The organism is Streptomyces sp. NPDC086777 (genome assembly GCF_040702065.1).
In the GTDB taxonomy this organism is placed as follows: Bacteria; Actinomycetota; Actinomycetes; order Streptomycetales; family Streptomycetaceae; genus Streptomyces.
On record NZ_JBFBJI010000022.1, the window covers coordinates 1 to 56,257 of the forward strand.

Sequence of the window (56,257 nt, forward strand, 5' to 3'; positions counted from 1 at the left end):
CAGACTTTCTGCACACCTACAACCACCACCGCTGCCACACCGCACTCGGCGGCCACCCACCGATCAGCCGTGTGAACAACGCTTCGGGTCAATACACCTAGAGCGCTCTCGGTTTCCGGCTGACCGCGAAGGTCGGGGACCAGACCCTCCCCATCTACCTAGACATCGGCTCCTCGGCGGCACGGTGGAGTACCTCGCGACCTTCAATGTCACGGGAGACGACCCCGGGACCGGGTCCACGACGGCGGAGCGGCAGCAGTCCGTCAAGCAGGGGTCCCCGACCTCCTAAGCACGCAGTTCGCACCAGACCGTCTTGCGGTCCGGAGACCGGTCCACGCCCCAGCGATCGGACAGCGCGTCGATGACGGTCAGGCCGCGCCCCGACTCCTCCGTCGCCGTGGCGGGCAGGAGGGCGAGCACCGACCGTGGAGCGGTGTCGGTCACCTCGATACGGGTGCGGCTGTGCCCCGGCCCGCCGCTCACGCGTCCGGCCACCGGAGTCCCCTCGCCCACAAGCTCGACGCCGCTCCACAGTCGGTTCCTGCCACTCGTTCGGTGACTCTCCGTCACGTGCCGCAGGGGAGGTCGGCGCGGCGGAAACCGGGGAACGGCGAGACACGGCGGGTTCGTTGTGCCTGGCGGAGGCGGGTAGCGGCATTCGATTCTCCCCGGATTCTCCCCAGCGTTGACAGGCGCTCAAAAGGCCAGGTCAGGGGCGTGACCTCGTGAGGGCGAGGAGATCATCCACATCACTTCTCCCCACGGACTCCCCAGAGCCCGTTCGTGCCCCAATTTTGCCAGGTGCGAGAGTAAACAGCGAAGCTCCGCATGGGTGGGTGCTCTCATCCCTAAAGCCAGTCCCGTCGCTTGAAAATCACGTACAAACTGGCGCATACAACCCCCATCAAGCCGATCGCGAAGGGGTATCCGAACCCCCAATGCAGCTCGGGCATGTGTGAGAAGTTCATACCGTAGATAGTTCCAACCAGCGTCGGAGCAAACAGAATCGCCGCCCACGACGAGATCTTCTTGATCTCCTCGTTCTGTTCGAACCCCGCCTCCGCCAACGCCCTCATCTCCGCGTTCTGTTGCTGGGTGACCAGGGTCGCGTTGACCGTGAGGATCTCGGTGAGGGCCTGCCGGAAGCCGTCCACGCGTTCGCTGATGTGGGTGACGTGGTCGGCGACGTCGCGGAGGTAGCGCTGGAGTTCCTCGTCGGTCTCGTACTTGGTGAAGCCGGCCATCAGGCCGTGCAGCATGCCGACGAGAGGGCGGGTCGCGCGCTGGAACTCGACCATCTCGCGCGAGAGTTCGTAGATGCGGCGGGAGACCGACGGGTCGCCGCGGAAGACTTCCGTCTCGATCTCGTCGATGTCGTTCTGGACGCCCTCGACGACCGGCGCGTAGCCGTCGACCACCGCGTCGAGTATCGCGTAGAGGACCGCCTCCGGGCCGAGTTTGAGCAGGTCGGGGGAGTCCTCCATACGGCGGCGGACCGCCGAGAGGTCCGGAGCCCCGCCGTGCCGGACCGTGATCACGAAGTCGGGGCCGACGAACACGTGCAGCTCGGCGAAGTCCACCTCCTCCGGCGCGTCCAGATAGCGGGCGGCGCGCAGGACCACGAAGAGCGTGTCGCCGTACCGCTCCAGCTTCGGCCGCTGGTGGGCCTCCATCGCGTCCTCGACCGCGAGCTGGTGCAGGTCGAACTCGCTGGCCAGGGAGAGCAGTTCGTCCGAGGTGGGCCGGGCCAGGCCGATCCACGCCATGCCCGAGGGCGTGTCGCGCAGTTCGCGGTACGTCTCCGCGAGGGTCGCCGGTGTCGACACCCGCACCCCGTCGCTGTAGAGCGCCGCCTCCACGACGCTCGGCGGCTCGGCCGACTCCCCGCCCGACGCGGCCCCGGCCGCCGGCAGCTCGGCCGTGTCGTCCCGCTCCTGGGGCAGGGCGCGGCGCCAGACCGATCTTCTGGTGCCCCGGCCGTTCCGGCCGTTCGTGGCGTTCTTCGACACGGGGCTGGGGCGTCGCTCGGACATCGCGGCCGCCTCTCGGTGGAGCCTGCATCGGCGTGGACGGTGTGATCCGCGTGGTCGGAGTGATCACACGTGATCGGTGAGTCTCGTCGCAGGATATACGGGGCATACGGGCCCGGCGGAGGGAATCGAGGACGGGATTCGGTGAGAGATGCGGCGAGGACAGCGGACAGGATCTGTCCTCGTTCGACGTTAGCGTGCCGGTATGAAGAACCAGCCGTCCGGCCCGGTCCTCGGCACCCGCGCCCTCAACCGCGCCACCCTCGACCGCCAGCTCCTGCTGCGCCGCTCACCCCGGTCGGCGCGGGAGGCCGTGGCGCACCTCGTCGGCCTCCAGGCGCAGAACGTCAAGCCGCCGTACTACGCCCTCGCCGCCCGCCTCGACGGCTTCGCCCCCGAGCAGCTCTCCCGGCTGATGGCCGACCGGGAAGTGGTCCGGATCGTCACCCTGCGGTCGACCATCCACACCCACACCGCCGCCGACGCGCTGACCCTGCGCCCGCTGGTCCAGCCCGCCCGGAGCCGGGAGCTGACCGCGTTCCGCAAGGGGCTCGCCGGTGTCGACCTGGACCGGCTCGCCGCGCTCGCCCGGGACCTGGTCGAGGCCGAGCCGCGCACCATGGCCGGGCTGCGCGAGGCGCTGCGCGCCGAGTGGCCGGACGCCGACCCGCAGTCCCTCGCCGTCGCCGCCCGCTGCACCCTGCCCCTCGTCCAGGTCACCCCGCGCGGGCTGTGGGGCCGGTCCGGGCAGGTCGCCCTCACCACCGCCGAGCACTGGCTCGGCCGCCCCGCCGAGCAGGCGCCGGCCGCCGAGGCCACGGACGCCGCGGTTCTGCGGTACCTCGCCGCCTTCGGCCCGGCCTCCGTCAGGGACATGCAGACCTGGGCCGGACTGACCCGGCTCGGCACGGCCTTCGAACGACTGCGGCCCCGCCTGCTCACCTTCCGGGACGAGACCGGCACCGAGGTCTTCGACCTCCCCGACGCGCCCCGCCCCGACCCCGCGACCCCGGCCCCGCCCCGCTTCCTGCCCGAGTTCGACAACCTCCTCCTCTCCCACGCCGACCGCACCCGTGTCGTGCCCCCCGAGCACCGGGGCCGCGCCTGGCGGGGCAACCAGGCCCACCGCACCCTGCTCGTGGACGGCTTCCTGGCCGGTGTGTGGAAGCTGACGGAGGACGCCCTGGTCGTCGAGACGTTCGCACCGCCGGGCGGCACGGCGGCCGAGCGGGCCGCGATCCTGGAGGAGGGCGAGCGGATGCTGACCGCCCTGCACCCCGGCGAGCGCTACGACATCCGGTTCGGGACCGTCGTGGCCCCAGCAGGGCGATGAGTGTCGGCGAGACCGCCCGACCGCCCGGCGCTGCGCCGGAGATGCCGCGACATGCCGTCCGCCGACTGCGGCCCCGTCGGGGCTGGTCGCACAGTTCCTCCGCCCGGCCGAAGACCGGGGGCACCCCCGGCGCCGCTTCGGGGGCGCCGCCAACCGCGGCGGACCTCCCGCTCCGGGCCGGACTCCGGACAGGACCCCGAACGGACCACCCACGCGGAGGAGTTCAGCGATGCCGATCGTCACCGTCCAGCAGGGCCCCGCGACCCCGAACTCGAGCGGGACCTCGTCCGGCGCGTCACCGACGCGTTCGTCGACGCGTACAAGATCCCCGCCGAGACCGTGCAGGTCTGGATCCACGAGGTCCCTGCCGACAGCTGGGGCACCGCGGGGAAGCTCGCCGCGGACCGGTGGGCACCCGTATGGATAGGGGGCGCTGCGGGCTGCTCGTGGTAGCCCGCAACGCCCCCCGGTCACTCACCCGAGAGATCCTCGGGAGACCTTCTGGTTACGAGTTGACCTGTGCGGTCACCAGGTTCGAGAAGGTGGTCAGCCGGGTGTAGACACCCGGGTAACCCGCCTCCGCGCACCCCTCTCCCCAGGATGTGATCCCTGCCAGGACGCCCCCGATGAGCAGGGGACCGCCGCTGTCGCCCTGGCAGGTGTCTACGCCGCCGGACGTGTTTCCGGCGCAAACCATGTCGGTCTGGACGAAGTCCGAACCGTAGGAGCTCTTGCAGCTGGAGTCGGACACGATCGGGACGGTCGCGGTCCGCAGCTGGTTGGAGGAGCTGCCGTTCTCCGAGGTGGTGCCCCAGCCGAGGATGCGGGCCGTGGTGCCGGCCGCGTACACGCTCGTCTGGGAGGACGTCACGTACGACGCCGGGGTGTACGACATCGCCGTCGACAGCGTCAGGACGGCCACGTCGTCACCGTTGGTGGCGTCCGTGTAGTCCGGGTTGATCCAGATCTTGCTGACCTTGCTGACCGTGCCGTTGGTGCCGTTGAGGTACGTGCGGCCGCCGACCACGCGGACGCTGCTCGTGGACTCGCCCTCCATGCAGTGCGCGGCGGTCACCACCTTGGTCGCCGACACCAGGGTGCCGCCGCAGAACTGGCTGCCGGACGCGTCCGTGATCTGCATCATGAACGGGTACGCGGTGGTGGTCGTCGTGGTGCCGCCGACGATCGGCTGGGGGGCGGCTGACGCGGTGGGGGACGCGATCAGCGCGGTCGCCGCGGCGGCGGCGGTGGCCACCAGGACTGCGGCGGACCTTCTTGCGCGGTGGTGCCCGAACATGAGTCTCCTCAGTGGGGGTTGCCGGTGGGGGTCGCGCGGGTGTGGGGGGTGCAGCACGGGGGTCGCGGGACCGACCCCCGTATGCCCGGGCGAGCGGCACATCCATAAGCTAGGACCCGGAACCCCACCCTCCCAATGAGGGAACCCCCTAGGGGGATGGGGGAGGGAAAACCCTCGGTCCGCCTCAGTTAACCGGGAGGGCTCTCACTTCGCGCGTCGCCCCGCGGCCAAACGGACTATGTCCACGCGCGATCGGATGCCCAGCTTGCGGTAGACCCGGGTGAGCGTGGCCTCCACCGTCTTGACGCTGATGAACAGCCGGGCGGCGATCTCCCGGTTGGTGGCGCCCTCCATCACCAGCGCGGCGACCTGACGCTCCATCGCGGCCAGCCCGTCCAGGGCGTCGAGCGCGGCGGGCGCCTCGACCGGCGGCTCCGGCGCCGAGACGGCCTCGTCCACCTGCCGCAGCCACGGCAGCGCCCGGCACCGCCGGAACAGCCGGGTGGCCTCGTCGAACGCCGTCGGGGAGCGCCGCTCGCGCAGTGCGGCCAGCGCGAACGCGGCCCGCGCCTCCTCCAGGCCGTAGCCCAGTTTGGCGAACCGGTCCTGAGCCGAGGTCAGCAGGGTGACGGCGGTGTCGCGCTCCCCGTGCGCGGCCCGGACCAGCGCCTCGGCCCGGTCCAGCGCGGCGAGGACACTCTCCCGGCCGAGCCTGAGCGCGTGCTGACGGGTGACGTCGATGACGTCCTGCGCCTCGGCGGGTTCACCCACCCGGACGAGTGCCTCGGCGAGGTCGCCCTGCCAGCGGCCACGGGCCGGGTCGGTGATGCCGAGGCTCTGCTCCAGCTCCCGCACCCGGCGCAGCGAGCGGACCGTGCCGGCCGGGTCGCCGGCCACCAACTGGGCGTATCCGAGGGCGCCCAGGGCCCGGGACAGGTACATCGTGTCGCCGTCCTGCTCGGCGTGCTCCACCGCCTCCCTGGCCAGTGCCAGGCCCCGGTCCACGTCGCCGCCGGACGCCTCGGCCAGCGAGGTGAGCATCGCGGAGGCGGTCTCGCCGATCCCGGAGTCGTGGGCGAGGTGCAGGCCCTCCCGGGCCAGGTCGAGGGCGCGGCCGCAGTGCCCGGAGCGCAGCTCGGTCTCGGCGAGCCCGCGCAGGAAGTGCACCTCGCTCTCCACCTGTCCGCGCCTGCGGACCTCGCGCAGCAGGGCGGTGACGGTGGTGCGCGCCTCGGCCAGCTGGTCGCCCATCACCAGCCAGCGGAACCTGGCGCTGCCCGCCCCGTTGTGGTGGCAGGCCACGTTCGGGTCCTGGGGCTCCTTCAGGGCACGCTTGATGGTGGCGGGCGCCGCCGGGTGGCCCATCAGGGTCTCGACCTGGGCCTGCAGGGAGAGCGCGAGGAGTTCGGTGCGCCGGTCGCCGCCCTCGGCCGCGAGGCAGGCGGAGTGCGCCGCCGCCTGCCGGGCCTCGGTGAAGTCGCCGCCCACGATCAGCGCTCGCCAGGCCAGCTGGTAGTGGACCTTGCCGAGCAGCCGCGGGTCGTCGCCGGCGTCGGCGAGGGCGTGCGGGAAGGCCGCGTCCACCTCGGTCATGGTGTGGCCGGCGGAGTCGATCACCAGGATCCAGGCCCGCACCCGGTCCGCCGGGCGGGTGGCGTGGGTGAGCACCTCGCGGGCGATGTCCTGGGCGAGGTCGATCTCGCCCGCGCTGGTCGCGTCCTCGGCCGCCTGGAGCCGGCGTTCGACCGGGGTGGGCGTGTTGTCGCCGGGGGTGTGCCGGGCGGCGAGCAGGCCGATCTGCGCGGCCACCGAGGGGGCGCCCCGGTCCCGGGCCTCGGTCGCGGCCTCGGCGAGCCGGTCGGCGACCTCCGGGTCGGTGCCGGTGGTGGCCAGCGCCAGGTGCCGGGCCCGCTCGATCGGGTCGGAGGCGGCCGTGGACAGCGCCGCGTGCGCGGCCCGGCGCTCCTGGGCGGGTGCCTCCGCGTACAGCGCGGCGGAGATGAGGGGGTGCGCGAACCGTACGGCGGGACCCTCGGGCTCGGTGGCGAGCAGCCCGAGTTCGGCCGCCTGGGCGCATTCGGCCTCGGCGTTCTCCCGGCCGGCCGCGTGCAGCAGGGCCTGGGTGGGCCGGGCGCCGGCGCTGGCCACCAGCAGGGTGCGGCGGGCCTCGACGGAGAGCATGTCGAGGCGGCTGAGCACCAGGGCGCGCAGCGAGGTCGGCACCGGCAGCGGTTCGCCGGGGCGGGGCGGCGTCGGGTTCTCGGCGAGGGCGCGGCCGAGTTCGAGGGCGAACAGCGGGTTGCCGCCGCTGGTGCGGTGGATCTCCCGGACCGTGGACCGGCTCAGCCCGGCGTGGCCGCGGTGGTCGAGGAGTTCGGAGACCTGCCTGCGGTTGAGCGCGCCGAGACGGACGGCGACGGTGTCCGGGGGCGACGCGCGTAGGTGGCGGTCGTACTCCTGGCCCTCCGTGCGGACCGCGCTGAGCAGTTGGACCGGGGTGCCGCCGAGGCGGCGGGCGGCGAAGCCGAGGAGTTCGGCGCTGGCCGGATCCAGCCACTGGAGGTCGTCGGCGACGATCAGTACGGGCCCCTCGGCGGCCAGCACGCGCAGCGTGGACAGCACGGCGAGGCGCAGGGCGAGGCCGTCGCGCTGGAGGGTGGACTCGCCGCGGCCGGTGAGCGCCGACTCCAGGGCGGTGCGCTGGGCGCCGGGCAGGTGGGCGGCGACGTCGTCGAGGACCAGGCCGAAGAGGTCGGCGAGGGCGAGAAACGGAAGATGGGATTCGGACTCGGTGGCCGAGCAGCGCAACACGGTGCGGGCGGTGCCGGCGTATTCCGCGTCGAGCGCCCGCAGGACGGTCGATTTGCCTATTCCGGCGGGCCCGTGCAGGAGGACGCTGCCCCCCGAGGAGAGCTGCTCCCGGGCGGCCGCGAACAGCTCCGCCCGGCCGATGACCAGGTCGGGGCGGCATCGGGCAGGCTCCTGGAAGTCCCGTCGCACGGTCACCGCTCCCCTCGTGTGTCGTGTCCGGGCCAAATTCTAGGCAATGAACCCCGAAATCCGGCCGAACGGCGTGGTGAGGGAAATAACAGGGGCTTCGCATATGGCAATTCAGTGCGCGTCCGCATGAATGGAATGGGTCCCCTCCGGCTATGGCAACACCCCCGTCCGACGAGCCGCCGACACCGCCTCCCCCCGGGTGTGCGCGCCCAGCTTCCGCATCGCCGAGCGCAGGTAGCCCTTGACCGTCTCGGGCCGCAGCCCCAGCCGCTCGGCCACCGTCGCGTTGGTCGCCCCGGCCGCCACCCACGCCAGCACGTCCACCTCGCGGGGCGCCAGCACCGCCTCGGCCTCCGCAGCCGGTGCCGGTGAGGCCAGCAGCCCGCAGGCGGCCAGCAGTTCGGCGCGCAGCTCCGGGTCGGTGATCCGCGGCGCCAGGGCCCGCAGCGCGGCATGCGCCTCCCGCACCTGCTCCCAGACGGCCCCCGGATCCGGTACGGCGCCCGGTGCCGGCCGCGCCGCCGCCAGCAGCCCCCTGGCCTCGTCCTGCACGACCAGCGCCTGCTCCACGTCCCGGGCCGCCGCCACCGCCGCGCCCAGCGTGCGGTCGCCCAGCGGCTGGGCGGTGCGCAGCGCGCCGTACAGCACGCCCCGCACCCGGCGCCTCACCACCACCGGTACCGCGAGCACCGAGCGGAGGCCCTCGGCCGCCACCGGGATGTCGTACTCGTGGCTGATCTGCTGCGAGGCCGAGTAGTCGACGACCGCGCAGGGGCGGGCCAGGGCGACCGCCCTGCCGCCCAGGCCGTTGCCCGAGCTGACCGCGAGCGAGCGCAGTGAAGCCGTGTTGGTGCCGGTCAGCTCGCTGATCCGGACCTGGGTCCGGCCCGCCTCGACCAGCCCGCCGAAGGCGGTCGGAAGCCCGGTGGTGCGCCGGAGTCTGGACAGCGCACCACGTATCTCCACCGCCCCCGCGACCTCTGCTGCCACCTGTCCTGCCCCTTCGACCCCGGCCCGGTGCGGTCCACACCCCCGTTCGGGGGTAGTGAGACCTGCATCACGGATTACACGATGCCAGAGAGCTGCCCGGCAATGGTCCGGTACTGAAGGAGACGCGTATGACGAGTGCGACGGAGGACTTCCGCAGGGCACGGGACTTCCTGCTGGCACACCGTGCGGACTACGCCACCGCCTACGAGGGCTTCACCTGGCCGCGTCCGGACCACTTCAACTGGGCGCTGGACTGGTTCGACGTCATCGCCGCGGGCAACGACCGCACCGCCCTGCACATCGTCGAGGAGGACGGCTCGGAGACGAGGCTGTCCTTCGCCGAGCTGTCCGAGCGCTCCGACCGCGTCGCGAACCACCTGCGCGCGCGGGGCGTCGAACCGGAGGACCGCATCCTGGTCATGCTCGGGAACCAGGCCGAGCTGTGGGAGACCGCGCTGGCCGCGATGAAGCTGCGGGCCGTGGTCATCCCGGCCACCCCGCTGCTCGGCCCGGCCGACCTGCGCGACCGCGTGGGCCGGGGCCGGGTGAGGCACGTGGTCGTGCGCGCCGCGGACGCCGCCAAGTTCAGCGAGGTGCCGGGCGCGTACACCCGGATCGCGGTGGGCGGGCTGCCGCCGTCGGAGACGGGGCCCTGGGAGCCGTACGAGGACGCGTACACCGCCGCGGCCGGGTTCGTCCCCGACGGCCCGACCCTCGCGGACGACCCGCTGATGCTCTACTTCACCTCGGGCACCACCGCCCGCCCCAAGCTGGTCGAGCACACCCACACCTCGTACCCCATCGGGCACCTGGCCACCATGTACTGGATCGGCCTCAAGCCCGGTGACGTGCACCTGAACATCTCCTCGCCGGGCTGGGCCAAGCACGCCTGGTCGAACCTCTTCGCCCCCTGGAACGCCGAGGCGACGGTCTTCATCCACAACTACGCGCGCTTCGACGCGGGCCGGCTGATGGCCGAGATGGACCGGAACGGCGTGACGTCCTTCTGCGCGCCGCCGACGGTGTGGCGGATGCTCGTCCAGGCGGATCTGAGCCGGCTGGCGACCCCGCCCCGTGAGGTGGTGGCGGCCGGCGAGCCGCTCAACCCCGAGGTGATCGAGCAGGTGCGGCGGGCCTGGGGCGTCACCGTCCGGGACGGGTTCGGGCAGACCGAGACGGCCGTGCAGGTCTCCAACAGCCCCGGGCAGCCGCTGAAGACCGGTTCGATGGGCCGGCCCAGCCCGGGGTACCGGGTGGAACTCCTGGACCCGGTCAGCGGCGCCCCCGGCGTGGCGGAGGGCGAGATCGCGCTCGACCTGTCGGCGCTGCCGGTCGGCCTGATGACCGGCTACCACGGGGACGCGGACCGCACGGCGGAGGCGATGGCCGGCGGCTACTACCGCACCGGGGACATCGGCTCCCGGGACGCGGACGGCTACATCACCTACGTCGGCCGCGCCGACGACGTGTTCAAGGCGTCCGACTACAAGATCAGCCCGTTCGAGCTGGAGAGCGCGCTCCTCGAACACGAGGCGGTGGCCGAGGCGGCCGTCGTGCCCGCACCGGACCAGCTGCGGCTCGCCGTACCCAAGGCCTACATCGTGCTCGCGGCGGGCTGGGAGCCGGGCCCGGACACCGCGAAGGTGCTCTTCGAGCACTCCCGGCAGGTCCTGGCGCCCTACAAGCGGGTCCGGCGGCTGGAGTTCGCCCCGCTGCCCAAGACCGTGTCCGGGAAGATCCGCCGGATCGAGCTGCGCGAGGCCACGGCCGCCGGCTCGGCCGACGAGTACCGCGAGGAGGACTTCCGGTGAGCTCGTCGTACACCCACGGCACGAGCGCCACCACGCTGCTCGGCGACACCATCGGGGCCAACCTGGACCGGGCCGTCGCCGCCTGGCCGGACCGCGAGGCGCTGGTGGACGTACCGACCGGCCGGCGCTGGACCTACGCCCGGTTCTCCGCCGACGTCGACCGGCTGGCGTACGCGCTGCTGGCGAGCGGGGTCGCCAAGGGCGACCGGGTGGGCATCTGGGCGGTCAACTGCGCCGAGTGGGTGCTGGTGCAGTACGCCACCGCCCGGATCGGCGCGATCATGGTGAACATCAACCCGGCGTACCGCACCCACGAGGCCGAGTACGTCCTCAACCAGGCGGGGATCTCCCTGCTGTTCGCCTCGCTCCGGCACAGGACCAGCGACTACCGGGCGATGGTGGAGGAAGTGCGGGGCAGGTGCCCCGAGCTGCGGGAGACGGTGTACATCGGGGACCCGAGCTGGGATGCGCTGACCGCGCGCGGATCAGCCGACGGGGCCGCCGAACTGGCGGCCCGCAGCGCCGAGTTGTCCTGCGACGACCCCATCAACATCCAGTACACCTCGGGCACCACCGGCTTCCCGAAGGGGGCCACCCTCTCCCACCACAACATCCTCAACAACGGTTACTTCGTCGGTGAGTCGATCGCCTACACCGAGCAGGACCGGATCTGCATCCCGGTGCCCTTCTACCACTGCTTCGGCATGGTGATGGGCAACCTGGCCGCCACCTCGCACGGCGCGTGCATGGTGATCCCGGCCCCGTCCTTCGACCCGCAGGCCACCCTGGAGGCGGTCCAGCGGGAGCGCTGCACCTCGCTGTACGGCGTCCCGACCATGTTCATCGCGGAGCTGAACCTGCCCGGCTTCGCCGGGTACGACCTCTCCACCCTGCGCACCGGCATCATGGCGGGCTCGCCCTGCCCGGTCGAGGTGATGAAGCGGGTGGTCGCCGAGATGCACATGGCGGAGGTCTCCATCTGCTACGGCATGACGGAGACGTCACCGGTCTCGCTCCAGACCCGGATCGAGGACGACCTGGAACACCGCACCGGCACCGTGGGCCGGGTGCTGCCGCACCTGGAGGTCAAGGTCGTCGACCCGGCCACCGGGGTCACGCAGGACCGGGGCGTGTCGGGCGAGTTGTGCACCCGGGGCTACAGCGTGATGCTCGGCTACTGGAACGAACCCGAGAAGACGGCCGAGGCCGTCGACCCCGGGCGCTGGATGCACACCGGCGACCTGGCGCTGATGCGCGAGGACGGGTACGTCGAGATCGTCGGCCGCATCAAGGACATGATCATCCGGGGTGGCGAGAACATCTATCCGCGCGAGATCGAGGAGTTCCTCTACGCCCACCCCAAGATCCGGGACGTCCAGGTGGTCGGGGTGCCGCACGAGAGGTACGGCGAGGAGGTGCTCGCCTGCGTCATCCCGCACGACCCGGCCGCCCCGCCCACCCTGGACGACCTCCGCGCCTTCTGTGAGGGCCGCCTCGCCCACTACAAGGTGCCGACCCGCATCCAGATCCTGGCCGACTTCCCGATGACGGTCTCGGGCAAGGTCCGCAAGATCGAACTGAGGGAGACCTATAGCGCCTCGTAGGGGTCAGCGCCCGGTAAGGGGCGCGGGGGCGCGGCCGGCCCCCACCGGCCGGCAGCCGGATCAGGCACCTGGACCGCGCAGGTCGTCGGCGCACCCGTTCACCGGCTGAGGCGTCCCCGTGAAGTCCAGCACGAACAGCGCCACCCCCAGCGAGTCGGCCCGCTCGAGGGCCTCCTCGGCGTACCCCGCGAGGGAGAAGTACGCGCACTCCGCGTCCTCCGTCATCGCCGTCAGCCACAGGCACTCCACGTCCCGCGGCGAAGCCGGCTGCACGGTCGGGTCCACCTGGGCCGCCAGCCCCCGGGCGGCCAGCCCGATGCCGGACGGCGGCCGCTGGTCGGCCCGCCGTATGTCCCGGTAGCCGAGCCAGCGCAGGTACAGCGCGGCCGCGGTGACCGCGTCCCGGGCGGTGCGGATCGTCACGGGACGGAAGGCGGTCCGCATCCCGGGCTCCGGCTCGGGCCCCGCCGGCGGCGCGGAGGCGGCGCCGGCGACCGCGATGCGCAGCACCGCGCCGCACGGGCAGCCCAGCTCCGGCTGCGGCCACTGGTCCCGCCGCCCGCAGGACCCGCAGCTCACCGTCACCCAGTCCGCGTCCCAGGCGCGGTGCGCCACCGGCGTCGGCCCGGCGGTGCCGTCGAGGTCCGGGGTGACCGGCGCGCCGCAGGCGCACGGGTACGAGGGCGCGGTGTAGACGTGCTCGCGCCGACAGGCCGGACAGCGCACCGGCACGCTCTCGGACATGGCCCCACCTCAGGCGTTGCGTCGCTTCAGCCGTCCCATGGTGCTCCCGCCGGGGCCCGGTTGTCCGTCCCTTGACGACGTTCGTCACCGCACCTACATTGATTTCAGATAGTAGAAGTTAGTTTCCATGATGCGGAATAACTCGAACCACTGGAAACGATGCTCACCGCGGGGCGCGCCGGGAGCAGGCATCCGACAGCCGAAAGCAGGAGTTCTCGATGGCTCGTATGACCGCTGCCCGCGCGGCAGTTGAGATTCTCAAGCGCGAGGGCGTCACCGACGCGTTCGGTGTGCCCGGCGCGGCGATCAACCCCTTCTACGCGGCGCTCAAGGCCTCCGGCGGCATCCACCACACCCTCGCCCGCCATGTCGAGGGCGCCTCGCACATGGCCGAGGGCTACACCCGTACGCAGGCCGGCAACATCGGGGTCTGCATCGGCACCTCGGGGCCGGCCGGCACCGACATGATCACCGGCCTCTACTCGGCCACCGGCGACTCCGTCCCGATCCTGTGCATCACCGGCCAGGCCCCGACCGCGGTGATCCACAAGGAGGACTTCCAGGCCGTCGACATCGCCTCGATCGCCAGGCCGGTCACGAAGATGGCGGTCACCGTGCTGGAGGCCGCGCAGGTCCCGGGCGTCTTCCAGCAGGCCTTCCACCTGATGCGCTCCGGCCGTCCGGGCCCGGTCCTGGTCGACCTGCCGATCGACGTGCAGCTCACCGAGATCGAGTTCGACCCGGAGACGTACGAGCCGCTCCCGGTCTACAGGCCGGCCGCCACCCGCGCCCAGATCGAGAAGGCGATCGGGATGCTGAACGCGTCCGAGCGTCCGCTGATCGTCGCGGGCGGCGGGGTCGTCAACGCCGACGCGGCCGGACTCCTCGTGGAGTTCGCCGAGCTGACCGGCACCCCGGTCGTCCCGACCCTGATGGGCTGGGGCGTCCTGCCCGACGACCACGAGCTCAACGCCGGCATGGTGGGCCTGCAGACCTCGCACCGCTACGGCAACGCGACGTTCCTGGAGTCCGACTTCGTCCTCGGCATCGGCAACCGCTGGGCCAACCGCCACACCGGCAGACTGGACGTCTACACGGCCGGCCGCACCTTCGTCCACGTCGACATCGAGCCCACCCAGATCGGCAGGATCTTCGCCCCCGACTACGGCATCGCCTCCGACGCGAAGGCAGCCCTGGAGCTCTTCGTCGCGGTGGCGCGGGAGTTGAAGGCCTCGGACGGCCTCCCGGACCGTTCGCGGTGGGCGGCCGCGGCACAGGAGAAGCGGGCGACCCTCCAGCGCCGTACCCACTTCGACGACATCCCGATCAAGCCGCAGCGTGTCTACGAGGAGATGAACAAGGCCTTCGGTCCGGAGACCCGGTACGTCTCCACGATCGGCCTCTCACAGATCGCCGGCGCCCAGATGCTGCACGTCTTCCGGCCCCGGCACTGGATCAACTGCGGCCAGGCCGGCCCGCTCGGCTGGACGGTCCCGGCCGCGCTGGGCGTCGCCAAGGCCGACCCGGAGGCGTCCGTCGTCGCCCTCTCCGGCGACTACGACTTCCAGTTCATGCTGGAGGAACTGGCGGTCGGCGCGCAGCACAAGATCCCCTACGTCCACGTCCTGGTCAACAACTCCTACCTGGGCCTGATCCGGCAGGCGCAGCGGGCGTTCGACATCGACTTCCAGGTCAAGCTGGAGTTCGAGAACATCAACTCGCCCGAACTGGGCGTCTACGGCGTCGACCACGTCAAGGTCGCCGAGGGCCTGGGCTGCAAGGCGATCCGGGTGACCGACCCGGCGGAGCTGGGCGCGGCCTTCGAGGAGGCCAAGAAACTGGCCGCCGAGCACCGCGTGCCGGTCGTCGTGGAGGCGATCCTGGAGCGCGTCACCAACATCTCCATGTCGACCACCAACGACATCTCGAACGTCGTGGAGTTCGAGGAGATCGCGACCGAGCCCGGCCACGCGCCCACGTCCGTCAGGACGCTGAAGGTCTGAGCCGGCGCGGACGAGAGCGGGCGGCCCATCCGGGGGATGGGCCGCCCGTTTCGCGTGGCGGACGACTCGGTGCCCGCCGCCCCCGTGCCGGCGGGCACCTTGTGAGGTGAATATGCCCTCTGACTCGGGCGGTTGAAGCATGTTGAACAGAGTTCAGAGCTTGATTTGAGGATCGGCCGGTCTCTTCGTCCCGGTACCTCAGCTTTCGGGGTGCTCGCTCAGGCCCGGCCAGTCGTCCGGGCCGCCGCCCTGCCACTCGATGAGGTCGCTCTCCTCGACCTCGATCCGGTCCAGGTCGGCCAGTCGCAGGATCTCGATCACGTCGTCGAGGTGCGAGGCGATCCCCAGGGTCACGTCGCCCTCGGTGACCCGCCGGGAGCCGTCCAGGGCGGGGGCGTGCACGACGATGTGCGGGAACTCGGTCGGTGGATGTGCAGTCATGCCACAAGGCTCCTGCGGCGGGGCCGGAAACGCACGCCGAAGCGCCGGACGCGGGCGGTTCCGCATCCGGCGCTCGGGGAGCCCGTGGGGTTCTGTGCCGCTGTGGCCGTCCGGCGGCGCGAGGCTGGGCGCGACAGGACGTTCGCGCCGCCGGACGGGGTTCAGGGGTATGGCTGGGACCGCGGCGGGTGCGACGGAGTCCGGGGCGTTCCTCCCTCTGGTCGGGAAGAGCGCTCGGGTCCTTCACCACCGCACTGGCTCGCACGCCGCCGCGGTCCTCGCCCCGCCCGCGCGCCGACACCGACCGGCCACCCCTCATCCGGGCCGGTCGGCCGCCGCGGGCCGCCTGTGGGGTCAGTCCTCGCGCAGGGCGCGGACCGCCTCCGCCACGCGCCTGCCGTATTCCGGGTCGGCGGCGCGGAAGTGGGCCAGGTTCTTCTCGATCACGTCGTCGCGGGAGACCTGCGAGAGGCTGCCGGCGATGTTCGCCACCAGCCGCCGCTGCTCCTCCGCGGACATCAGGCGGTACAGCTCACCCGCCTGGGAGAAGTCGTCGTCCTTGGTGTGGAGCGGGGCCTCGTGGGTGCCCGGGTGGCCGGTCACGGCGAGGGGTGCCGACAGGGGGCGGCCGGTCTGCGCAGGGCCGTCGTAGGAGGTCGGCTCGTAGTTCCTGGCGTTGTCCGGCTCCTGACGGCCCGTGAACGGGTCGCGCTTCCGCGAGTGGATGACGTCGGGGAATTTGATCGGGTCCTTGATGAAGAACGCCGGGGTGTTTTTCCCGATGAGGTCGTGACTGCCGTCCTCCGTACAGAACTTGACGGCGAAGCCGCGCGGGTCGCGAACGGTGTCGGCGCCGCCGAGGGAGTCGGCGACCGTCGAGAACCGCAGGAGGACCTCGGTGCGCCGGCCGACCGTACGCGGGAAGTCGGCGTGGGGGAAGCCGGTGACGTCGTCGGTCACCTCGAAGTGGCCGTACGCGCCGCCGCCGCGGGCGTGCACCGCACTCTCCCACTGCCTTGAGGGCGGGGGAGGTGCTCCCACCACAATCCGCTCGCGGTTGCAGGGCGCGAGCACGCGCTTCGACATCGTGGGCCTTCCGTGCAAATGTCAGCGGAAATTCATTTCCGCTTCGTGGAGCCTAGGATCGGGTCGGCCAGGGCGTCAACAGTTTGTTGAAGTTATTTCCGGGCGGTGCCGGAGCCTGGGCGCGACAGGACAGGTGTCGGCGCCGGCACCGCCCGGAAGTCATGGGGTCCGGCTCAGACCTGCGCGCCGGACAGGCGTTCCACCGCGCGCAGCAGCGCGGAGTGGTCGAGGCCTCCGTCGCCCTGCGCCCGCAGGGACGCGACCAGTTGGGCCACCACGGCGCCGACGGGCAGGGCGGCGCCGACGTTGCGGGCCGCGTCCGTGACGATGCCCATGTCCTTGTGGTGCAGGTCGATCCGGAAGCCCGGCCTGAAGTCGCGGCTGAGGAAGTTGTCCTTCTTCCGCGTCAGCACGGTCGAGCCGGCCAGGCCGCCGTTCAGCACGTCCAGTGCGGCCGCCAGGTCCACGCCGGACTTCTCCAGGAAGACCACGGCCTCGGCGCACGCCTGGATGTTCACGGCGACGATCAGCTGGTTGGCGGCCTTCACGGTCTGGCCGGAGCCGTGCGGACCGCACAGCACGATGGTCCTGCCCAGCGCCTCGAAGATCGGCCTCGCGGCGTCGAAGTCGGCCTGCTCGCCGCCGACCATGATGGACAGCACGGCCTCGACTGCCCCGGCCTCACCGCCGGACACGGGCGCGTCGAGGGCGCGGATGCCCTTGTCCCGGGCGGCCTCCGCCAGGTCGACGGAGGTCTGTGGGGTGATGGACGACATGTCGATGAGGAGCGCGCCGGACCGCGCGTTCTCCAGGATGCCGTCCGGGCCGTACGCGACGGCCTCGACCTGCGGGGACGCGGGAACCATGGTGATGACCACGTCCGCGTCCCGCACCGCCTCGGCGATCGAGCCGGCCGCGGTGCCGCCGGCGGCGGTCAGCCGGTCCAGCTTGTCCTGCTCCAGCGTGAAGCCGGTGACGTCGTAACCCGCCTTGACCAGGTTCTCGGACATCGGGGAACCCATGATGCCGAGGCCTATCCAGGCGATCTTGGGGAGGGAGCTGCTCATAGGGGTGCCTCTCTGGCTGCTGTGATACGTCTGCTGCTCGGCGTGCGTCGCCAGAAGCAGCCCGTCCGGCGATCGAGGACGAGGCCGTTCAGGTCGAAGCGGGGGGCCGGGGGCGGCGGCCCCCGGGGGCGGTCACCTCAACGGGCGGCGCGCTGTTCCACCGGCAGCCAGCCGAAGGCCTCGGCGCTCGGCGAAGCCCCCGCCTTGTACTCCAGGCCCACCCAGCCGTCGTAACCGGCCTTGTGCAGCTGGTCCAGGAGGTCCTCCAGCGGCAGCGACCCGGTGCCCGGGGCGCCGCGGCCGGGGTTGTCGGCGATCTGGACGTGGCCGGTCTTCGCGGCGTACCGCTCGATCACCGACGGCAGGTCCTCGCCGTTCATCGACAGGTGGTAGAGGTCCATCAGGAAGCGGGCGTTGCCGAGTCCCGAGGTCTCGTTCACCTTGTCGACGACCGCGACCGCGGCCGGCGCCGACACCAGCGGATACCGCGGCGACTCCGGCTCGTTGAGCGCCTCGATCAGCAGGGCCGCCCCGTTGCGGTCAGCCGCCTCCGCCGCCCGGACCAGGTTCTCCAGGGCCAGCGCGTCCTGCTCGGCCGGGTCCACGCCGTCCACGCGGTTGCCGTACAGGGCGTTGAGCGACCGGCAGCCCAGGGTGCGGGCGAAGCCGGCCGCCACGTCGATGTTGGCGCGGAACCTCTCCGACTCCGCGCCCGGGACCGACAGCGCGCCCCGGTCGGGGCCGGGCAGTTGTCCGGCGTAGAAGTTCAGGCCGGTCAGCCGGACGCCGGCGCCCTCGATCGCCTTCCGCAGCGCGTCGAGCTCGGCGCGCTCGGGGGTGGGGGAGTCGACCCAGGGCCACCACAGCTCGACCGCGGTGAAGCCGGCCGCGGCGGCGGCCGCGGGACGCTCCAGGAGCGGGAGTTCCGTGAAGAGGATCGACAGGTTGACGGTGAAGCGCTGCTCTGCAAATCCCATGGGGGTGGGCGCTCCCTTCCACTGTCTCTGTTTCCACATTGTGGAAGTTAATTTCTGCTTAATGGAAGACTGCCTGTGACCGGGGAGAGCTGTCAAGAGCGCCCGCGCAGAACGGGCGCCCTACCCTGAAGGCATGGCTCGGTCCAATGACGAGGTGGCGGCGCTGCTCCAGGAGTACGCGGACCTGATCTCGATCACCGGCGGCGACGCGTTCAAGGCGCGTGTCTACGAGAAGGCCGCCCGGTCCGTCGGCGGCCACCACGCCGACGTCGCCACGCTCGACCTCAAGGGGCTGCAGGAGATCCCGAACGTCGGGAAGTCCATCGCCCAGAAGGTCCGCGAGTACCTCGACAGCGGCGCGGTGGCCGCCGTCGAGGAGCTGCGGGCGAGGATCCCGGACGGGGTCCGGCGGCTGACAGCCATTCCCACCCTCGGCCCGAAGAAGGCCATGGTGGTCTACGAGGAGCTGGGCGTCTCTTCGGTGGACGAACTCGCCGCCGCCATCCGCGACGAACGGCTGCGCGACCTCAAGGGCTTCGGGCCGAGGACCGAGGAGAACATCCTGCACGGCATCGAACTGCTCCGGTCCTCCGGCGGACGGGTGCGGATCGACGCGGCCATGGAGCTGGCCGAGGACATCGTCGGTGCGCTCTCCGCCGTGCCCGGCTGCGAGCGGTGCGCGTACGCGGGGTCGCTGCGCCGGATGCGCGAGACCATCGGTGACATCGACATCCTCGCCGCGGCGCAGGACTCCGCCCCGCTCATGAAGGCGTTCACCGGGCTGCCGTACGTCACCGAGGTCATCGGGCAGGGCGGGACCAAGACGTCCGTGCGCACCGGCAAGGGGCTCAACGTCGACCTGCGGGTCGTGCCGCCGGACTCGTGGGGCGCCGCGCTGCAGTACTTCACCGGGTCGAAGGCCCACAACATCCGCACCCGCGAGATCGCGGTGCACCAGAAGCTCAAGCTCTCCGAGTACGGCCTCTTCGACGCCGGGAGCGGCGAGAGGATCGTCTCCGGGACCGAGGAGGAGGTGTACGCGCGCCTCGGCCTGCCCTGGATCCCGCCGACGCTGCGCGAGGACCGCGGGGAGATCGAGGCCGGGCTCCGCGACGAGCTGCCCGAGCTGGTCATCGAGGCCGACCTCCGCGGCGACCTGCACACCCACACCGACCTCACCGACGGGCTCGCCCCGCTGGAGGAGATGGCCGAGGCGGCCGCCGCGCGCGGCTACGCCTACTACGCGATCACCGACCACGCACCCGACCTGGCCATGCAGCGCATGACCGACGAGCGGATGCTGGCCCAGCGCGAACGGGTGCGCGAGCTGGACGGCACCTACCCCACCAAGGGCCGGCGCGGCGGGCTGCGGCTGCTGCACGGCACCGAGCTGAACATCGGCCCCGAGGGCGAGGTGGACTGGCCGGACGACTTCCTCGCCGGGTTCGACCTGTGTGTGGCCTCCGTGCACTCGCACTTCAGGCAGAGCCGCGAGCAGCTGACCCGGCGGCTCGTGCGGGCCTGCGAGAACCCGTACGTCAACGTCATCGGCCACCCCACCACCCGCCTCATCGGCAGGCGGCCCGGCATCGACGCCGACCTCGACGCGGTCTTCGCCGCCTGCGCCCGCACCGGCACGGCCCTGGAGGTCAACGCCCACCCGGACCGCCTCGACCTGCGCGACGAGGACATCCTGCGGGCCCGCCGGTACGGCGTGCGGTTCGCCGTGAACAGCGACGCGCACGCCGTGCCGCACCTCGCCAACATGCGCTACGGCATCGGCACCGCCCAGCGGGGCTGGCTCACCGCCGACGACGTGATCAACGCCTGGCCCGAGCGGCGGCTGCGGAGCTTCCTGCGCAAGGGCCGGTGATCCCGGAGGGCTGCCCGAACACCGGCGCCGCGCGTTAGGTTGAGCGCGTGCGATTGAGAGTGGAGTTCACGACCGAGCCGTTCGACCTCGACGAGGCCCCCGCGCACGCGCTGGTCGCCCGTGAGGTCATCGAGGCGGCCGAACTGGACGCGGTGGACGTCGGGCCGTTCGGGAACACGGCGGAGGGCGGCTCCGACGCCGTGCTCACCGCCGTGGACGCGCTGCTGCGCAGGGCCCTGGAGGCCGGCGCCACCCGGATCTCGCTCCAGGTCAACGTGGTGGGGGAGGGCGGCGACAAGTGACCGGAAACGCGGACGAGCCCTTCATCACCGCCGTGAAGCCGCTGGTCGACGCCATGGGCGGGGAGATGCTCCCGCCCGACGAGGCCGGCCCCGACGACGTCGTGCTCGCCTGGGCGGGCGTCGACGTGGTCGCCGTACGGCTGCCGCAGCTCGCCGACTCCCTCGACCACATCCTGGCCGCCATGGAGCGCAAGCAGGGCAGGCCGCTGGCCGACCTGGACCGCAAGGCGAAGCAGGAGGTGGTGCGCATACTGGAGGCGCGGGGCGCCTTCTCCGTACGGCACGGCGTGGAGACCGTGGCGAGCGCGCTCGGCGTGAGCCGCTTCACCGTCTACAACTACCTCAACCGCGAGAAGGAGAACTGACCCTCCCGGTGTGCCCCCGGGGGTTGTTACGCGGAATTTTCAACAAAGTGTTGACGACGGGTTCCGGAGGGCGTTAGCTAACGGGCAGCCCGTTCAGCACGAAGGCCGCACACGGCCACGGAGGCTCCCGTGACGTCGACTTCCACGCCCCCGGGCCTGGCCCGGTTCAACGACCTGGAGGGGCCGGCGGCGCTCGCCGCCCTCCACGAGGCGTGCGCCTCCACGGCCTGGGCCCGGCAGCTGCTCGCCGCCCGCCCCTACGCCACCCCCGAGGCCCTCTACTCCGCCAGCGACGCCGCCACCGCCGGGCTGGACGCGACGGACCTCGCCGAGGCCATGGCCGGGCACCCGCCGATCGGCCGCCCCAGGCCGGGCGACCCCACCTCGGCCAGGGAGCAGTCCGGCATGGCCGGCGCCGCGGACGGCCTCAAGGCGGAGATGCTCGAACTGAACCTGGCCTACCAGGAGCGGTTCGGCCATGTCTTCCTGATCTGCGCCACCGGCCGCACCGGCGAGGAGATGCGGGACGCGGCCAGGGCGAGGCTCGGCAACCCGCCGGAGCGGGAGCGGGAGATCGTCCGCACCGAACTGGGCAGGATCAACCGCATCCGGCTCGCCCGACTCGTCGAAGAGGACGCCTGAGACCATGAGCACCAGCACCACCGCCTCCGTGTCCACCCACATCCTGGACACCAGCGCCGGCCGGCCCGCCGAGGGCGTCGCCGTCCAGCTCGCCGCCCGCCCCGGCCGGGAAGCGGACTGGCAGGCGCTCGGCGGTTCCGCGACCGACGCGGACGGCCGGTGCAGGGACCTGCCGGCGCTGCCGCAGGGCACCACACACGTACGGCTCGACTTCGCCGTGGAGCCGTATTTCGAAGAGAAGACCGCGAAGAAGCAAGCCGATGCGCAGCAGGACGCCCCCGCGAATCGGGACAGCGGACCGGCCGTGTTCTTCCCGGAGGTGGCGATCACGTTCGCCGTCGTACCGGGCGAGCACTACCACGTACCGCTGCTGCTCAACCCGTTCGGCTACTCCGTTTACCGAGGGAGCTAGCTACACATGCCTACGATTCTTGGACAGAACCAGTACGGCAAGGCCGAGAACCGGGTCGTCAAGATCACGCGGGACGGTGCCACCCACCACATCAAGGACCTCAACGTCTCGGTGTCGCTCTCCGGCGACATGGCGGAGGTCCACTACTCCGGCTCCAACGCCAACGTCCTGCCGACCGACACCACCAAGAACACGGTGTTCGCGTTCGCCAAGGAGCACGGCATCGAGTCGGCCGAGCAGTTCGGCATCCACCTCGCCCGCCACTTCGTGACCTCGCAGGAGCCGATCCACCGGGCCCGGATCCGCATCGAGGAGTACGCCTGGGAGCGCATCGAGGCCTCGGACGCCAACTCGCAGTTCACCGGCGCGGACGCGGTCAAGCACTCGTTCGTGCGCAAGGGCCAGGAGACCCGGCTCACCCAGATCACCTACGACGGCGAGCAGTGGGAGGTCGTCTCCGGCCTCAAGGACCTCGTCGTGATGAACTCCACCAACTCGGAGTTCTGGGGCTACGTCAAGGACGGGTACACCACCCTGCCCGAGGCGTACGACCGCATCCTGGCCACCCAGGTCTCCGCCCGCTGGCGGTTCAACTGGACCGACGACGAGCAGAAGATGCCCAACTGGGAGAAGTCCTACGAGCAGACGAAGAAGCACATGCTCCAGGCCTTCGCCGAGACGTACTCCCTCTCGCTGCAGCAGACGCTGTACCAGATGGGTTCGCGCATCATCAACAACCGCGGCGAGATCGACGAGGTCCGCTTCTCGCTCCCCAACAAGCACCACTTCCTGGTCGACCTGGAGCCGTTCGGTCTCAAGAACGACAACGAGGTCTACTACGCGGCCGACCGGCCCTACGGCCTGATCGAGGCGACCGTCCTGCGGGACGGCTGCGAGGCGAGGATCCCGGTGGACCTCACCAACCTCTGACCGTCCCCTTTTTCGGCACCCTCGGCCGGGGTACCGGGCCTTGCCGGCTCCCCGGCCGCGGCACTCAAATCCCCGGGGTCCTGCCGTGCCCTCACCTCAAGTCCACTGAGCGAAAAGGACGAATCATGGCAGCAGACCAGCGCATCGTCATCGAGAACTGCTCGATCGCGACCGTCGACGCCCACGACACCGAGTACCCGAACGGGTACGTCGTCATCGCCGGCAACCGGATCGAGTCGCTCGGCGCGGGCCGTGCTCCCGAGGGACTGGAGAACGTCGGGCGCCGTATCGACGCCACCGGCCACCTGGTGACCCCCGGCCTGGTCAACACCCACCACCATTACTACCAGTGGATCACCCGGGGCCTGGCCACCGACCACAACCTCTTCAACTGGCTGGTCGCCCTGTACCCGACCTGGGCGCGCATCGACGAACCGATGGTGTACGCGGCCGCGCAGGGCTCGCTCGCCATGATGGCCCGCGGCGGTGTCACCACCGCGATGGACCACCACTACGTCTACCCGAAGGGCTCCGGCGACCTGTCCGGCGCGATCATCCGCGCCGCCCGTGAGACCGGCGTCCGCTTCACCCTCGCCCGCGGCTCCATGGACCGCAGCGAGAAGGACGGCGGACTGCCCCCGGACTTCGCCGTCGAGACCCTCGAAGGCGCCCTCACCGCCACCGAGGCGACCGTCAAGGAGCACCACGACCCCTCCTTCGACGCCATGATCCAGGTGGCCGTCGCACCCTGCTCGCCGTTCTCCGTCTCCACCGAACTCCTGAAGCAGGGAGCGGCGTTGGCGCGCCGACTCGGAGTGCGTCTGCACACCCACGGCTCGGAGACCGTCGAGGAGGAGCAGTTCTGCAAGGAGCTGTTCGGGATGGGCCCGACCGACTACTTCGAGTCCACCGGCTGGCTCGGCGAGGACGTGTGGATGGCGCACTGCGTCCACATGAACGACTCCGACATCGCCGCGTTCGCCCGGACGAGGACCGGCGTCGCCCACTGCCCGTCCTCCAACGCCCGCCTCGCGGCCGGCATCGCGCGCGTCCCCGACATGCTCGCCGCCGGCGTCCCGGTCGGCCTCGGCGTCGACGGCACCGCGTCCAACGAGTCCGGCGAACTCCACACCGAACTGCGCAACGCCCTCCTGATCAACCGCCTCGGCGCCCACCGGGAAGCGGCCCTGAACGCCCGGCAGGCACTGCGCCTGGGCACCTACGGCGGCGCCCAGGTCCTCGGCCGGGCGAGCCAGACCGGCTCCCTCGAACCCGGCAAGCTCGCCGACCTGGTCCTCTGGAAGCTGGACACCCTCGCCCACGCCTCCATCGCCGACCCGGTGACCGCCCTGGTCCTCGGCGCGGCCGCCCCGGTCACCGCCTCCTTCGTGAACGGCCGCCAGATCGTCGAGTCGGGCCGCCTGCTGCACGTCGACGAGGACGCGATCGCCCGCGCGACGCGGGCCGAGGCGCAGCGGCTGGCGCAGATCACCGGGCGGTAACCCCCTAACTCCACACACCACTTGAGCTCCGGCCGGGAGGGACGGCTCCCGGCCGGTGGCCGTGGTCCCGCACGGGCCCACGGCGGCCGTCTCCCGGGTGCGCGCTGCCCTGCGCGCGCCCGGGAACGGTCACCGTCCCCCGGTCCCTCCCCCACTCCCGGCTTCGCCCGAGCGGGAGGTGCCCCGACGACCGACGCACCACCTCCCTGAAACCCGCGTCAGAGCCGATGCGTACCCGACCGGAGGAGAGCCGCAGTGTCAGCAGCGTCCGCGCATCCCGTGCACCCCGTCGACGAGAAACTCCCCGTCCTGAAAATGGCCACCACGGGCCTGCAGCACGTGGCCGCCATGTACGCGGGAGTGGTCGCCCCGCCCCTGATCGTCGGCGCGGCCATCGGCCTCACCGGCACCGAACTGACCTTCCTGACCGCCGCCTGTCTCTTCACCGCGGGTCTCGCCACCTTCCTCCAGACCCTCGGTGTCTGGAAGATCGGCGCCCGGCTGCCCTTCGTCAACGGCGTCACCTTCGCCGGGGTCGCCCCGATGACCGCGATAGCCGCGTCGACCCACGACAAGTCCGACGCCCTGCCCGTCATCTTCGGCGCGGTGATCGTCGCGGGCCTGCTCGGCTTCCTCGCCGCCCCCTTCTTCAGCAAGGCGATCCGCTTCTTCCCGCCCGTCGTCACCGGCACGGTCATCACGCTCATCGGCGTCTCGCTGCTCCCGGTCGCCTTCGGCTGGGCGCAGGGCCCCGACCCGGCGGCGAAGGACTACGGTTCGGCCGAGTACCTGGGGCTGGCCGCGGCGACGCTCGTCGTCGTCCTGCTGCTCCGCCGCTTCACCCGCGGGTTCGTCAAGCAGGTCGCCGTGCTGATCGGCCTGGTCGCCGGCACGCTCGTCGCGATTCCGCTCGGGATCACCGACTTCCGCCCGGTCGCGGGCGCCGACGTGATCGGCTTCCCGACGCCCTTCCACTTCGGCGCCCCGCAGTTCCAGCTCGCCGCGATCCTCTCCATGTGCGTGGTGATGGTGGTCTCCATGACCGAGTCGACCGCGGACATGCTGGCGCTGGGCGAGATCGTCGAACGGCCCGCCGACGAGCGGACGATCGCGGCCGGGCTGCGCGCCGACACCCTCGGCTCGGCGCTCAGCCCGCTCTTCAACGGGTTCATGTGCAGCGCGTTCGCGCAGAACATCGGCCTGGTCGCAATGACCCGGATCCGCAGCCGGTTCGTGGTCGCGGCCGGCGGCGGCTTCCTGGTGCTGATGGGGCTGTGCCCGATGGCCGCCTCGCTGATCGCCGTCGTACCGCGCCCGGTCCTGGGCGGCGCGGGCGTGGTCCTGTTCGGCTCGGTGGCCGCAAGCGGCATCCAGAACCTGGTCGGGGCCGGCCTGGAGAAGGGCGAGAACGTCCTGGTCGTCGCCGTCTCCCTCGCCGTCGGCGTCATCCCGGTCACCGAGCCGGACTTCTACCACGCCTTCCCGGAGACCGCCCGCATCGTCCTCGACTCGGGGATCTCGACCGGATGCATGACGGCGGTGGTGCTGAACCTCGTCTTCAACCACCTGGGCCGGCGGCGCGCGGAAGCGGGGGAGGCGAAGGAGGCCGCCGTACCGCTCGCCGCCTCCCAGTCGATCACGTGATGCCGGGGCTTCGGCCCGCCGCCCGGTCCGGGCCGCCCGTCGGCCCCGGGTGACCTGGCGCGGCACCCGGGAGCGTGCCCATCCCGGTTCAGGGCCGCGGGATCCGGATCGCCTGGCAGGGGGTGGTCGCCGGCAGCCGGCCCGTGAAGTACGAGCGGGGCGGGACGCCCATCAGGGCGCGGAAGTCGGCGGTCATGTGTGACTGGTCGAAGTAGCCGGTGGCGGCCGCCAGTTCGGACCAGGCGACGCTGCCCGCCCGGGCGGCGACCGTGCGGACCCGGTCGATACGGGCGTAGTGCTTCGGGGAGACCCCGACGCCGTCGGTGAACAGGTTGCGCAACTGACGCTCACTGACCGCGAGTTCGCGGGCCACGTGCCGTACCTGCGCGGGGGCCCGGTCCAGCCGCACGGACAGCGCGTCGACGCCCGCCCGCAGCAGCGTGGTCCGGCCCGGATCCGTCCGTTGCGTCAGCAGCCCGGGCAGCACCTCGGCGATCCGCGGCAGTGCTGCCGCCGGCTCCAGCCACCGCACCTCCCGAGCGAACCGGCGGGCCACCCCGCCCGGCAGGGCGTCCAGCGGCACCACCCGGCCGACCAGTTCGGCGGCCGGCACGCCCAGCAGGGGCCGGGAGGTGCCCGGCGCCAGCTGCAGTTCCACGCACGAGATGTGCGGCTTCCCCTCGTGGTAGGCCGCCCGCACCCGCGGCCCGACGGCCAGCACGTCATGCCGCCCGTCCCCCGTCACCCGCAGCACCACCTTGGTCAGCGCGTCCGGCAGCTGGACGAACGTCCCCTCGGGGGGCTCGGCGAACGACATGGTCCGCACCCCCGCGAGCCACGGGCGCAGCGCGTCGGGGATGGTCGCGAGCGGCTCGGCGATGGTCATCGGCACCCCTCCACCGTACGCGGACCGCGCTGCCGTCCGGGCGGCTCCGCCGTGCCGGAATTTCCAAGAGCCGGGCAGCCCGGCGGGTCCACCGTGGACCGCATGATTCTGGTGACGGGTGCCACGGGCACCATCGGACGTGACGTCGTACGACAACTCGCCGAGCGCGGCGCGAAGGTGCGCGCGCTCACCCGCGACCCGGCCAGGGCGACGGTGCCCGCCGGGGTGGAGGTGGTGCGCGGCGACCACACCGACCCCGCCTCCCTGGAGGCCGCGCTGGCCGGTGCGACGGCCGCGTTCCTGCTCCGGCCGGCCGGCCCCGACGCGGGACAGGACGCGGCACTGGTCGCCGCGGCCCGCGACGCCGGCGTGGCGCGGCTGGTGAAGCTCTCCGCCATCACCACCGGCGACGCCGGCTCCGGCCCCGCCGCGCAATGGCACGTGGCCGGCGAGCGGGCCGTCCGGGAGAGCGGGCTCGCCTGGACCGTGCTGCGGCCGTCGTCGTTCGCCTCCAACACGCTGACATGGAGTCAGGCACTGCGGGCGGGCGAGCCGGTGCCCAACATGACGGGGGACGGCGCGTCGGGCGTGATCGACCCCCGCGACATCGCCGAGGTGGCGGTACGGGCCCTGCTCGACGCCGGGCACTCGGGGCGGACGTACACCCTGACCGGTCCCGAGGCGGTCACAGTCCCCGGTCAGGCCGCCGTGCTCGCCGAGGTCCTGGGCCGCCCGGTGCCGACCCGGGACCTCTCCCCGGACGAGACCCGGGACTTCCTCCGCACGGCCTGGGGCATGGCGGGGACCCAGGCGGAGGGCGTCCTGACCGGCCTCGCGTTCGTCCGCTCCGGTGGCAACGCGGTGGTCACCGAGGACGTCCGGGAGGTGCTCGGACGGCCGGCCCGGACCTACCGGGAGTGGGCCGAGGACCACCGGGACGCGTTCGCGACGTCCTGAGAGCCGGCCCCGCCCGGTGCGGGCGCGGCGGCCCTGTCCACCTCAGCCGCGCCCGGGCCGCAGCGTGACCGCCGCCAGCGCCGCCGCCCCCGCCGCGATCACCGCGGCCACCCGGAACGCCAGCCGGTAGCCCTCCGCCGTGGCCGGGACCAGCTCCGCGCCCGCGTGCAGCAGGCCGCCGGTACGGCTCGCCGCGAGCGTGGACAGCGCGGCCAGACCGAGCGAACCACCCACCACCTGGGTGGTGTTGAAGAGCCCGGAGGCCAGCCCCGCGTCCTCCTCGCGGGCGCCGGCCATGGCGAGACCGGTGAGCGGGGGCATCGCCGCGGCGAAACCGCCCGCCATGAGCAGCATCGGGGGCAGCACGTCGGCCGCGTACGAGCCGTCGGCGGGCGCCCGGCTCAGCAGGGCCATCCCGGCGGTGACGAGGACCAGCCCGGCCAGGAGCACCCGGTACGCGCCGAAACGGCCGGTCGCGCGCGCCGACAGCCCCAGCATCAGGGCGCCGATCGCGAGCGGCGCCGGCAGGAAGGCCAAGCCGGTGCGCAACTCGTCGAAGCCCAGCACGCGTTGCAGGTAGAGCGCGCCGATGAACTGGAAGCCGTACATCGTCGCGATCATCAGGATCTGCACGCCGTTCGCGCCGCTCAGAGTCCGGGAGCGCAGCAGCCGCAGCCGCAGCAGCGGGTGCGCGGCCCGGGCCTGACGGACGGTGAAGGCCACCAGGAGCGCGAGGGCGAGCGCGGCCAGGAGCAGGGTGGCGGCCGGGCCCCGGTCGCCGGAGCCGACGATGACGTAGACGGTGAGCATCAGCGCGCCGGTGACCAGGGCCGCCCCCGGGCCGTCGGCGCCCCTGCGGAGCCCGGCGCCGGGCTCCCGGGCCAGGATCCGTACCGCGGCCGCCCAGGCCGCCGCCCCGATCGGCAGATTGATCAGGAAGATCCAGTGCCAGCTCAGCGCCTGCGTCAGCGCGCCGCCGAGGAAGGTGCCCAGGGTCGCGCCCACCGCTCCTACCGCGCTGAACACCGCGATGGCGCGCGCCTGTTCGGGTGGCTCGGGGAAGAGCGACACCAGCATGCCGAGCACGACGGCCGAGGTCATCGCGCCGCCCGCGCCCTGCGCCGCCCGCGCCGCGATCAGCGCGCCCTGGCTCGTCGCCAGCCCGCACGCCACGGAGGCCGCGGTGAACAGGGCGAGCCCGGCCGTGAACATCCGCTTGCGGCCCACCAGATCCCCCAGACGGCCGAACAGCAGAAGCAGTCCGCCGAACGGGATCAGATAGGCGTTCACCACCCAGGCCAGGCCCGGAGCGCTGAAGCCCAGGTCGCGTTGGACGGCCGGCATCGCCACGGTGACGATGTTGCCGTCCAGGACCGTCATCAGCGCGCCCGCGCACAGGACGGCGAGGGAGGCCCGCCGCGGGTATGTTCGGGAAGGAGTCACCGGTGCGGCCGGTGTGCCGGTCGTGGTCGACATGGCCTCGTGGCCTCCGTAATCGCCGTAGCTCGCCGTGGGTATCAACAGGAACCGATCGTGCGCGAGGTGCACGACTTGTAACGGGGTTCATGGTGAGTGACCATGAGAGGACGGCGTAAGGAGGCAGCTCGATGTCCCAGAGGAACACCGGTGTTACCAGCCAGGTCGTGAACGCGCAGGCCTGCCCCGTCCGCGAGGTTCTTGACAGGGTGGCCGGCAAATGGAGCGTGCAGATCCTGGTGGCGGCCTCGCACGGGCCCATCCGCTTCACGGAACTGGAGCGCGGCATCGAGGGCATCAGCCGCCGGATGCTGACCCTCACCCTGCGCAACCTGGAGCGCGACGGCCTGGTGACCCGGACCGTGTATCCGACGGTGCCGCCGCGCGTGGAGTACGAACTCACCGCGGTGGCGTTGGAGTTGCACGAGACCCTGCAGCGGCTGACCGACTGGGCCGAGCACAACCGCCACTACATCGCGCAGTCCCGGGCGGTCTACGACGCCGAGCACCAGCCGGAACTGCTCGACGTGTAGACGGCCGTGCCGGCCGCGCCGGCCGCGTCAGAACCCGAACAGCTCCGGGGCTGAGGTGAGTTCCTCGAAGACCTCGCGCGGGTCGGCGACCAGCTTCCGGGCCTTCAGGTCCAGCAGCCCGCCGACCGCGTCGACCTCCGCGGCCAGGGTGCCGTCCGCCTTGGTGATCCTCTGCACCATGCGGAACGTCTTGCCGGTGCCCCACTCGAACGCGCAGGTCACGTCGACCTCGTCACCGGCGAGCAGCTCCCGCCGGTAGCGGATCGTCGTCTCCAGCGACACCGGGCCCACCCCCCGCCCTATCAGCCCGGCCTGGCTGACCCCGGCCGCCTGGAGCAGCGACCAGCGGGCGTGCTCGGCGTAGTTGATGTACACCGCCTGGTTCAGGTGCCCCTGTACGTCGGTCTCGTAGCCACGGACGGTCACCCGGACGGAATACGGTTCACTCACGACTTGCCCTTCTCGTGTACGACGCACTGATCCTTCGGCGGCATCCTGGCACGCCCGTCACGCCCGGCGCGGCGATGCCAGCAGATAGCGCGTTCTCGTCCGGGGCTCCGTGTACTCGCCGGTCTGCCAGCCCGCCCGCTCCAGGGTGGCCGCGCACGCCCGCAAGCGCTCGGCCTCCGGCGCGTACACGGCGACCGCCTCCGGCTGCGGGGTGGCCCGCACCCGGTACCCGGGGGTGTCCGGGCCCTCGGGCGACTGTCCGCCCGCCTCCAGGGCGAGCGCGGCGGCCCGCACCAGATGAGCCCGCTCCCAGCCGCACGGCCGGTCGGTGGCGCCGTCGGGATTGGTCATCCGGCGCAGTTCGAGCAACCCCTGCCAGGCGCTGTGCACCTCGCGGGCCCGGGTGGGCCCGCCCCCGGCCGACCCCTCGCCGCCGACGCGCGCGGCGAAGCCCCCCGTCGGCTCGGGCGCCGCCGCGGCCCCGGGCTCCGGCGCGGTCGGCGGCTCCGGGGCCTCCCGTATCCGGTGCCCGGCGGGCGTCAGGAAGTGGTCGTGCGGCGGGCGCGGGTGCCGGAAGGCGAGACCGCGCTTCACCAGCGCCGCCAGCTGCGCCTCGGTACCCCGCAGCCGCCCGGTGACCGGGTCGGCGGCGTCGACGACCCGCCGCTGCGCGGCGGTGGGCGGTCGGGTCACGGTGCACACCTCCCCGGTGACGGGCGCGGTACGGATTCCTGCTCCGGATCCCTCCGGTGGATCCGGCCGGTGGATCCCTCCTTCGGATCCCTTCTCCGAAGGCTACGGCCGGGCACTGACAACGCGGTCCCGCTACCCTCCGGACCGGATGTTCCAGCCCGCGATCACCGGCCGGTCGTGCTCCGTGCCCAGCCGGCACAGCGTCCCGGTCGCGAGCTGGAACAGTGCCCCGGCGGACGGCGGCAGGCCGAGCCGGCGGGCGGTGAGGACGCGCAGGAAGTGCCCGTGGGCGACCAGCAGCACGACCCCCTCGGTGGTGGCGAGGGCCGCCTCGACCTTGGACAGCATCCGGTCGGCGCGCTCCCCGACCTGCTCCGGGCTCTCCCCGGGATGGTCCGGCGGGCCGGGCGCGACCCCGTCCGTGAACAGGAACCAGCCGGGCCGGGTGTGCTGGATCTCCACGGTGGTCACGCCCTCGTAGCCGCCGTAGTCCCACTCCCGCAGGTCGGCGTCGACCCGGGCGTCGGGCACGCCGATCAGCTCGGCGGTCTCGCGGGCCCGCTGGAGCGGGCTGACGAAGGCGGCACCGATGCGGTGCGAGCGGATCAACGGCTCCAGCCGGCGCGCCTCGTCCCTGCCGTGCTCGGTGAGCGGCACGTCGGTCCACCCGGTATGCCGTCCGGACCGCGACCACTCGGTCTCACCGTGCCGGACGAGAAAGAGATCAGCCATACGTCAGAGGCTAAGAGCCCAGCGCTCCAGTTCGGCGAAGTCACGCGCCCGCAGACCGTGCCGCGGGTCCACCGGAAGGAGCAGCGCGGGCCCGTCGTGGTGCGCGGCGACGTGGCGGACGTCGAGGTCGGTGACCATGTCGTCCACCCACACGAACGGCCGCCCGGCCGCCCACGCCACGACGGTCCGCGTCTTCCAGTACAGGCCGTCCGGATCCTTCGCGAACAGCTCGGGAAACTCGATGACGGGCAGTTCGGGCAGCCCGACGACCGGCCCGATCATCTCGTTGGCCTGGTGCATCCAGGTGGTCGCCCAGGCCAGCTCGTACGGCAGCGCGAGCAGCCGGGCCCCGTGCCCCGGGTGCAGCCGCACCCGCAGCCCCCGGCGCAGCCTGCGGGAGCCGGGCCGCTGGCGGGCGGACCAGCTGACGGGGTGCAGCCTGCGGGTCACGTACCCGCGGTGCCGCAGGAACCGGGCCCGGAAGGGGTTGAGGGGGCCGTCGACGTCGAGGAGGAGCAGAGGCCGCTGGGTCATGGGGACGGCATACCCGGACGGCCCCCGATGACCACCGCCGACGACCACTGACTACCGATGACCACCACCGCCGACCACCGATGACCACCGATGACCACCGCACGGCTACTGCCGATAGCCGCTCAGGAACCGCCCGATCCGGCCGATCGCCGTCTCCAGGGTCTCCGCGTGGGGCAGGGTGAGGATGCGGAAGTGGTCGGTGGCGGGCCAGTTGAAGCCGGTGCCCTGGACCACCTGGATCTTCTCCTGGAGGAGCAGGTCCAGGACGAACCGCTCGTCGTCGTGGATGGGGTGCACCTTGGGGTCGATGCGGGCGAAGGCGTAGAGGGCACCCTTCGGTTTGACGCACGAGACGCCGGGGATCTCGTTGAGCTTCTCCCAGGCCACGTTGCGCTGCTCGTACAGCCTGCCGCCGGGGGTGACGAGTTCGCGGACGGACTGGCGGCCGCCGAGCGCGGCCTGGATGGCGTACTGGGCGGGGGCGTTGGCGCACAGCCGCATGGAGGCCAGCATCGTGAGGCCCTCCAGGTAGTCCTTGGCGTGCTGTTTCGGGCCGGTGACCACCAGCCAGCCCGAGCGGAAGCCGGCCACCCGGTAGGTCTTGGACAGGCCGCAGAAGGTGAGGACCACCAGGTCGGGGGCGAGCGCCGCGGTGGAGTGGTGGACGGCGTCGTCGTACAGGATCTGGTCGTAGATCTCGTCCGCGAAGACCATCAGGCCGTGCCGGCGGGCCAGGTCGAGGATGCCCTCCAGGATCTCCCGGGGGTACACCGCGCCGGTCGGGTTGTTGGGGTTGATGATCACGACGGCCTTGGTGCGGTCCGTGATCTTGGACTCCATGTCGGCCAGGTCCGGGTACCAGTCGGCCTGTTCGTCGCAGAGGTAGTGCACCGCCCTGCCGCCGGCGAGGGTGGTCACCGCGGTCCAGAGCGGGAAGTCCGGGGCCGGGATGAGGATCTCGTCGCCGTCCTCGACGAGCGCCTGTACGGCCATGGAGACCAGCTCCGAGACACCGTTGCCGAGGAACACGTCGTCGACGCCCACCTCGAGGCCCAGCGTCTGGTAGCGCCCGGCCACCGCCCGGCGGGCGGAGAGGATGCCGCGCGAGTCGGTGTAGCCGTGTGCCTGCGGGAGCATCCGGATCATGTCCTGGAGGATCTCTTCGGGGGCCTCGAAGCCGAAGAGTGCCGGATTGCCGGTGTTCAGGCGCAGCACACTGTGGCCCGCCTCCTCCAGCGCGTTGGCGTGCTCGATCACCGGTCCGCGGATCTCGTAACAGACCTCGCTGAGCTTGTTGGACTGCCGGAACTCCATTACGCCCCTCCGGGAACTCGTGTTGCTTGGTTTTACCAAGTGGGAGCTTGGAAAGTCCAACATCTTGTCTAGACTGCGTCGCATGCCACCTCGCCGAAGCTACGACCAGTACTGTTCCGCGGCCCGCGCCCTCGACGTCGTCGGCGACCGCTGGACCCTGCTGATCGTCCGGGAACTGCTCGCCGGTCCGCGCCGCTACACGGACCTGCACGCGGATCTGCCGGGAGTCTCCACGGACGTCCTCGCCTCCCGGCTGAAGGACATGGAGCGGGACGGGCTCACCACCCGGCGGCGGCTGCCCCCACCGGGCGCCGCGTACGTCTACGAACTCACCTCGCGGGGACGGGAGTTGCTGCCGGTGCTCCAGGCGCTGGGCAAGTGGGGCGAGCCCGAGCTGGGCGAGCGCCGGCCCACCGACGCGGTACGCGCCCACTGGTTCGCGCTGCCGCTGCTGCGGGCCCTGACGGGTGAGGGGCTCGTCGAAGTCCGGCTGGGGGAGGGGGACTTCCACCTGTGCGTCGGCGCGGAGGACGGCCCGGTGTACGGCGACGGCCCGGCACCGGCCGAGCCCGACGCCCGGCTCGTGCTCGACGCCGGGACGGGTGCCGCCCTGGCGCGGGGCGAGTTGGGGCTGGCGGAGGCGGTACGGGACGGGCGGATCACCGTGACGGGGGACGGGACCCTGGCCAAGGAACTGCGGGACTCCTGAACGGGCCACGGACCTGCGGGCGGCCCCATCCGGTCAGGACCTGCGGGACTCCTGAACGGGCCACGGACCTGCGGGAGGTTCGATCCGGTCACGGACTCGCGGGACTCCTGAACGGGTCACGGACTCGCGGGACTCCTGAACGGGCCACGGACCTGCGGGAGGTCCGATCCGGCCACGGACCTGCGGGAGGTCCGATCCGGTCAGGGCCTGCGGCAGGTCCGGAACGGCGACCGGGCCGCCGTGATGGCGGCCCGGTGGCGGGGTTCAGCGGCGGATCAGGCGCCCGGCGGCACTCGCCTCGGCCGGCCCGACCCGCGCGTCAGCGCGTACCCGCCGATCCCGGCCAGCGCGGCCAGCACGCCGCCGATGCCGGTCCACACCCAGCGGTCGCTCCACCAGCCGGAGGACCAGCCGCCGTCGGGTTCGATGCTGGACAGCACCGCCGACTTCGTGGTCGGGGAACTGTCGTCGGAGGGGGAACTGTCCGCGTCCGAACCGGACTTGACCGCGATCCCCGGCACCAGTGGCTGGGCCAGCGAGCCGTCCACCGCCGCCGAGCCGCCGATGTCCTTGGAGTCCACCTTCACCTCGGCGCTCACCGGCTGACCGAGGTCGGCCGAGGCCAGGTCCACCACCGTCAGCCGGATGTAGTACGTGCCGGGCAGCGGGTCGTCGGCCCAGGGCTCCGACCAGGCGCGCACGGTACGCATCACGCAGGCCAACTCCACCGACGTGGCGCCCTGCGCGGCCGTGCGGGTCTGCGCGCCGTACTGGCAGGCCTGCCGGCGCCGCAGCCCGTCGTACACGTCGAGCTGCCAGGTCTGTCCCGCGTGCGTGGCGGGCAGCTTCACCGTCGCCTTGACGTCGGGGCGCTGTCCCGCGTCGGCCGGGAACGACCAGTACAGGTAGTCGCCGGTCGATCCGCCGGCCGTCGCCTGCTGACCCTGGTCGATCTCGGCCGCGGTACGGAAGGAGGTGCCCGCCTGGGTGGGCGCGCCGCTGTCCTCCGAGGCGCTGGGGGAGGGGGAGGAATCCGCGGCCGCCGGACCGGCCGCCAGGCCCACCGCCAGCAGTGCGGCGCTCAACACACGTGTGATCGACATCAGTTGGTCCTCCAGACCGCGACCCGCCAGCGCGACACCCAGCCCCACACCAGACCCGCCAGGAAGCCGGTCAGCACCAGCGCCCCGAGCAGCCACCAGCCGCGGCCGAGACCGAAGGAGGCGACGTCGCTCGCCTGCGACGGGCCGTCGACCACGTCGACCGTCAGCTCGACCGGCAGACCGGGGCTGGTCTTCACCCCGGCCGCGGCCGAGAAGGAGTTGGTCACCTGGAGACAGACGGTCTCCGGGGTGGTGTCGTCGTCGTTCTCGGCCTTCGGGTACCGCAGCCCGGTCGAGATGACGTCCGTACGGCCCAGGCCCGACGTCTCGCCGCGCACGATCTCCCGTCCGTGCACGGTCACCGCGCGCAGCAGCACGCCGTAGTCGGGGTTGACGGCCCGGTCGGCCGCGACGCTCACCGATGCGCGCAGCTCCTGGCCGGGCTCGACGTCGACCTTGTACCAGCGCTGCTGACCGAACTCCTCACGGTCGGTGTACAGCCCCGACTTCAGCGCGGGTGCGGACGAGCACTGGTCCGTCCCCTCGGTGGCCACCGGTGTGACCACGGGGTCCGCCGCCCGGTCCACCAACTGGCCGACCCGGTCCGTCAGTTCCTCCTTGTGCTGGACGGAGGTGTAGGTGCCGCCGGTCGCGTCCGCGATGCAGCTGAGCTGGTCGCGGGTCTTGGCGTCCGGCACCAGGCCGAGGGTGTCGATGGTCAGCCCGACGCCCTTGGCGGCTATCTCGCGGGCCACCTCGCACGGGTCCAGCGGCTGGCAGGTGTCCTCGCCGTCGCTGATCAGGACGATACGGCGGGTCCCGTCACCGCCCTGGAGGTCGTCGGCCGCCTTGAGCAGCGCGGGGCCGATCGGGGTCCAGCCGGTCGGCGAGAGCGTGGCGACGGCGGACTTCGCCTCGGTGCGGTCCAGCGTGCCGACCGGGTACAGCTGCGCGGTGTCCTTGCAGCCCTCCTTGCGGTCGTTGCCGTGGTAGTTGGCGCCCAGGGTGCGGATGCCGAGCTGGACCCCCTCGGGCGTCGCGTCCAGCACCTCGTTGAACGCCTGCTTGGCCGCGGCCATGCGCGTCCCGCCGTCGATGTCCGCCGTCCGCATGGAACCGCTGACGTCCAGCACGAGCTCCACCTTGGGGGCGGCCTGTTCGGTCTCGTCGGCGACCGCATGGCCGGGGAACGCGATCCCGGCCGCCAGGGCGGCGAGCAGAGCACAGACTCCTGCCGCCGGCCGATGTGTTCTGATCATCGGCGGATCCTATTGATCAAAGGTGCTGGGCTCCAAAACGGGGTCCGGTCCGCCGGAACAGAGTGACCGGCAGGTCAACGCAGAGCGGCGAGCGGGTTCGGCAGGGACGTCCACTGGTCGCCGGGCACTTCCGGGGAGAGCCGCATCAGGGTCAACGCCTTGGTGGGCAGCGGGCCTTCGCGGAGCGCCGTCAGGTCGGGGGTGGCCGGCAGGTGCCGTACGGCCGCCTCCAGGGCCGTCGCCAGGGCCGGTCCCGAACCCGCCGTGCCGGCGAGGGCGCCCGCGACCAGGGAGCCGAACAGCTTGCGGCGCAGGGTCGTCCCGTCGTCCGTGACCAGGCGGCCGGTCAGGTCGGGCGGGGTGATGCCGTGGCGGCGGAGGCGGGCGGGGCTGAGCCGGATGTCGGCCAGGTCGCGGTAGACCAGGCGCAGCGGGGCACCGGTCCCGGAGAGCACGACCAGGAGGTTCTGGCCGTGCGCCTCCAGGGCCACGCCCAGGTCCAGCAGCCGCAGCCCCACCGTCAGCGCGAGCCGGGTGAACGCGGCCAGCCAGGACGGCGATTCGGGGAGCGTGGTGGCGGCCAGCGCGGCCACCGGAAGGACGTACTCGCCCGGCGCCGCGTACGCCTGCGGGGATTCGCGCAGCAGTGCCGCCAGATCGGGGGAGCCGGCGGTCACCGCGCCCAGCGTGCGGGTGATGTGCAGGAGCCCGTCCGTGCGGGCCGCCAGGTCGGTGGCGAACGACGACAACGTCACGGCCGCGCCCACCGAGTACGCCGAGATGTCCCGCACGGACGAGGTCAGCCGGGCACTGAGCGCGGTCTTCACATGCGTCTGGCCGTCGAGGGCGAGCGTGCGCAGGGACACCAGCGGGTGCGCGTCCCGCCAGGGCCCGGCCGAGCCGCCCTTGAGGACGTGGGAGTGCTGCCAGGGGTGTACGGGAATCAACAGATCCTTCCCGTCCCGGAGTTCGGCCGGCCAGTCGCCGGTCAGCAGGCAGTCCCCGGTCGCGGCCGGGACCGCCTCCAGCCGCACGGCCTGCCGGTGCTCGGGCCCGTACGCCAGCTGCTCGGCCGCCGAGAAGCCGGGCCGGGAACGGCAGTTGGGGTGGAAGGGATGACCGTCGACGACCCGCTGCTCCCACTCCCAGTCGCGGTCCGGCCACTCCTCCGCTTCCTCGGTCGGGAGCTCCCGGTCCGCCCGGGAGAGCGCCAGCGAGGCCACGCTGTGCCCGAGCTCGGCCGCGAACCCGGCCGAGTGCGGCCACCCCAGCTCCGTCATCAGCCGCGCCGGATCCCGGTACGCCACCCCGTCCAGACGTACGGCGGTCACGTACGCGTCCGTGGCGTACGGATCCGCCCGCGGCCCGTGCAGCGCCCGCCCGTCGGCCAGCCACAGGGCGAGGCTGTGCGCGCCGCGCACCCGGCGCGCCACCCACGGCAGCGGCTCGTGCGCCAGCGCCCGCCACAGCCGGGTCAGCACCGCCGCCCGCGCACCGGGCAGCTCGGCCGTGTACCGGTCGACGAGGTCCGGCCGCACCTCGGCCAGCTCCGTGGCCAGCCGGGTCTCGATGGGGGAGGGACGCTGCACGGGAGGGCTCCTCGGGGGCGGGTACGACGGTCATGATGACCGGTGACGAGAGACATACTGATCAGGATCGGACTGTGTGGACGTAGCGAACGAATGGAACGCGTGGACTTCATGACCCTCAGCGACGCGGTCGGCGAACGCGCCGACGCGTATGCTGCCGCGCCCCTGCTCAACTGCCTGCTGCGGGAGGTGGCCCAGCCGCTCCCGGACGCCGGGGAAGGGCCGTGGCGGGTCCACCGGCTGCCTGGCTGCGAACGGCTGCTGCGGGTGCGCGGCGCCCGCCGGCCGACCGCGCCCGAGGTGTACGCCGACGGTACCTGGCACCGCCTCGGCCACGCCGAACTGGTGAAACTCGTCGCCGAGGAGCTGCGCAGGCACACCGGGCTGTCCAACGGTGACCTGCCGGCCGAGATGCTCGACAGCCGGGACACGGTCGCCGCGCTGCTCACGGCACGCGCCCGGGCGACGGCGCCCGACGACCCGTACCTGCGTTCGGAGCAGTCCCTCATCACCGGCCATCCCTACCACCCCGCCCCCAAGGCGCGCGGCGGCGGCCCGGTCACCGCCTGGCTGCCGTACGCGCCCGAGGCACACGCCCGGTTCCCGCTGGTGCTGCTCGCGGTCCGCGAGGACGAGGTGGTGGAGGAGGGCGACACGGCCGCGCTGGACGCACTGACCCGGCCGGCCGCCGTACCGGACGGCTACCGGCTGCTGCCCGCCCACCCCTGGCAGCTCGACCTGGTCGGCCGCGACCTCGCCCCGGCCTTCGCGGACGGACGGCTGCTGCGCCTCGGCGAGACCGGCTTCACGGCCTGGCCGACGGCGGCGGTCCGCACGGTGTACGAACCGGACCGGGACCTCTTCCTGAAGTTCAGCCTGGACGTCCGGATCACCAACGACATCCGCCGCCTCTGGGCCCACGACCTGCGGAAACTGGGCCGTACCAACGCGGCCGTCAGCGCCGCGTTCCGGGCGATGGGCGGGCCCGCGGGCTGGCTCGGCGACCGCGGCTACCGCACCGCGCGCTTCGCCTTCGAGGAACTCGCCGTACTGGTCCGCGACGGGCTGCGCGGGTCGCTGCTGCCGGGGGCCACCCCGCTGCTCGCCGCCGGCCTGGTGGAGGGCTTCGACGGTGACCCGCTGGCCGCGGCGGCGGACCCCGGCGCCTGGTGGGAGGCGTATCTGCGGGCGGTCGTACCCCCGGCCCTGACCGCCTTCGCCGAGCACGGCGTCGTCCTCGAAGCGCATCTGCAGAACACCCTGGTCGCGGTCGACGCCGACGGCATGCCCGTACAGGCGCTGTACCGGGACGCCGAAGGCGTCAAGCTGCGGACCGACGTGGACCGGGCCGCCGGGTGGGAGCGGCTGGTGTACTGCCTCGTCGTCAACCACCTGACCGAGGTCGCCGCCGCCCTTGCCGAACGGCACCCCGGGTTCGACCCGTGGCCCGCGGCCCGGCGGGAACTGGCCCGGCAGCCGCTCCCGGAGGCGGCCGGCCTGCTGACCTCCCCGACTTTGCCCGGCAAGACCAACCTCCTGCTGCGCTGGACCGGCGCGGACGGGGCCGACGCGCGCTATCTGCCGCTGCCGAACCCCCTGGCCCGGGACCGGCGGAGCCGGGACGCCGGTCGCTGAGCCGGGCGACGTCACGCCCGGTTACGCTGGTCACTTCACGTCGAGGCACCGGAGAACGAGGGGCGAGCATGCTGAGGGAGGTCACCGCGACCCGCTATGTCGCCCCCCTCCACTCCGGCGGCTCCGTGCCCGGCGTCGTGGAGGCCGACGACCTCGGCACGTACGTCGTCAAGTTCACCGGGTCCGCGCAGGGGCACAAGGCGCTGGTCGCCGAGGTGATCGTGGGGGAGTTGGCGCGGGCGCTCGGGCTGCGCTTCCCGGAGCTGGTCCTGGTGCACTTCGACCCGGCGATCGCCGGGGACGAGCCGCACCAGGAGGTGCGCGACCTGCACGCGGCCAGCGTCGGAGTGAACCTCGGGATGGACTTCCTGTCCGGTGCGGCGGACTTCACCCCCGAGGTCGCCGAGGTCTTCCCGGTCCACCCGCTGGAGGCGGGCCGGATCGTCTGGCTGGACGCGCTCACCGTCAACGTCGACCGTACGGTGCACAGCTCCAACCTCATGGTCTGGCCGACCCTCGGCGTCGCACCCCCGCGCCTGTGGCTCATCGACCACGGCGCCGCGCTCGTCTTCCACCACCGCTGGGACACCTCGGCCCCCGGGAAGCCGTACGACTTCCGGCACCACGCCCTCGGCCGGTACGGCCCCGACACCCGGGCCGCCGACGCCGAGCTCGCGCCCAGGGTGACCGGGAAACTGCTCCGGGACGTCCTCGCCGAGGTCCCGGACGCCTGGCTCACCGACTTCGGCACGCCCGAGGAGATGCGCGAGGCCTACGTCGGCTATCTGCTGGCCCGGGTGCGGGCCTCCGCCGAGTGGCTCCCCACCGATTTCCCGGGCCGCGACCAGCTCGCGGCCGAGGAGGCCGCCCGTGCGGCCAGAACCCGGCGGGGCCGTCCGGCCTGGCTGCAGCAGGTCCCCGACCTGCACGGCAAGCCGGCGGCCCAACAGGATTGGTCGGTGCACCTCGGATGAATGACAGCCGGCGGGTCGAGATCGAGTACTGCACCCAGTGCCGCTGGCTGCCGCGGGCGGCCTGGCTGGCGCAGGAGCTGCTGACCACCTTCGAGACCGAGCTGACGGAGCTGGCGCTGAAGCCGGGCAAGGGCGGCGTCTTCGTCGTACGGGTGGGTGACGAGGTGGTCTGGGACCGGCGCGAACAGGGGTTCCCCGAGCCCACGACCGTGAAGCAGGCCGTACGCGACCGGATGGCCCCGGGGAAGTCCCTGGGCCACTCGGACAGGGCCGCGCAGGAATAGGTCAGCCGCGCAGCTGCCGGTACGCGGGCAGGGTCAGGAAGTCCGCGTAGTTCTCGTCGAGGGCGACGGTGAGCAGCAGGTCGTGGGCCTGCTGCCAGTGGCCGGCCGCGAAGGCCTCGTCGCCGATCTCCGCGCGGACGGCGTCGAGTTCCTCGGCGGCGATCTCGCGGGCCAGCTCCGGCGTGGCCTTCTCGCCGTTCTCGAACTCGACACCGGCGTTGATCCACTGCCAGATCTGCGAGCGCGAGATCTCCGCGGTGGCCGCGTCCTCCATGAGGTTGAAGATGGCCACCGCGCCGAGCCCGCGCAGCCACGCCTCGATGTAACGGATGCCCACCTGGACGGCGTTGACCAGACCCGCGTAGGTCGGCTTCGCCTCCAGCGAGTCGACCGCGATCAGGTCGGCGGCCTCGACGTGGACGTCCTCGCGCAGCCGGTCCTTCTGGTTCGGCCGGTCGCCGAGGACCCGGTCGAAGGACTCCATGGCGATCGGGACCAGGTCGGGGTGGGCGACCCAGGAGCCGTCGAACCCGTCGTTCGCCTCGCGGTCCTTGTCGGCGCGGACCTTCTCGAAGGCGACCTTGTTGACCTCGGGGTCGCGGCGGGACGGGATGAAGGCCGCCATGCCGCCGATCGCGTGCGCGCCGCGCTTGTGGCAGGTGCGGACGAGGAGTTCGGTGTAGGCGCGCATGAACGGGGCCGTCATGGTGACCGCGTTGCGGTCCGGGAGGACGAACCGGGGCCCGCCGTCACGGAAGTTCTTCACGATGGAGAACAGGTAGTCCCAGCGGCCGGCGTTCAACCCCGAGGCGTGGTCGCGCAATTCGTAGAGGATCTCCTCCATCTCGTACGCGGCCGTGATCGTCTCGATCAGCACGGTGGCGCGGACGGTGCCCTGCGGGATGCCGACGTGGTCCTGCGCGAAGACGAACACGTCGTTCCAGAGCCGGGCCTCCAGGTGCGACTCGGTCTTCGGGAGGTAGAAGTACGGTCCCTTGCCGAGGTCGAGCAGCCGCTGCGCGTTGTGGAAGAAGTAGAGGCCGAAGTCGACGAAGGCGCCCGGCACCTGCTCGCCGTCGACCTCGACGTGCCGCTCGTTCAGGTGCCACCCGCGCGGCCGCATGACGACCGTCGCGAGCTCGTCGTCCGGTCGCAGGGCGTACGACTTGCCGCTCGCCGGGTCCGTGAAGTCGATGTTCCGGGTGTAGGCGTCGATCAGGTTCAGCTGGCCCAGGACGACGTTCTCCCAGGTCGGGGCCGAGGCGTCCTCGAAGTCGGCGAGCCAGATCCGGGCGCCCGAGTTGAGGGCGTTGATGGTCATCTTGCGGTCGGTGGGACCGGTGATCTCGACCCGGCGGTCGTCCAGGGCCGCGGGGGAGGGGGCCACCCGCCAGGAGTCGTCCGCGCGGACGGCGGCGGTCTCCGGGAGGAAGTCCAGGGACGAGGTGCGGGCGATCTCGGCGCGGCGCTCGGCACGGCGGGCGAGGAGTTCGCCGCGGCGCGGCGAGAACCGCCGGTGCAGCTCGGCCACGAAGGCGAGCGCCGCGTCGGTGAGGACCTCCTCCTGCCGGGGCAGGGGCTCGGCGTCGACGATGGCCAGCGGAGACGGCGCTGGTGCGGACATGAGCTGTCACTTCCTTCAGCGGTGGCACCGGGTGCCAGTCGTTCCGGGTGGAGCGAAGCAGACCTGATCAGGGGACCGGCGCTTCTGAACAGTGGATACTAGTTTCCTCATCGTGGAAGTTCAATGGTTTGTTGATGTCGAGATTCTCCGGGTCGAGCAAGGGTGGCGCTCAGTGCCATCCCGTTCACTCAAGGTGGCCCAGGTCCGCTTCCGTGTCGATGTCGTACGGCTCGGCCACGTCCCCGCACTCGACGAGCCTGACCGCCTCCTGGTGTGCCCCGAGGTAGGCGCGGGCGCCCCGGTCCCCGGTCGCGCTCGCGGCGATCCCCGCCCAGTGGGCCGCGCCGAACAGGACGGGATGGCCACGCACCCCGTCGTAGGCGGCCGACACCAGCGAGTCCTCGTCCCGGTACCCGCCGAGCACCCGGGCCACCGCAGCGCCCCCGATGCCGGGCTGGTCCACCAGGGACACCAGGGCGGCCCGAACCCCCGCCCCGGCGAGCGACTCCAGCCCCACCCGCAGCGAGGACCCCATGCCCTCGGCCCAGTCCGGGTTGTCCACGACCACGCAGCCGCCGAGCTCGGCCTGCTCCCGCACCTCGTCCGCACCGGCCCCCAGGACCACATGCACCGGTCCGCAGCCGCCCGCCCGCAGCACCCCGGCCGCGTACTCCACCAGCGGCCGCCCCCGGTGCGTCAGCAGTGCCTTGGGCCGCCCGCCGAGCCGTCTGCCGCCGCCGGCGGCGAGCAGCAGCCCGGCGATCTGGTCATGCGTGTCCGTCATGCGTCCTGCATACCCGACGCCGGGACCGGCGGCCGACCCCCAAGGGCTGAAATTCGGTCCGTCCTGTAGCGCTTTCCACACGGGAGGGCGTTTACTGACCCGCGTCCCCGGGCGCCCGGCCACCGTCGAGGGGCACCTGGCGAGGGGGGAGAGCTGTGTTGCGGAGCTTGGGGCAGAGGCCAGTGACCGGCAGTGACGAGGATCCGAGGGTGACGGAACTACGCACGGCGGTCTCCCGGCTGCGCCGCGAACTGGCCGCGCACCCGGCCGAGTTCCCGGACCGCGCGATAGCCGAGGACGAACTCGCGGCCCTGGCCGCGATGGCGACCGGCGGCATGCCGGAGATCCCCCGCCTGCGCCGCTCCCTGTTACTGATCGCCGGCGCGATCGGCTCGATGAGCGCCCTGTCCAGGGGCCTGTCGGACGTACGCCAGGCGGTGGACCTGTTCGGGGAACCGAGCCGCTGAAACGCCCCTGGGTCCGTCGACCCAGGGGTCCGGGGAACCGCGCGCCCAGCCCCCGGTCACCCGCACCCGCCGACGTTCCTGTCGGTCGAGCCCCCCCGTCACCCGCACCCGCCGACGTTCCCGTCGGCCCCGCCCTCAGGCTCCCGAACTCACCAACGCCTCGGACAACTCGGCAGCCACCTGCTGCAGCACCGGCACGATCTTCTCGACCGCCGCCTCGGTCACCCGCCCCGCGGGTCCGGAGATCGAGATGGCCGCCGCGGTCGGCGAGTCCGGCACGGACACCGCCAGGCACCGCACCCCCACCTCCTGCTCGTTGTCGTCCACGGCGTACCCGAGCTCCCGCACCTGTGCCAGTGCGGCCAGGAACCCGTCCGGCGTGATGATCGTCTTCTCGGTCGCCGCCGGCATCCCGGTCCGTCCCAGCAGCGCCCGCACCTCGGCGTCCGGCACGTTCGCCAGCAGTGCCTTGCCCACCCCCGTGGAGTGCGGCAGCACCCGCCGCCCCACCTCGGTGAACATCCGCATCGAATGCTTCGACGGCACCTGCGCCACGTACACGATCTCGTCCCCGTCGAGCAGCGCCATGTTCGCCGTCTCGCCGGTCTCCTCTACCAGTCGCGCGAGGTAGGGCCGCGCCCAGGTGCCGAGCAGCCGGGACGCCGACTCGCCGAGCCGGATCAGCCGCGGGCCGAGCGCGTACCGACGGTTCGGCTGCTGCCGCACGTAGCCGCAGGCGACCAGCGTCCGCATCAGCCGGTGGATCGTCGGCAACGGCAGCCCGCTGGTCGCCGACAGCTCGCTGAGGCCCACCTCGCCGCCCGCGTCCGCCATCCGCTCCAGCAGATCGAAGGCGCGCTCTAGGGACTGGACGCCGCCGGACCTGGCGGAGTCGGAGGTGCTGGCGCTGGACGTCGGCACGGCGCGTTCCTTTCGGACTGGCGGGAAGGGCAGAAGCCTACCCGGCAGTCGGTTGACTCCCTGGTCGTACCTGGTTACGTTCTGCCTGTCGGAAGTATAATTCCGCTTCGTGGAAACGTCCAGAGTGGACGCCTGTCGTGGCCCTCGGGTGCAGTGTGCCCTTGACGGCGCGGGAGTGGGAGTGAAGACTCCTTCAACAGAACGTTGAATTCCGTTGCGTGGGTGTAAATCCCGTTTCGCGGAAGTAAAACGGCGGCAGAGAGAGGGGTCCGGGTGTCCGACGCTGAACTGGTGCTGCGCTCGACGCGCGTCATCACCCCGGAGGGGACACGGGCCGCCTCGGTCGCCGTCTCCGCCGGGACCATCACGGCTGTACTGCCGTACGACGCCGCCGTCCCGACGGCCGCCCGCCTGGAGGACCTCGGCGACGACGTCCTGCTGCCCGGGCTGGTCGACACCCACGTCCACGTGAACGACCCGGGCCGCACGGAGTGGGAGGGCTTCTGGACCGCCACCCGCGCGGCGGCGGCCGGCGGCATCACCACCCTGGTCGACATGCCGCTCAACTCCCTCCCGCCGACCACGACCGTCGAGAACCTCCGCGTCAAGCAGCAGGTCGCCGCCGACAAGGCGCACATCGACGTCGGTTTCTGGGGCGGCGCGCTGCCCGGCAACGTCAAGGACCTCCGCCCACTGCACGAGGCCGGCGTCTTCGGCTTCAAGGCGTTCCTGTCGCCCTCAGGCGTGGACGAGTTCCCGCACCTCGACCAGGAACAGCTGGCCCGGTCCCTGGCGGAGATCGGCTCCTTCGACGGTCTGCTGATCGTGCACGCCGAGGACCCGCACCACCTGGCGGCCGCCCCGCAGCAGGGCGGCCCGAAGTACGCCGACTTCCTCGCCTCCCGGCCGCGCGACGCGGAGGACACGGCGATCGCCCGGCTGATCGCCCAGGCCGAACGCCTGCACGCGCGCGTGCACGTCCTGCACCTGTCCTCCTCCGACGCGCTGCCGCTGATCGCGGCGGCCAAGGCGGACGGCGTCCGCCTCACCGTCGAGACCTGTCCGCACTACCTGACCCTCACCGCGGAGGAGGTCCCGGACGGCGCCAGCGAGTTCAAGTGCTGCCCGCCCATCCGGGAGGCGGCCAACCAGGACCTGCTCTGGCAGGCGCTGGCCGACGGCACCGTCGACTGCGTGGTCACCGACCACTCGCCCTCCACGGCCGACCTCAAGACGGACGACTTCGCGACCGCCTGGGGCGGCATCTCCGGCCTCCAGCTCAGCCTCGCCGCCGTGTGGACCGAGGCCCGCAGGCGCGGCCACGGTCTCGAGGACGTGGTCCGCTGGATGTCGGCCCGCACGGCCGCGCTCGTCGGCCTCGACGACCGCAAGGGCGCCATCGCGGCCGGGCGCGACGCCGACTTCGCCGTCCTCGCGCCCGACGAGACCTTCACCGTGGACCCGGCGGGTCTGCAGCACCGCAACCGGGTCACCGCGTACGCGGGCAAGACCCTGTACGGCGTGGTGAGGTCCACCTGGCTGCGCGGCGAACGCATCGTCGCGGACGGCGAGTTCACACCCCCGAAGGGTCACCTCCTCACCCGCAACCCCTGACCCCACCCCCTGACCGCCCCGACCCCGTTTCCTTCCTTCCGCACCCGCGGCGGCCGACACCGAAAGGAACACCTTTGACGGCGATCCCGACCTTCACCGGCGACGCGCACCCCTACTCCGGCGGCGACCCGTACGCGGACTACCGCACCGCCGACTTCCCCTTCACCCGGTACGTCGACCTCGCCGACCGGCAGCTCGGGGCCGGGGTCATCGCCGCCAACGACGAGTTCTTCGCCCAGCGGGAGAACCTGCTGGTCCCGGGGCCGGCCGAGTTCGACCCGGAGCACTTCGGGCACAAGGGCAAGATCATGGACGGCTGGGAGACGCGCCGCCGCCGCGGGGTCTCGGCCGGCCACCCCTGGCCCGCCGCCGACGACCACGACTGGGCCCTGGTCCGGCTCGGCGCCGCCGGCGTCGTCCGCGGGATCGTCGTCGACACGGCCCACTTCCGCGGCAACTACCCGCAGGCGGTGTCCGTCGAGGGCGCGTCGGTCGCGGGCTCGCCGCCGCCTGCGGAACTGCTCGGCGACGACGTGAAGTGGACGACCCTGGTCCCCCGCACCCCCGTCGGCGGCCACGCGGCGAACGGCTTCACCGTCTCCGTCGAACAGCGCTTCACCCACCTGCGCGTCAACCAGCATCCCGACGGCGGCATCGCCCGCCTGCGGGTGTACGGCGAGGTCGTGCCCGACCCCGAGTGGCTCACCGTGCTCGGCACCTTCGACGTGGCCGCCCTGGAGCACGGCGGCCTGGTGGAGGACGCCTCCGACCTCTTCTACTCACCCGCGACCAACACCATCCAGCCCGGCCGCTCCCGCAAGATGGACGACGGCTGGGAGACGCGCCGCCGCCGCGACCAGGGCAACGACTGGATCCGCTACCGCCTGGTCACCCAGTCCCAGATCCGGGCGGTCGAGATCGACACGGCCTACCTGAAGGGCAACAGCGCGGGCTGGGCGTCCGTGTCCGTACGGGACGGCGAGGACGGCGAGTGGCGCGAGGTCCTCCCGCGCACCCGCCTGCAGCCGGACACCGACCACCGCTTCGTCCTGGCCTCCCCGGCCGTGGGCACGCACGCGCGCGTGGACATCTTCCCGGACGGCGGAATCTCCCGTCTGCGCCTGTTCGGCACGCCGACGGAAGCGGGGGCGGCGGCCCTGACCGCCAGGCACCGCGAACTGTCCTGACCCCCTTCCCGCCCGCCGGCTCGCCGTCCCGGGCGGGGAACCGGGCCGGGCGGGCGGAGGGAACCGCCGGGCCGTCGGCTACGTTCTTCTCCCGTGACCCTTCAGCAAGAAATCGTCGGCAACGCCATGCAGATGGCCGTCGTCAACCTGCACCCCGGCCAGACCGTGTACTGCGAGGCCGGCAAGTTCCTGTTCAAGACGACGAACGTGACCATGGAGACCCGGCTGAGCGGCCCCAACGGCGGCGGTCAGCAGCAGGGCGGCGGTGGCGGTATGGGCGGCATGCTGCGCCAGGCCATGGGCACCGCCATGCAGGTCGGCCAGCGCATGCTCGCCGGTGAGTCGCTGGCGTTCCAGTACTTCACCTCGCAGGGCGGCGAGGGCACCGTCGGCTTCGCGGGCGTGCTCCCCGGCGAGATGCGCGCACTGGAGCTGAACGGCACGCGCGCGTGGTTCGCCGAGAAGGACGCCTTCGTCGCGGCCGAGTCGACCGTCGAGTTCGGCATCGCCTTCTCCGGCGGCCGTACCGGCATGAGCGGCGGCGAGGGTTTCATCCTGGAGAAGTTCACCGGCCACGGCACGGTGATCATCGCCGGCGCGGGCAACTTCATCGACCTGAACCCCGCCGACTTCGGCGGCCGCATCGAGGTCGACACGGGCTGCGTCGTCGCCTTCGAGGAGGGCATCCAGTACGGCGTCCAGCGCGTCGGCGGCCTCAACCGCCAGGGCCTCATGAACGCCGTCTTCGGCGGCGAGGGCCTCTCCCTGGCCACCCTGGAGGGCAACGGTCGGGTGATCCTGCAGTCCCTCACCATCGAGAGCCTCGCCAACGCCCTGAAGAAGGCCCAGGGCGGCGACAAGCAGGGCCCGACCGGCGGACTGTTCTCCACGCACGCGGGGTGACACCACGCCGCGCACAGCACGGACGCGGAGTGGGCGCGACGACAGCGCGCCCGGCCCGGCGGGGAGACCCGGACCGGCCCCGAGCCGCGGCGACGGGAACCGCCCGGCACGGGCGGGCGGAGCCGTGCCCGTCACCGTGGGGGGTGAGGGGCACGGCTCCGCCCGGACAGGGGCCGGGATCCCTGAGGGGCGCACCGTTCCTGGAGTCGGCCGACGGGTGGGTCAGCAGCCGAAGTCGACGAGGTCGAACGTCACGTAGTGGTCGGAGGTGTAGTAGTCCTCCTCGTACTCCTCGCCCGTGATGATGCGGCGCGCACCGCGGGTGGCGGAGCCCGGGGTCTTCACCGTGTACTCGTGGTAGTAGCCGGTGGGCTCGCTCGGCAGCACGCCCTCCTGGTTGCGGAAGACGGTCCCGTCCTGGGAGTACGGGAACGGCCCGCCCGACGCGATCAGGTCGAGCGTGTCGTAGGCCTGCGACGGCAGGTCGCCGTAGCAGATACTGCCGACCGAGCCGGCGGCGGCGTCCGCCGTGACGGCGGAGACGGTGCCGCCCACGAGGAGGGCGGACAGCAGGGCGCCCGCGGCACCGATGCGGGTGATTCGTGGGGGGAATCTCATGGGCCCATGATGACGCGCGTAGAGTATGGCATGTCAATGACAAGTTGGCAGATTTTCCCGTCAAGTCCCCTTCGTTTTCGCGAAGTTAACCTGGGCTGCGGCACTTCAGGAACTCCTCGGCCCGTCCGTACGCTCCGGCTACATCGCCGTGGCCGTGCGGCGTTCCGCCGGGTGCGCGTCCTGCTCCGTGTCCCGGTCGACGCACTTGGCCAGGCAGCGGGTGCGGGAGAGGGTGACGACGCCGTAGGAGAGGAGCGCGACCCCGAACACGGCCGGCAGGAGCCACATGCCGCTGCGGGGTGACTCCGCGTAGAGGGTGACTCCGAGGCAGAAGCTGACCACGGCGTCGCCGAGGGTGAGTGCCGGCTGGGAGGCGATGAGGGGGCCTCCCTGCATGGCGTAGCCCAGCAGGATGATGGAGAGCGAGCCGACGAGCGCGAAGCCGTAGGTCTGCCACGCGAGGAAGAACGCGGTGGCTCCGTGCCGGGACATGACGTTCATCGCGGACTTGACCAGGGCTGCCGTGAGCGCGTTGCCGACGGCGGCGGCCGCGGCCAGGCAGGCCGCGCGTGCCAGACCGTGCGGGCGGCGCAGGCCGACGAGGACGAGGGTGGCGCCGACCGCGCCCGTGGTGGCGAACGTGGGCACCCACCACACGCCGGGAACCTGGGCGCGTCCGCCGGAGGGGGCGGCCGAGAAGAGGCTGATCGCCAGTCCCGCGAAGATCGCCGCGACGCACCACCACGCCTTCCGGGAGACCTGGACCCGGAACACGAGGCTGCCGAAGACGAGCGCGAGCGGCAGTTCGAGGATGAAGACCGGCTGGACGGCGGCCAGGGTCCCGAAGTCGAGCGCGAGTGCCTGGAACAGGGCCGAGCCGATCACCCCGAGGATTCCGCCGAGCCAGACCGGATTGCGCAGCAGGTTCCGGACGAGGGCGAGAGGGGAGCGTGCTTCGGGCGTGGCCGTGGCGGCACGTCGCTGCAGGACGGTGCCCCAGGCGTTGCTGGCGGCGGCGAGCACGGCACAGGTGATCGCGACAATCATGTCGATCGCATCGCTTCCGGAGTGTCGGCCGCGTTCCGCGGGCGTGGCACCACGGCCCCGGAGGTGCCCCGGGGCCGGCGGTTCGGATGCGGTTCGCGACGGGGAACGGCGAAAGGGTGAGCGGTGCGCTCGCCTTCCAGTGTCCGGCCGGAGCGCGGGGCGGGCGAACGGGGACGCCCTCGTCCCCGTCGCCGTGGCCGCCCCCGGCGGGCCGGTGTCAGGCCCGGTGGTACTGGACGGGCGAGCCGACACTGCCGCCGAGCTGGTCCGCGGCGTGCCGGGCCCAGTACGGGTTGCGCAGGAGTTCCCGGCCCAGCAGGACCGCGTCGGCGCTGCCGGAGGCGACGACCTTGTCGGCCTGCGCGGGCTCGGTGATCAGGCCCACGGCGGCGACGGGCATGCCGGTCTCGTTGCGGACGCGGTCGGCGAAGGGGACCTGGTAGCCGGGGCCGCTCGTGATCTTCGCGTCGGGGACGATGCCGCCGGTGGAGATGTCCATCAGGTCGACGCCGTGCGCCAGCAGTTCCCTCGCGAGGCGGACGGTGTCGTCGGCGGTCCAGCCCGTCCGGCCGTCCTCGGGGTTCTCCGACAGCCAGTCGGTCGCGGAGATGCGGAAGAACACCGGCAGCTCCTCGGGCCACACGGCGCGCACGGCGTCGACGACCTCCAGGGCGAAGCGGATCCGGCCCTCGAAGGAACCGCCGTACTCGTCGGTGCGGCGGTTGCTCTGCGGGGACAGGAACTGGTGGATCAGGTAGCCGTGGGCGCCGTGGATCTCGGCGACCCGGAAACCGGCCGCGCGAGCGCGTACGGCGGCGTCGGCGAACTGCTGGACGATCTCGCGGATGCCGTCCCTGGTCAGCTCCTCGGGCACCGTCGACGTCTCGTCGAAGGGGACCGGGCTGGGGCCGACCGGCGTCCAGCCGTGCGGCTCGTCCGGGGCGATCGGGCGCCCGCGGTCGACCCAGGTGCGCTCGGTCGACGCCTTGCGCCCCGCGTGTGCCAGCTGGATCCCCGGGACCGTGCCCTGCGACTCGAGGAAGGCGGTGATGCGCCGGAAGGCGGCGACCTGCTCGTCGTTCCAGATGCCGAGGTCGTACGGGGAGATCCGGCCCTCGGGGCTGACGGCCGCGGCCTCGGTGATGATCAGGCCGGTGCCGCCGGCGGCACGCGCGGCCAGGTGGCTGAAGTGCCAGTCCGTCGGGACGCCGGCCGCCGCACCGTCCGGCTCCGCGCTGTACTGGCACATCGCCGCCATCCAGATGCGGTTGGGGATCGTCAGCGACTTGAGGTCGAAGGGGGTGAAGAGCGGGTTCAACGCGCGACTCCTTGGGAGGTCCGTCGGTGGCTGCCGTGCGGCCGGCCCGTCGGAGACGGCCCGCACGCGTGGCACGGGAGACATAATTGCATGCGCGGGTATTTTATTTCCGCTCACTATTGTCACTTGCATGTACCTCGGTGCGGCTCACCCGCCGCCGGACCTCCGGCTCCCCGCGGCGGCGAACAGCGCGCACGCCGGCACGGTCGGCGCGACGCTCGCGTGGACGCCGTAGGCGTCGAACAGGCCGATCCGCCGCAGGAGGCCCACCCGCCAGGGGGTGAACTCGTGCGGCAGTCCCAGCACACCCCGGGTCAGCGCGAGGAATCCGAGCAGTTCCAGCAACCGTTTCACGGCACGACCCTCGCCCCGCGGCCTCCCCCTGGACCATCGGCCGGGGGCGAACCGTGCCCGCCGGAGGGCTCCCCGCACGCGCGCGTGGCGCACCGAAAGTCCACGCGGGCACAACTTTGGTCGACGATTCCGTGCACGAGTAGGTGTCATGGGACGGTCCTGCGTAGATTTGTCGACCGTGAGCGGTGACATCTCCATACGGACGTTCGAGGGGCGGCGGTGGCTGTTCCCCTCCGCCGTGATCCATGAACTCGACCCCGACGCCGGTCCGGCCGGCCGCCGGCCGCGGCGCACCGCGCGTGACTGGCTCGTCGACTTCAGCTGCTTCCTGCTGGCCGTCCTCCTCGGCGCGGCCGCCGCCAACACCATGCGCCAGGACCCGAACGTCCCGCACGGCCTCGCCGTCGCCGACCAGCTGATCGGCGGTCTGGCCTGCGCCGCGGTCTGGCTGCGCCGCCGCCGGCCGACCGGCCTGGCCATCGCCATGATCCCGGTCAGTTTCGCCTCCGACACCGCGGGCGGCGCCTCCATGGTCGCGCTGTTCACGCTCGCCGTGCACCGCCCGTTCCGGCACGTCGCCTGGATCACCGCCGCCAACCTCGTACTGGTCCCGCTCTTCTACTGGCTGCGCCCGGACCCCGACCTGCCGTACCTGGCCGTCGTCATCCTCGTCGTGCTGTTCACCCTCCTGGTGGTCAGCCTCGGCATGTTCGTGCGCTCCAAGCGGCAGCTGATGGTCAGCCTGCGCGACCGGGCCCGGCGGGCCGAGACCGAGGCCGGGCTGCGCGCCGAGCGGGCCCAGCGGCTGGCCCGGGAGGCCATCGCCCGCGAGATGCACGATGTCCTCGCCCACCGGCTGACCCTGCTCAGCGTGCACGCCGGAGCGCTGGAGTTCCGGCCCGACGCGCCCCGGGAGGAGATCACCCGGGCCGCCGGGGTCATCCGGGAGAGCGCCCACGAGGCCCTCCAGGACCTGCGCGAGATCATCGGTGTACTGCGTGCCGCCGACGGCGACGAGGCGGGCGGCCGGCCGCAGCCGACCCTGGCCGCGCTGGAGTCGCTGGTCGCCGAAGTACGGGGAGCCGGCATGAAGGTGGTGCTGGACAACCACGTCGGCGACCCGGCCGCCGTCCCCGCCTCCGTCGGCCGCACCGCCTACCGGATCGGACAGGAGGGCCTCACCAACGCCCGCAAGCACGCCCCCGGCGCCGAGGTCACCGTCCGCGTCACGGGTGCCCCCGGCGACGGCCTGGACATCACCGTGCACAACCCCGCCCCCGCGGCCGAGGCCCCGCACGTCCCCGGCTCCGGCCAGGGCCTGATCGGCCTGGCCGAACGCGCCACGCTGGCCGGCGGGCGGCTGGAGCACCGGGCCGTCGGCGGCGGCGGCTTCGAGGTGCGGGCCTGGCTGCCCTGGGCCGCCGCCGCGGCCGTGTGACGGCCGGGCGGCCGGGCGACCGGGCACATGCCGCCGTACCCGCGTGATTACGTAGGAGCCATGACCGCGATCAGACTGCTGCTCGTCGACGACGATCCGCTGGTGCGGGCGGGACTCGCCCTCATGATGGGCGGGGCCGGGGACATCGAGATCGTCGGGGAGGGCGCCGACGGCGACGAGGTCGAGTCGCTCGTGGACCGCACGCGCCCGGACGTCGTCCTGATGGACATCCGGATGCCGTCCGTGGACGGACTCACCGCCACCGAGCGGCTGCGCGCGCGTGCCGACCCTCCGCAGGTGGTCGTCCTGACCACGTTCCACGCCGACGAACAGGTGCTGCACGCCCTGCGCGCGGGAGCCGCCGGGTTCGTCCTCAAGGACACCCCGCCCGCCGAGATCGTCGCCGCCGTGCGCCGCGTCGCGGCCGGCGACCCGGTGCTGTCGCCCGCCGTCACCCGGCAGCTGATGGCGCACGCGGCCGGCACCCGTGCCGACACCCGGCAGGCACGCGCGCGTGACCGGCTCACCGCCCTCAACGACCGCGAGCGCGAGGTCGCCGTCGCGGTCGGCCGGGGCCTCGCCAACGCCGAGATCGCCACCGGCCTCTTCATGAGCGTCGCCACCGTCAAGACCCACGTCTCCCGCATCCTGGCCAAGCTCGGCCTGAACAACCGCGTCCAGATCGCCCTGCTGGCCTACGACGCGGGACTCCTGGAGGAGTAGGGCACCTGCGGCCCCGCACGCCGGCACGGGCCTGCTGGGCGGCGCGGTCCGGGAGACGCCGACCGCTGCCGGTGCGCCGGTAGCCGCCGCCGGTCAGGCCAGGCGGTCCGGGATCTCCGTGAGGGCCACCGGTCTGCGCTCGCGCCGGGAGATCTCGCAGGCCTCCGCGATCCGCAGCGCCTGCAGGGCCTCGCGCCCGTCGCAGGGGTTGGCCAGCTGACCGCGCACCACGTCGACGAAGGCGCCCAGTTCGGCCTCGTAGGCGGGCCCGAACCGCTCCAGGAAACCGGGCCACGGCTTGTCCGCGGGCGGCGGGCCGGTCGGTTCGGTCGAGGCCACCGGCGTACGGTCGTCCAAACCGACCACCACGGTGTCCCGCTCGCCGGCCAGCTCCATCCGCACGTCGTACCCGGCGCCGTTCAGCCGGGTCGCGGTCGCCGTGGCCAGCGTGCCGTCGGCCAGGGTGAGCACCGCCGCGCCGGTGTCGATGTCACCGGCCTCCCGGAACATCACGGGCCCCGCGTCCGAGCCGGTCGCGTACACGTCCACGACCTCGCGGCCGGTCACCCAGCGCAGCACGTCGAAGTCGTGGATCAGCGTGTCCCGGAACAGGCCGCCGGACAGCGGCAGCCACTCCGGCGGGGGCGGGGACTGGTCGGAGGTCAGCGCCCGTACGGTGTGCAGCCGCCCGAGCCGACCCGAGCGCACCGCCTCGCGCGCCCCCGCGTAGCCCTTGTCGAAGCGCCGCTGGAAGCCCATCTGCAGCACCGTCCCGGCCTTCTCCACCTCCGCCAGGGCCTGCAGCGTGCCCGGCAGGTCGAGGGCGATCGGCTTCTCGCAGAAGACCGGCAGCCCGGAGCGGGCCGCCCGGCCGATCAGGTCGGCGTGGGCCGAGGTCGCGGCGGTGATCACCACGGCGTCCACGCCCCACTTGAAGATCTCGTCGGTCCCGGGTGCCGCCGTCTCCCCGAGCCGGTGCGCCAGATCCTGGGCCCGCTGGGGATCCACGTCCGTGAGGATCAGCGATCCGACCTCGCGGTTACGGCTGAGCGTGTTCGCGTGAATGGTGCCGATGCGGCCCGTCCCGATGACCCCGATGCGCATGGGAACAAGGTGCTGGTGCACCCCGCGCGCTGTCAATCCGTATGTCCGGACAATCGAACTACACAACTTCCCGTCAACCCGTCACGGAGATACGCTCGGCCCCGTGCCGAAACCAGATGTGGACCCGACCGTGACGCTCGACCTCAGTGTGGACCGGAGCTCCCCGGTCCCGTTGTACTTCCAGCTCGCCCAGCAGCTGGAAGCGGCGATCGAGCACGGCTCGCTCACCCCCGGCAGCCTGCTGGGCAACGAGATCGAGCTCGCCGCACGGCTCGGCCTGTCCCGTCCGACGGTCCGCCAGGCGATCCAGTCCCTCGTGGACAAGGGCCTGCTCGTCCGCCGCCGGGGTGTCGGCACCCAGGTCGTGCACAGCCAGGTCAAGCGCCCGCTGGAACTCAGCAGCCTCTACGACGACCTGGAGTCGGCCGGCCAGCGTCCCGCGACGAAGGTGCTGGTCAACACCGTCGTCCCGGCCTCCGCCGAGGTCGCCGCCGCACTCGGGGTCGCGGAGGCCGCCGAGGTGCACCGGGTCGAACGGCTGCGGCTGGCACACGGCGAGCCCATGGCGTACCTGACCAACCACCTGCCCCCCGGCCTGCTCGACCTGGACACCGCCCAGCTGGAGGCGACCGGCCTGTACCGCCTGATGCGGACCGCGGGGATCACCCTGCACAGCGCCCGCCAGTCCATCGGCGCGCGCGCCGCCACCGCCGCGGAGGCGGAGCGGCTCACCGAGCCGGAGGGCGCGCCACTGCTCACCATGCAGCGCACCACGTACGACGACACCGGCCGCGCCGTCGAGTTCGGCGACCACATCTACCGCCCGGCCCGCTACTCCTTCGAGTTCCAGCTGCTGGTGCGGTCCTGAAGGCACGCTCACACAAGTCGTAATGTCCGGACAATGTGACCGATGTGTGTGACCGGCCCCCCACGCACCCGCACCCGGCAACGGCGCCGTTCCCTTCCTTATCTCC

At 72.4% G+C, this 56,257-nt stretch carries 53 protein-coding genes and 2 pseudogenes; 27 read left to right on the top strand and 28 right to left on the bottom strand.

Features of this window, described 5'->3' with window-relative positions; all coding sequences use genetic code 11:
* A pseudogene (locus AB0472_RS28060) lies at positions 1-101 on the top strand (IS481 family transposase); the annotation flags it as partial.
* A gap of 184 nt (positions 102-285) precedes the next feature.
* Here AB0472_RS28060 and AB0472_RS28065 read toward each other — a convergent pair.
* Both AB0472_RS28065 and AB0472_RS28070 read right to left on the bottom strand, forming a co-directional pair.
* Entirely contained in the window at positions 286-495 is a 210-nt protein-coding gene (locus AB0472_RS28065; protein ID WP_366360225.1) for an ATP-binding protein, read from the bottom strand.
* Between the two features lie 353 nt (positions 496-848).
* Complete coding sequence (locus AB0472_RS28070) at positions 849-2,033, bottom strand: magnesium and cobalt transport protein CorA (protein WP_366360227.1); 1,185 nt, start codon at positions 2,031-2,033, stop codon at positions 849-851.
* A 202-nt stretch (positions 2,034-2,235) separates the two neighbouring features.
* Between AB0472_RS28070 and AB0472_RS28075 the strand changes: the two genes are divergently transcribed.
* Positions 2,236-3,363 (top strand): winged helix DNA-binding domain-containing protein, encoded by a 1,128-nt coding sequence (locus tag AB0472_RS28075; RefSeq protein WP_366360229.1) that lies wholly within the window; start codon positions 2,236-2,238, stop codon positions 3,361-3,363.
* 51 nt (positions 3,364-3,414) lie between these two features.
* Positions 3,415-3,816 carry a 4-oxalocrotonate tautomerase family protein gene (locus AB0472_RS28080; protein ID WP_366360231.1) on the top strand — a complete coding sequence of 134 codons (402 nt, stop codon included), beginning with the start codon at positions 3,415-3,417 and terminating at the stop codon, positions 3,814-3,816.
* Between the two features lie 52 nt (positions 3,817-3,868).
* On the opposite strand, the gene AB0472_RS28085 is transcribed toward AB0472_RS28080, so the two are convergent.
* The 3 genes from AB0472_RS28085 to AB0472_RS28095 all read right to left on the bottom strand — a co-directional run bounded on the left by AB0472_RS28085 (position 3,869) and on the right by AB0472_RS28095 (position 8,650).
* Positions 3,869-4,660: a serine protease gene (locus AB0472_RS28085; RefSeq protein WP_366360232.1), complete on the bottom strand. Its 792-nt coding sequence runs from the start codon at positions 4,658-4,660 to the stop codon at positions 3,869-3,871.
* Positions 4,661-4,864: 204 nt separating this feature from the next.
* Entirely contained in the window at positions 4,865-7,666 is a 2,802-nt protein-coding gene (locus AB0472_RS28090; RefSeq protein WP_366360234.1) for an AAA family ATPase, read from the bottom strand.
* A 144-nt stretch (positions 7,667-7,810) separates the two neighbouring features.
* The gene (locus tag AB0472_RS28095; protein ID WP_366360236.1) at positions 7,811-8,650 is read right to left on the bottom strand and encodes a LuxR C-terminal-related transcriptional regulator; all 840 of its coding nucleotides are present in this window, start codon (positions 8,648-8,650) and stop codon (positions 7,811-7,813) included.
* A 128-nt stretch (positions 8,651-8,778) separates the two neighbouring features.
* Between AB0472_RS28095 and AB0472_RS28100 the strand changes: the two genes are divergently transcribed.
* Complete coding sequence (locus tag AB0472_RS28100; protein ID WP_366360238.1) at positions 8,779-10,461, top strand: AMP-binding protein; 1,683 nt, start codon at positions 8,779-8,781, stop codon at positions 10,459-10,461.
* Entirely contained in the window at positions 10,458-12,065 is a 1,608-nt protein-coding gene (locus tag AB0472_RS28105) for an AMP-binding protein (RefSeq protein ID WP_366360240.1), read from the top strand. Before AB0472_RS28100 ends, AB0472_RS28105 begins: the two co-directional genes overlap by 4 nt.
* A gap of 60 nt (positions 12,066-12,125) precedes the next feature.
* Here AB0472_RS28105 and AB0472_RS28110 read toward each other — a convergent pair whose 3' ends face one another.
* Complete coding sequence (locus AB0472_RS28110; RefSeq protein ID WP_366360241.1) at positions 12,126-12,809, bottom strand: hypothetical protein; 684 nt, start codon at positions 12,807-12,809, stop codon at positions 12,126-12,128.
* 218 nt (positions 12,810-13,027) lie between these two features.
* Between AB0472_RS28110 and gcl the strand changes: the two genes are divergently transcribed.
* Entirely contained in the window at positions 13,028-14,812 is a 1,785-nt protein-coding gene (gene gcl / locus AB0472_RS28115) for a glyoxylate carboligase (RefSeq protein ID WP_366360243.1), read from the top strand.
* A gap of 198 nt (positions 14,813-15,010) precedes the next feature.
* On the opposite strand, the gene AB0472_RS28120 is transcribed toward gcl, so the two are convergent.
* The 4 genes and pseudogenes from AB0472_RS28120 to AB0472_RS28135 all read right to left on the bottom strand — a co-directional run bounded on the left by AB0472_RS28120 (position 15,011) and on the right by AB0472_RS28135 (position 18,383).
* Complete coding sequence (locus tag AB0472_RS28120; RefSeq protein WP_351958711.1) at positions 15,011-15,253, bottom strand: hypothetical protein; 243 nt, start codon at positions 15,251-15,253, stop codon at positions 15,011-15,013.
* 354 nt (positions 15,254-15,607) lie between these two features.
* Positions 15,608-16,252 (bottom strand): annotated as a pseudogene (locus AB0472_RS28125) (catalase); the annotation flags it as partial.
* A 260-nt stretch (positions 16,253-16,512) separates the two neighbouring features.
* On the bottom strand, positions 16,513-17,406 hold the full coding sequence (locus AB0472_RS28130; protein WP_366360245.1) for a 2-hydroxy-3-oxopropionate reductase: 894 nt from the start codon (positions 17,404-17,406) through the stop codon (positions 16,513-16,515).
* 137 nt (positions 17,407-17,543) lie between these two features.
* The gene (locus AB0472_RS28135) at positions 17,544-18,383 is read right to left on the bottom strand and encodes a TIM barrel protein (protein WP_366360246.1); all 840 of its coding nucleotides are present in this window, start codon (positions 18,381-18,383) and stop codon (positions 17,544-17,546) included.
* Positions 18,384-18,516: 133 nt separating this feature from the next.
* Here AB0472_RS28135 and polX point away from each other — a divergent pair, with 133 nt between their 5' ends.
* The 8 genes from polX (at position 18,517) to AB0472_RS28175 (ending at position 26,053) form a co-directional block, all read left to right on the top strand.
* Positions 18,517-20,256, top strand: a complete 1,740-nt coding sequence (gene polX, locus AB0472_RS28140) for a DNA polymerase/3'-5' exonuclease PolX (protein ID WP_366360248.1) — start codon at positions 18,517-18,519, stop codon at positions 20,254-20,256.
* 47 nt (positions 20,257-20,303) lie between these two features.
* Positions 20,304-20,558, top strand: coding sequence for a hypothetical protein (locus AB0472_RS28145; RefSeq protein WP_366360250.1), 255 nt, complete (start codon positions 20,304-20,306; stop codon positions 20,556-20,558).
* Positions 20,555-20,923 (top strand): helix-turn-helix domain-containing protein, encoded by a 369-nt coding sequence (locus tag AB0472_RS28150; RefSeq protein ID WP_366360252.1) that lies wholly within the window; start codon positions 20,555-20,557, stop codon positions 20,921-20,923. Before AB0472_RS28145 ends, AB0472_RS28150 begins: the two co-directional genes overlap by 4 nt.
* A gap of 129 nt (positions 20,924-21,052) precedes the next feature.
* The gene (uraD, locus tag AB0472_RS28155) at positions 21,053-21,565 is read left to right on the top strand and encodes a 2-oxo-4-hydroxy-4-carboxy-5-ureidoimidazoline decarboxylase (RefSeq protein ID WP_366360253.1); all 513 of its coding nucleotides are present in this window, start codon (positions 21,053-21,055) and stop codon (positions 21,563-21,565) included.
* 4 nt (positions 21,566-21,569) lie between these two features.
* A complete protein-coding gene (gene uraH, locus AB0472_RS28160; RefSeq protein WP_366360255.1) occupies positions 21,570-21,977 on the top strand; it encodes a hydroxyisourate hydrolase in 408 nt (135 codons plus the stop codon).
* Positions 21,978-21,983: 6 nt separating this feature from the next.
* The gene (gene pucL / locus AB0472_RS28165; RefSeq protein ID WP_366360257.1) at positions 21,984-22,907 is read left to right on the top strand and encodes a factor-independent urate hydroxylase; all 924 of its coding nucleotides are present in this window, start codon (positions 21,984-21,986) and stop codon (positions 22,905-22,907) included.
* Positions 22,908-23,032: 125 nt separating this feature from the next.
* The gene (locus tag AB0472_RS28170; RefSeq protein ID WP_366360259.1) at positions 23,033-24,409 is read left to right on the top strand and encodes an 8-oxoguanine deaminase; all 1,377 of its coding nucleotides are present in this window, start codon (positions 23,033-23,035) and stop codon (positions 24,407-24,409) included.
* Positions 24,410-24,664: 255 nt separating this feature from the next.
* Positions 24,665-26,053 (top strand): nucleobase:cation symporter-2 family protein, encoded by a 1,389-nt coding sequence (locus AB0472_RS28175; protein ID WP_366360261.1) that lies wholly within the window; start codon positions 24,665-24,667, stop codon positions 26,051-26,053.
* Between the two features lie 88 nt (positions 26,054-26,141).
* Here the strand turns inward: AB0472_RS28175 and AB0472_RS28180 are convergent, their stop codons facing one another.
* Entirely contained in the window at positions 26,142-26,939 is a 798-nt protein-coding gene (locus tag AB0472_RS28180) for a helix-turn-helix domain-containing protein (RefSeq protein WP_366360491.1), read from the bottom strand.
* Between the two features lie 93 nt (positions 26,940-27,032).
* Between AB0472_RS28180 and AB0472_RS28185 the strand changes: the two genes are divergently transcribed.
* Positions 27,033-27,896 (top strand): SDR family NAD(P)-dependent oxidoreductase, encoded by an 864-nt coding sequence (locus AB0472_RS28185; protein ID WP_366360262.1) that lies wholly within the window; start codon positions 27,033-27,035, stop codon positions 27,894-27,896.
* A gap of 42 nt (positions 27,897-27,938) precedes the next feature.
* Here AB0472_RS28185 and AB0472_RS28190 read toward each other — a convergent pair whose 3' ends face one another.
* Complete coding sequence (locus AB0472_RS28190; protein ID WP_366360264.1) at positions 27,939-29,372, bottom strand: MFS transporter; 1,434 nt, start codon at positions 29,370-29,372, stop codon at positions 27,939-27,941.
* A 131-nt stretch (positions 29,373-29,503) separates the two neighbouring features.
* Here AB0472_RS28190 and AB0472_RS28195 point away from each other — a divergent pair, with 131 nt between their 5' ends.
* Positions 29,504-29,905 carry a helix-turn-helix domain-containing protein gene (locus tag AB0472_RS28195; protein ID WP_366360266.1) on the top strand — a complete coding sequence of 134 codons (402 nt, stop codon included), beginning with the start codon at positions 29,504-29,506 and terminating at the stop codon, positions 29,903-29,905.
* Between the two features lie 27 nt (positions 29,906-29,932).
* On the opposite strand, the gene AB0472_RS28200 is transcribed toward AB0472_RS28195, so the two are convergent.
* From AB0472_RS28200 to AB0472_RS28220, 5 genes are all read right to left on the bottom strand, one after another.
* The gene (locus AB0472_RS28200) at positions 29,933-30,355 is read right to left on the bottom strand and encodes an acyl-CoA thioesterase (protein ID WP_366360268.1); all 423 of its coding nucleotides are present in this window, start codon (positions 30,353-30,355) and stop codon (positions 29,933-29,935) included.
* Positions 30,356-30,412: 57 nt separating this feature from the next.
* The gene (locus AB0472_RS28205; RefSeq protein ID WP_366360270.1) at positions 30,413-31,048 is read right to left on the bottom strand and encodes a hypothetical protein; all 636 of its coding nucleotides are present in this window, start codon (positions 31,046-31,048) and stop codon (positions 30,413-30,415) included.
* Positions 31,049-31,180: 132 nt separating this feature from the next.
* Positions 31,181-31,780, bottom strand: coding sequence for a histidine phosphatase family protein (locus AB0472_RS28210; protein ID WP_366360272.1), 600 nt, complete (start codon positions 31,778-31,780; stop codon positions 31,181-31,183).
* 3 nt (positions 31,781-31,783) lie between these two features.
* Positions 31,784-32,314, bottom strand: a complete 531-nt coding sequence (locus tag AB0472_RS28215; RefSeq protein WP_366360274.1) for a hypothetical protein — start codon at positions 32,312-32,314, stop codon at positions 31,784-31,786.
* Between the two features lie 105 nt (positions 32,315-32,419).
* On the bottom strand, positions 32,420-33,628 hold the full coding sequence (locus AB0472_RS28220) for a pyridoxal phosphate-dependent aminotransferase (RefSeq protein WP_366360276.1): 1,209 nt from the start codon (positions 33,626-33,628) through the stop codon (positions 32,420-32,422).
* 82 nt (positions 33,629-33,710) lie between these two features.
* On the opposite strand from AB0472_RS28220, the gene AB0472_RS28225 reads away from it, so the two are divergent.
* Positions 33,711-34,337, top strand: a complete 627-nt coding sequence (locus AB0472_RS28225; RefSeq protein WP_366360277.1) for a winged helix-turn-helix transcriptional regulator — start codon at positions 33,711-33,713, stop codon at positions 34,335-34,337.
* Positions 34,338-34,612: 275 nt separating this feature from the next.
* Here the strand turns inward: AB0472_RS28225 and AB0472_RS28230 are convergent, their stop codons facing one another.
* The 3 genes from AB0472_RS28230 to AB0472_RS28240 all read right to left on the bottom strand — a co-directional run bounded on the left by AB0472_RS28230 (position 34,613) and on the right by AB0472_RS28240 (position 38,288).
* Complete coding sequence (locus tag AB0472_RS28230; protein WP_366360279.1) at positions 34,613-35,440, bottom strand: hypothetical protein; 828 nt, start codon at positions 35,438-35,440, stop codon at positions 34,613-34,615.
* Complete coding sequence (locus tag AB0472_RS28235; protein ID WP_366360281.1) at positions 35,440-36,699, bottom strand: VWA domain-containing protein; 1,260 nt, start codon at positions 36,697-36,699, stop codon at positions 35,440-35,442. The genes AB0472_RS28230 and AB0472_RS28235 overlap by 1 nt, the downstream gene beginning before the upstream one ends.
* Before the next feature lie 74 nt (positions 36,700-36,773).
* On the bottom strand, positions 36,774-38,288 hold the full coding sequence (locus AB0472_RS28240; protein ID WP_366360283.1) for an IucA/IucC family siderophore biosynthesis protein: 1,515 nt from the start codon (positions 38,286-38,288) through the stop codon (positions 36,774-36,776).
* 93 nt (positions 38,289-38,381) lie between these two features.
* On the opposite strand from AB0472_RS28240, the gene AB0472_RS28245 reads away from it, so the two are divergent.
* The 3 genes from AB0472_RS28245 to AB0472_RS28255 all read left to right on the top strand — a co-directional run bounded on the left by AB0472_RS28245 (position 38,382) and on the right by AB0472_RS28255 (position 41,181).
* The gene (locus AB0472_RS28245; protein WP_366360284.1) at positions 38,382-39,923 is read left to right on the top strand and encodes an IucA/IucC family protein; all 1,542 of its coding nucleotides are present in this window, start codon (positions 38,382-38,384) and stop codon (positions 39,921-39,923) included.
* A 68-nt stretch (positions 39,924-39,991) separates the two neighbouring features.
* Entirely contained in the window at positions 39,992-40,897 is a 906-nt protein-coding gene (locus AB0472_RS28250) for a HipA family kinase (protein ID WP_366360285.1), read from the top strand.
* Complete coding sequence (locus AB0472_RS28255; RefSeq protein WP_366360287.1) at positions 40,894-41,181, top strand: SelT/SelW/SelH family protein; 288 nt, start codon at positions 40,894-40,896, stop codon at positions 41,179-41,181. Before AB0472_RS28250 ends, AB0472_RS28255 begins: the two co-directional genes overlap by 4 nt.
* 1 nt (position 41,182) lies before the next feature.
* Here the strand turns inward: AB0472_RS28255 and aceB are convergent, their stop codons facing one another.
* Entirely contained in the window at positions 41,183-42,805 is a 1,623-nt protein-coding gene (gene aceB, locus AB0472_RS28260) for a malate synthase A (protein WP_366360289.1), read from the bottom strand.
* A 184-nt stretch (positions 42,806-42,989) separates the two neighbouring features.
* Entirely contained in the window at positions 42,990-43,589 is a 600-nt protein-coding gene (locus AB0472_RS28265) for a nucleotidyltransferase family protein (RefSeq protein ID WP_366360291.1), read from the bottom strand.
* A gap of 155 nt (positions 43,590-43,744) precedes the next feature.
* On the opposite strand from AB0472_RS28265, the gene AB0472_RS28270 reads away from it, so the two are divergent.
* On the top strand, positions 43,745-44,056 hold the full coding sequence (locus tag AB0472_RS28270; protein ID WP_366360293.1) for a DUF5955 family protein: 312 nt from the start codon (positions 43,745-43,747) through the stop codon (positions 44,054-44,056).
* Between the two features lie 135 nt (positions 44,057-44,191).
* Here the strand turns inward: AB0472_RS28270 and AB0472_RS28275 are convergent, their stop codons facing one another.
* Positions 44,192-44,977: an IclR family transcriptional regulator gene (locus AB0472_RS28275; protein ID WP_366360295.1), complete on the bottom strand. Its 786-nt coding sequence runs from the start codon at positions 44,975-44,977 to the stop codon at positions 44,192-44,194.
* Positions 44,978-45,250: 273 nt separating this feature from the next.
* Between AB0472_RS28275 and allB the strand changes: the two genes are divergently transcribed.
* The 3 genes from allB to AB0472_RS28290 all read left to right on the top strand — a co-directional run bounded on the left by allB (position 45,251) and on the right by AB0472_RS28290 (position 48,681).
* Positions 45,251-46,591, top strand: a complete 1,341-nt coding sequence (gene allB / locus AB0472_RS28280; protein WP_366360297.1) for an allantoinase AllB — start codon at positions 45,251-45,253, stop codon at positions 46,589-46,591.
* Between the two features lie 74 nt (positions 46,592-46,665).
* Positions 46,666-47,778, top strand: coding sequence for an allantoicase (gene alc / locus AB0472_RS28285; protein WP_366360298.1), 1,113 nt, complete (start codon positions 46,666-46,668; stop codon positions 47,776-47,778).
* Positions 47,779-47,871: 93 nt separating this feature from the next.
* Positions 47,872-48,681: an AIM24 family protein gene (locus AB0472_RS28290; RefSeq protein WP_366360300.1), complete on the top strand. Its 810-nt coding sequence runs from the start codon at positions 47,872-47,874 to the stop codon at positions 48,679-48,681.
* A gap of 222 nt (positions 48,682-48,903) precedes the next feature.
* On the opposite strand, the gene AB0472_RS28295 is transcribed toward AB0472_RS28290, so the two are convergent.
* From AB0472_RS28295 to AB0472_RS28310, 4 genes are all read right to left on the bottom strand, one after another.
* Positions 48,904-49,299: a ribonuclease domain-containing protein gene (locus AB0472_RS28295; RefSeq protein ID WP_366360302.1), complete on the bottom strand. Its 396-nt coding sequence runs from the start codon at positions 49,297-49,299 to the stop codon at positions 48,904-48,906.
* A 138-nt stretch (positions 49,300-49,437) separates the two neighbouring features.
* Positions 49,438-50,346, bottom strand: a complete 909-nt coding sequence (locus AB0472_RS28300; RefSeq protein WP_366360304.1) for a DMT family transporter — start codon at positions 50,344-50,346, stop codon at positions 49,438-49,440.
* Between the two features lie 217 nt (positions 50,347-50,563).
* The gene (locus tag AB0472_RS28305) at positions 50,564-51,664 is read right to left on the bottom strand and encodes an NADH:flavin oxidoreductase/NADH oxidase (protein ID WP_366360306.1); all 1,101 of its coding nucleotides are present in this window, start codon (positions 51,662-51,664) and stop codon (positions 50,564-50,566) included.
* A gap of 147 nt (positions 51,665-51,811) precedes the next feature.
* Positions 51,812-52,018 (bottom strand): hypothetical protein, encoded by a 207-nt coding sequence (locus AB0472_RS28310; RefSeq protein ID WP_366360308.1) that lies wholly within the window; start codon positions 52,016-52,018, stop codon positions 51,812-51,814.
* A 169-nt stretch (positions 52,019-52,187) separates the two neighbouring features.
* Here AB0472_RS28310 and AB0472_RS28315 point away from each other — a divergent pair, with 169 nt between their 5' ends.
* Together AB0472_RS28315 and AB0472_RS28320 are read left to right on the top strand one after the other, a co-directional pair.
* Positions 52,188-53,456 (top strand): histidine kinase, encoded by a 1,269-nt coding sequence (locus AB0472_RS28315; RefSeq protein WP_366360493.1) that lies wholly within the window; start codon positions 52,188-52,190, stop codon positions 53,454-53,456.
* Positions 53,457-53,516: 60 nt separating this feature from the next.
* Positions 53,517-54,179, top strand: a complete 663-nt coding sequence (locus AB0472_RS28320) for a response regulator transcription factor (protein ID WP_366360310.1) — start codon at positions 53,517-53,519, stop codon at positions 54,177-54,179.
* Between the two features lie 93 nt (positions 54,180-54,272).
* Here the strand turns inward: AB0472_RS28320 and AB0472_RS28325 are convergent, their stop codons facing one another.
* Positions 54,273-55,283: a Gfo/Idh/MocA family oxidoreductase gene (locus AB0472_RS28325; protein WP_366360312.1), complete on the bottom strand. Its 1,011-nt coding sequence runs from the start codon at positions 55,281-55,283 to the stop codon at positions 54,273-54,275.
* Between the two features lie 130 nt (positions 55,284-55,413).
* On the opposite strand from AB0472_RS28325, the gene AB0472_RS28330 reads away from it, so the two are divergent.
* The gene (locus tag AB0472_RS28330) at positions 55,414-56,151 is read left to right on the top strand and encodes a GntR family transcriptional regulator (RefSeq protein WP_366360495.1); all 738 of its coding nucleotides are present in this window, start codon (positions 55,414-55,416) and stop codon (positions 56,149-56,151) included.
* Positions 56,152-56,257 lie beyond the last annotated feature (106 nt).

Coding starts and splice junctions, on each gene's coding strand:
- AB0472_RS28070 (WP_366360227.1), bottom strand. CDS start 2,033: ATGTCCGAGCGACGCCCCAGCCCCGTGTCGAAGAACGCCACGAACGGC.
- AB0472_RS28075 (WP_366360229.1), top strand. CDS start 2,236: ATGAAGAACCAGCCGTCCGGCCCGGTCCTCGGCACCCGCGCCCTCAAC.
- AB0472_RS28080 (WP_366360231.1), top strand. CDS start 3,415: ATGCCGTCCGCCGACTGCGGCCCCGTCGGGGCTGGTCGCACAGTTCCT.
- AB0472_RS28085 (WP_366360232.1), bottom strand. CDS start 4,660: ATGTTCGGGCACCACCGCGCAAGAAGGTCCGCCGCAGTCCTGGTGGCC.
- AB0472_RS28100 (WP_366360238.1), top strand. CDS start 8,779: ATGACGAGTGCGACGGAGGACTTCCGCAGGGCACGGGACTTCCTGCTG.
- AB0472_RS28110 (WP_366360241.1), bottom strand. CDS start 12,809: ATGTCCGAGAGCGTGCCGGTGCGCTGTCCGGCCTGTCGGCGCGAGCAC.
- gcl (WP_366360243.1), top strand. CDS start 13,028: ATGGCTCGTATGACCGCTGCCCGCGCGGCAGTTGAGATTCTCAAGCGC.
- AB0472_RS28120 (WP_351958711.1), bottom strand. CDS start 15,253: ATGACTGCACATCCACCGACCGAGTTCCCGCACATCGTCGTGCACGCC.
- AB0472_RS28130 (WP_366360245.1), bottom strand. CDS start 17,406: ATGAGCAGCTCCCTCCCCAAGATCGCCTGGATAGGCCTCGGCATCATG.
- AB0472_RS28135 (WP_366360246.1), bottom strand. CDS start 18,383: ATGGGATTTGCAGAGCAGCGCTTCACCGTCAACCTGTCGATCCTCTTC.
- polX (WP_366360248.1), top strand. CDS start 18,517: ATGGCTCGGTCCAATGACGAGGTGGCGGCGCTGCTCCAGGAGTACGCG.
- uraH (WP_366360255.1), top strand. CDS start 21,570: ATGAGCACCAGCACCACCGCCTCCGTGTCCACCCACATCCTGGACACC.
- pucL (WP_366360257.1), top strand. CDS start 21,984: ATGCCTACGATTCTTGGACAGAACCAGTACGGCAAGGCCGAGAACCGG.
- AB0472_RS28170 (WP_366360259.1), top strand. CDS start 23,033: ATGGCAGCAGACCAGCGCATCGTCATCGAGAACTGCTCGATCGCGACC.
- AB0472_RS28180 (WP_366360491.1), bottom strand. CDS start 26,939: ATGACCATCGCCGAGCCGCTCGCGACCATCCCCGACGCGCTGCGCCCG.
- AB0472_RS28190 (WP_366360264.1), bottom strand. CDS start 29,372: ATGTCGACCACGACCGGCACACCGGCCGCACCGGTGACTCCTTCCCGA.
- AB0472_RS28195 (WP_366360266.1), top strand. CDS start 29,504: ATGTCCCAGAGGAACACCGGTGTTACCAGCCAGGTCGTGAACGCGCAG.
- AB0472_RS28210 (WP_366360272.1), bottom strand. CDS start 31,780: ATGGCTGATCTCTTTCTCGTCCGGCACGGTGAGACCGAGTGGTCGCGG.
- AB0472_RS28215 (WP_366360274.1), bottom strand. CDS start 32,314: ATGACCCAGCGGCCTCTGCTCCTCCTCGACGTCGACGGCCCCCTCAAC.
- AB0472_RS28220 (WP_366360276.1), bottom strand. CDS start 33,628: ATGGAGTTCCGGCAGTCCAACAAGCTCAGCGAGGTCTGTTACGAGATC.
- AB0472_RS28225 (WP_366360277.1), top strand. CDS start 33,711: ATGCCACCTCGCCGAAGCTACGACCAGTACTGTTCCGCGGCCCGCGCC.
- AB0472_RS28230 (WP_366360279.1), bottom strand. CDS start 35,440: ATGTCGATCACACGTGTGTTGAGCGCCGCACTGCTGGCGGTGGGCCTG.
- AB0472_RS28235 (WP_366360281.1), bottom strand. CDS start 36,699: ATGATCAGAACACATCGGCCGGCGGCAGGAGTCTGTGCTCTGCTCGCC.
- AB0472_RS28245 (WP_366360284.1), top strand. CDS start 38,382: ATGGAACGCGTGGACTTCATGACCCTCAGCGACGCGGTCGGCGAACGC.
- AB0472_RS28250 (WP_366360285.1), top strand. CDS start 39,992: ATGCTGAGGGAGGTCACCGCGACCCGCTATGTCGCCCCCCTCCACTCC.
- AB0472_RS28255 (WP_366360287.1), top strand. CDS start 40,894: ATGAATGACAGCCGGCGGGTCGAGATCGAGTACTGCACCCAGTGCCGC.
- aceB (WP_366360289.1), bottom strand. CDS start 42,805: ATGTCCGCACCAGCGCCGTCTCCGCTGGCCATCGTCGACGCCGAGCCC.
- AB0472_RS28265 (WP_366360291.1), bottom strand. CDS start 43,589: ATGACGGACACGCATGACCAGATCGCCGGGCTGCTGCTCGCCGCCGGC.
- AB0472_RS28295 (WP_366360302.1), bottom strand. CDS start 49,299: ATGAGATTCCCCCCACGAATCACCCGCATCGGTGCCGCGGGCGCCCTG.
- AB0472_RS28300 (WP_366360304.1), bottom strand. CDS start 50,346: ATGATTGTCGCGATCACCTGTGCCGTGCTCGCCGCCGCCAGCAACGCC.
- AB0472_RS28320 (WP_366360310.1), top strand. CDS start 53,517: ATGACCGCGATCAGACTGCTGCTCGTCGACGACGATCCGCTGGTGCGG.
- AB0472_RS28325 (WP_366360312.1), bottom strand. CDS start 55,283: ATGCGCATCGGGGTCATCGGGACGGGCCGCATCGGCACCATTCACGCG.